Genomic DNA, 57671 nt, shown 5'->3' on the forward strand with positions numbered 1-57671 from the left:
CTATTGGTTAATGCAGAAATTTGCGATTGGCATTATTAGTCTCATTAGTGCAACCATTTTTTATGTAATGCCACTTATGTTGCTGTTGGCACCACTACTGTATCGATACATCGAAATGAACATTATATTCATACAGATAGATACTTTTACCAAGTCACTCTTTGTAATGTTTATGGGTATAGTATGTATCGCCATAAGTATTAGAATAGTAGATGGTTTGACAAAGAAAATTGGAGGCTATACACGTAGTATGATTCGGCAACTAAATCAATAGAAATTTGCAGTCTGTGAGTAGTATCGCCGTTTTAAAATAAAAAGTATAATAAGGCAGGAAGGATTAAATTATAATATAGGAAGTAAAAAGGTAGGCTATTTAGGGGGTAAATGACTTGTTTGATATGGTTAAATATTGGTTTTGGTATGATTGGATTATGTTAGGAATCCGTCTACTTGCTAGTGTGTCTATCATTCTAGCTACATTAAATTTTCAGGATGGTTTAACATTACCACTTTGGATTATTATTCTTTGGGAAATTATTGCCTTCTCTGTTCCATGGGTAGCCTTACTATTCAATTATAAATATTATTTATTCACAGAAATATTGCTTTATGGTGGACTATGTATATATTTAACCTCTTTATTTCCAGAGGCTTACAATATTTTTCTTATATCAGTGTTTCTTATCGCAGCAAATAGTAAGCATTTGTCCTATTATTGGACAGCTCCAACAACAGTTTTTATAACAACTGGAATTTTCTATGCGGTTGCGCCAAGTAATAGCTATTGGGTTATGGTCATCTATTATGGATTCGCTTATGTAATGGGATTCGCCTTTCATTTATTAATTGTCAATCATAAGCAAAATGAAGCAATTCGTAAACAAAACGCGGTACTTGAGCAGTATATGTCTCAGATTGAACGCATTACACTGGCAGAGGAACGAAACAGACTGTCGAATGAGCTTCATGATACAGTTGGTCACGCTTATACTTCTATTATTATGGGAATGGAAACGTTGCGTACCGAAATTTCTACTGAAATGGGTATACAGAGGCTAGACTCTCTGCTTGAAATGGGACGGAAAAGCATCGAGGACGTGAGAGGTTACCTACATCAAATGGATTCTCCGTGTCAATCGCCTTCCTTGATTCAATCTCTACAAAATCTTGGAGCCGAATTTCAGGAGCACGCCCAGGTAAATGTAAGTTTTCGGACATTCGGAGAGGAATATCAATTGTCTCGGCAAGCGAAGATCGCATTCATTCGTTGCTTACAAGAGTCTCTTACGAATGCAGTACGTCATGGTCAGGGAACTGAAATTATAGTTTCATTGCAGTTTGAACAACAATATACGAGGTTAGAAGTTCAAGATAATGGAAAAGGAAATGTAGAATGGCAGGAAGGCTTCGGGATGAATGCGATGAAAGAGCGGGCAATGAACTTGCAAGGTCAATTGTCTGTATATACAAAGCCAGAGGAAGGAATGCTTGTTACATGTACCATACCACGACAAACTGAAATAAAAGATGGACTTATTCGTTTGTTAATTGTAGACGATCAGCCATTTGTTCGAGAAAGTTTGAGGACATTACTCGATAGATATGAAGATTTAAATGTAGTCGGTTTGGCTGAGGATGGCAATCAAGCCATCGATTTGTGTGGGCGCCTTCAACCCCATGTTATACTTATGGATTTAGATATGCAGCACATGGATGGAATCAAAGCAACCAAAAAGATTAAGCAACAATGGCCACATATCCGCGTATTGATTTTTACAACGTTTCAAGATACCGAACAGGCGTTGGAATCGCTTCGCAACGGTGCGGATGGTTTTTTACTCAAATCTATTGAAACGTTGGAGCTAGCTAATACGATCCGACTTATTCACAAAGGTGGGACACTAATTGATCAGGAAATGTCTCACAAAATATTTGAGAAGTTTGATGAGCAAAAAGAGACACCACAATCAAAAGCAACCGCTTATGAGCTAACAGCTAGGGAGATAGAAATATTGCAGCTAGTAGCAAAAGGACTTCGTTACACTACCATAGCATCAAGGTTATATTTATCGAATGGTACGGTCAGAAATTATGCTTCCACAGCTTATACAAAGCTAGGAGTTCGTAACAAAGAAGAAGCTGTTCAAAAGGCTCTAGAAATTGGAATTATTGAATAACAAAATGTTTTGCGGTGTATAAAAATGAGTAACAAAAAAAGAACGCTTTCTGTGGTTTCTTTTGTAACAGAGTAAATAAGGCCCGTTATCGTATAAGTAAATGTTAAAACACTTACTGTTTTGTCATAATAAAATCATTGAATCTTATCCTCTAAAATACAATAGCCTACTATCAATTTATCTGATAGTAGGCTTTTAAAATTATTTAAGAACTTGGTTATGTTCTAATTTAACAGTTTTCATCAGTGGAAATATTATCACTTCGGCTCTAAAGTTAACACCTTCCCCTCTATCCCCTCCGTATTCAATGAAGTCGTATGATACGTTCCGTTTACCCAATCATCTATTTGATCATGGTACCAATCGCTTCTAAAATGTCCCGATTGTCCTGGTCCTACGATATGATAACCGTTTGACATATCTTTCGTATCAATCACGAATCGCCAAGAAGCTCCGTGATTGACAATACCGTTTTCTCCGTAACTCGCTGCTTGAACGGTAACTTGGCTGCCGCCGATTGGAATTGGTTTTTCACGATTAAATGCAAGTAGTGCTAGCATACTAGATGATTTTGAAATTGGATGTGTGAACGCCAGTTGATGGTAATCGCCCCACTTCCACTCCGCAACATCAGGGCCATATTCCTTCTGTAATTTCTTCATTACATTTTCGTACGATGTATGCACAACTTTCGTGAAACCTCCGTACTTCGTAAACCAAGCGCTATTTTCTCCTGCCACTTCTTTTCGAATCAATTCATCAACTACTTGTGACTTCCCTTCAAATAACTCCATCACATCTTTCGGTATTTCTTTTGAAAATAACGTATTCGAAATCTCTTTCATTAATAAATGGAATAGTAATGGTGCTGCTTCATCTTTACTATCGTTAAAATTCCACTTTGTTAATTGTTTTACGCCTTCTTTCTCTACTTCATTTAAAGATGCTTTATTTAACTCTTTTAACAATATAGGAGCAAATTCTTTCCCGTATAAATTTTTTTGATCCATCTGTAGCTCTTCTAAATCTTTCACCGTATACTTTTCTTTCTCTTGTAAAAATTCTTGAATACGCATTTGTCTATATGGCTGCGCCCACGTATTACTAATATGGTACGGATAATTATCATCCACAATTTTATTATTTGCAGTTGAAATAAACCCTTGTTTTGGATTTATTACTTTTGGAAGTTGATCATATGGGATATACCCTTCCCATTCATATTCATCTGTCCACCCTGGCACTGGCAAACTCCCGTCACCTTTTTTACGCACTGGTATATTTCCATTCGCTTTATAAGCAATTGTGCCGTCATTTGATGCAAATACAAAGTTTTGAGTTGGTGTATGAAAGTCTTGAAGTGCCGTTTCAAACTCATTCCAATCTTTCGCTTTGTTCATATTTAATACGGCCTTTAATTCAGCAGAAGGCTCCAAAGCAGTCCATTTCAAAGCGAATACCGTTTTCGTTTTCTCTTTTCCTTTATCCGCAAACTCTGAAATAACTGGTCCATGCCTCGTAACCGTCACATTATACGGAACTGTTTTCCCGCCTTTTACTTTAATAGATTCATCAACAACAGTAGCTTTTTCCCACTTATCGTTATACAAAAATTCATTTTCATTATTAGGATTTCGCTTCTCAATATATAAATCTTGCACATCAGGACCAGTATTCGTAACACCCCATGCTATTTTGTCATTGTGACCTAAAATAACACCTGGTACTCCTGCCAAAATAACGCCACTCACATTCAAACCTTTCATTTCAAGTTTCGATTGATACCAAATAGAAGGCGTCGCAAGAGATAAATGAGGATCATCCGCTAAAATTGGCTTACCAGACGCACTCTTCTCACCGCTTATGCCCCAGTTATTACTACCATTAAACTCTGGCGGAATGACCGCTTTTGCAAAACTTTGTGCTACGTCCACATTTGTATTTTTCAGTTCAGCTAACAATCTAGGTGCATCTTTCGGATATGTAGGAAATAGCTCATTTGCTTGCTCTTTCGGTAAATTTTTTAGCGCCCAATATCGAAACGCCTGTCCGTGCCAATGTCCACCTAAGTCAAATGCCATATACTTTCCAATCGTTAACGTATCAACAATGGACCATTCAGTAGGCTCATAACCTAATATAGTAAACTCAACTGGCAATTTCTTTTCCTCTTTTGCCTCGCGTATAAAAGCGTTCACCCCATCAGCAAATGACTGCAGGGCATATTTCGCTTCCCCGTCATATTGACTAACAGACGCTTCGGCTGCTCGTCGTAAACCGAGTGTTCGAAACAACTTATCTCGATCGACAGCTGCTTCCCCTACAACTTCACTTAACATCCCAGAAGCTTGCCTTCTACTTAAATCCATTTGAAACAAACGATCTTGTGCTTGTACATACCCTTGCGAAAAATATAAATCGTGTGCATTTTCCGCTTTAATATGCGGTACCCCTTTACTATCCCGCTTTACCTGAACAGCATATTGTAAATCCTCTAGCTTTATCGTTCCATCTATCTTTGGCACAGAACTAAGCGTATATATGTTCAAAAAAATCACTGTACAAATAACTAACAAAAGAACGATACTACTAGACCAAATGAAAATTTTCTTACCTCTAGTTCGTTTCTTCTTTATGACGACTTCCATATAACCCCTCCTTTCCCAAACTATTCGCTACTATTTAATGAAGAACCTTTTAGAAAAGTTGAAAAACCCATACTTTCTCATACTACGGATCATACAAACTACATACCTCTCTCTTATGTACACCTTCCTTTCTTTCAATGAAATCTACTCGCCCTTTCTTACACCAATTCCTCAAAATCCCCTTCACATAAGCAAGCGTTCGCTTATTATGTTCAAACGCAATTTTAAGTGCCTTTCGTACTGTCTCTCCTGAAACCTTTTGTATCCACTCTTTCAATTCTTTCACGATATATGGAGATAGATTACTTATATGTCGTTCGTAAAACTTATAAACTTCACTATGCAACGTATCCTCTTCTATCTCTTCTTCCTTCTCCTCAACAACTTCTTGTAAACTACTATTATCCTCTTCTTTTGGCATACCAAAATGCTGCAATAACAATGGAATCTTCCATTCTTCTTCAAGACATTTACATAAAAACATATGTATGAACTCTTTATTTTTTACAGTCTTTAACTCACGTAACACACACTTCTCTACATTTGTATTTAAAATAGGGTTATAGTGTAGCCAATTTAGTATGTATAACTCTTTCGTTTCCGCATAGTATAAAATCTTTCCGTATTCAACAAATCTATTTAACAGCTTCTCAACAGTTTCCATACTGTAGCCTGTTTCCAGTTCTGCCACACGCTTCGGTAATACGTAAATTCCACATTGCTTCGTTTTCGTACCAGTTAACAAATATATGTAAAAATAACGCTCCTCTGGCGTTAAATCTAATATGAATTCATCTTGCCAAAAGCTCACCTGCACATTACGGTACACCGCCATATATTTACCTCCTCCTTTTATTCATAAAAAGGCAGAATTCAATCTTTCAATATACATATAGGAATAAGGGCTTTGTTTTTGCATTTGAATTCCAAACTTTTTTAACTACTACAACGCCGGTTTTATTTTTTCGCGCTTTGTTGTTCTTGTAGTTGTTTTTGTTTTTGTTTTTGTTTTGTTTTTTTAGTGATTTATTACTTGGTAGGTGCTTATGAGGGGCTTGGAAGGGGCTTCATAGGGGCTAAAATAAAAAGGAGCTGTTCCAAATTTTCATTTTGGATAGCTCCTTTACCATTCTTTCTATTTTTGACTTGCATCTAACATCTTCACTAAAAAGGCAGCTGCCTCACCACGAGTTGTTGTACCTTTAGGATTAAACTCATTATTTCCAACGCCAGTAACTACCTGCAAGCTGTATAATCGTTGAACAGGCTGTTTGTATGTGATCAAATGTGTATCCCTAAATGGTAATGCGACTAATTCACCTGTAACACCTTTATACTGTAATGCGTTATCAATCATAATCGATGCTTCTTCACGAGTGATTGGTGCATTCGGGTCAAAAACCCCTCCGCCACGACCGCTAATAATCCCTGCACTTGCACTACGTTTAATACCGCTATGAAGTGATGAATGCGCTTTGTTAATATCTATAAATGACTTATTTCCTTCTGGTAGTTTAAGAGCATTTGCGATTAATGTCGCAAACTCAGCTCTCGTTACATTACGGTAAGGCGCAAATACACCATTTCCTTCCCCATGCATAATACCTAGACTGTGAAGTTTACGAATATGTCCCTCAAACCATCCACCTGTAATATCATCTTTTGGCTTTTGTACTTCTTCTTTTGGTACATTGTAGTTAATTTTAATCCAATTTGGATTATAAAAAATCCATTCTCCATTTCCTACTTTGTACCAACCGTCTTTAACTGCTAACACTTTGTAACGGTCTCCGTTTGAAGCTTTACGAACAGTTTGATGTTCAATTCCTGCACCGCTACGTACGTTTATACCGTCACCATTAACGACTAGCTCCATGCTAGGTTCCGCTGGATTAAATTCATTTGAATCAAATAACTCGTTTCTTTCTTGTAAAGGCGAGTCAATTTGCGCATTAACATTTGCATACCATTGAATACCTTGTACGAAGCCAGTCCAATTCCCACGAGAAATTAAAATATCAGGACATTTTTTTCCGCTCCATTGTTGATGCCTGTAAATGTGATCCGCGCTAATTCCTTCTTTATTCATTAAGTAACCTGCAAGTCGCTTCGCATTCTCTAACGCTTTATTGTAATCTCCGTCTTGGTTAACTGAAATTTCAATACCGATAGATTCTCTGTTTCCTGAGCCATCACCATCTCCTGCATGCCAACCATTTTCATTTGTTGGTAGGTGCTGATAGATTTGTTTATCGTCTACTGTAAAATGCCATGAAGCTGTTCGGAACGTACCTTCCGTTGCTTGTTTATACAAATATTTCGCATGATTTTCAGCATTCGCACCGCGAGCTGTGTTTGCAGTCTCATGAATTGTAATGTAACGTGCTTTCATCGGATTGGCCGGGCGAATATCAGGATTTCCTGCTGGAACAATCCACTCTACAAACGGGGCACCTGCAAGTGTTCCATATTTCTTTGTAGTCATCGATGCACTATACTGAATAGCTCTTGGCTTTTCAACCGGCTTCATTTCGCGAGGAGAACCATCATTTCGACCATCTACATGTTCAAATGCCTTTTCAATGTTTGAAATAGCTTCATCTTCTGCTACTTGACCTGTTTTAGCTTCTTTCATTTTATTTAGTTCTTCTGTTTCAGAATGTTTATGCTTATATTCTTCTAGAAGTATTTTCTCGTTTTCTGATACTTCTGCTTCGTTAATTTGCATGTGATCTGGAGTTTCTAGATTGAAATTAGAATAACTTAATCCGCTCGTGCCACTCTCCCCTTGCGCGATAAGAAGTTGATCAGTTTGAAGATTTTTACTCTCTTCTGCTGATATCACTAAAGGTGCGCTCCCTAACATTACTAAACTTGTTGATAGTGCAATTACTCTTTTTTTTATAATTGTATTCATTGCTATATGTAATATTTACACAGCTCGTGTAAATATCTTAACCTCCCTTTATCTTCTCATTAGTGAAAGACTATGAATCTACTATGTACTTCTAATATAACTTTTTCATCACTTATGTATGTATAAAAATATGTTTATTATATCCTTTTATAAATACTTTCTATCCTCAGCAGGCAAATCATAGTTTCTAAGTCAAATTTCTATAAAACCCCTTAACGAACATTATTTTACAACTAATTATAAGTACCGTCAAAAACACTCACAAAAGGGATAATTAATAAAGTAAACTTACATTTTTTCATTTTAACTTTTATTACAAATTCCCTTTAACGTTTTCGACAATCTCATTTATCGTATTTCGATCAAACTTATCACTAATTTCATATGGATCACGATCTCCTACTAGTTGTACGCCTACGATATCGTTGCGGTCCTTACCAAATTGCACTTCAATAATAGCTCCCCGCTCTACTTGTTTCCAAATGTAACTTGCTTCATCTTTATTATCTAAAATAATACAGTCCTCGATATTTTCATCAATCCCTATTAACTTGTTATCATCTATAAACCCAACCTCGTATTGTTGACGCTCTTTCGCTTTGCCACTTACTAATATACCTTTGCTACCATATGAATAATCCATATAGTCCTTTTTCTCAGATTGTACCACTTTCGGCTCTTTTGCTTTAGTTTTTTCATCGTTCTCACAACCCATAATGAAACTGATTGGCATCACCGTAGTTAGTACCACTCTAGTAAATTTCTTTATCATTTAGAATCGACCTCACATATTTAATATAAAACCCCATTTATTACCTTATTAAAGGATAACATGATACTACAGCAAACGCGTCAAAGAGAAAGCATTATTTACATCCCCTCACTATGCGGAGAGCCATACATCCATATTGTTTCTCCCCCTTTTATCTTCATGTTGTATCTTCACAACAATAAACAACTAACTAAATTATCGATAAATTACACAAAGTGGACATCCTACTCACATAAGACTTAAAATTGAGATGTATGGAAGACATGATAAAAAATATAGGCTAGTTGTTCGCAGTTAAAATGGTCTTTATATTAAGGAAGGAAGTGCACAGCAATGGATTTTAATACAGTTATGCAAGAGCTTGAGGCCCTTGGTAAAGAAAGAACAAAAAAAATATACATATCTAACGGCGCACACGAGCCAGTTTTCGGCGTAGCCATAGGTGCTATGAAACCAATCGCTAAAAAAATAAAATTAAATCAAGAATTAGCTGAAGAACTTTATGCCACAGGCAACTACGATGCTATGTACTTTGCAGGCATTATTGCCGATCCAAAAGCTATGAGTGAATCGGATTTTAATCGGTGGATGGATGGGGCGTATTTTTATATGCTATCTGATTATGTTGTAGCAGTAACTTTATCAGAGTCAAATATGGCACAAGACGTTGCTGATACATGGATTGCAAGTGGAGACGAGCTACGAATGTCTGCAGGCTGGAGTTGCTACTGCTGGCTTTTAGGCAATCGTAAAGACAATGAATTTTCCGAAAGCAAAATTTCCAATATGCTTGAAATGGTGAACAATACGATTCATGATTCGCCAGAACGAACAAAATCCGCTATGAATACTTTTCTAAACACAGTAGCGATTTCATATGTGCCACTACACGAAAAGGCAGTCGAAATCGCAAAAGAAGTTGGTATAGTCGAAGTAAAACGTGAAAATAAAAAGAGCAGTTTGCTAAATGCTACAGAAAGTATTCAGAAAGAACTTGATAGAGGAAGACTTGGTTTCAAACGTAAGTATGTTAGATGTTAAATGATCAAAAAGGTGTCAATCTAAGCAAGATTGACACCTTTTTGATGAGAAAAACGAATGAACTTCCCCTGGAAATTATTCATCCCCTCTTGTACACCTTATGCGTTAAACATTTCTTCATTCAATTTATAAACCCTATCTCTTTTCTCATCACTTTTGACAAAAATAAGCTTTCCTTCTTTAACAAAACCTTCTAATAGTAAGCATACTTCTCCATATGCTTTAGGCTTATTCGTTGTGAATCTTTCATCTGATATTTTTCCAGCTCGTATTAATTGTTCACATAGCTCAAGTGCACTTATTTCTTCAGAATCCATTAATTCCAATATATCTTTTTGCAGTGGTGATAAAGGTACTGGTATTTCAGTCACCTCCACCTTTCCTTTCTCGTTTTCTTCTTCAAATAAATCTTCAAATGAAATTTGATTCATTACTTCTTTTCCTTTCTAACGATCGATTTGTATAACATGAACTGAATCCTATAGCGTAGTTATTGTTATGTATTCCTTACCTTATTACATAAATATCAAACTCATGTACATCGTTTCATATAGTATGTTTTGATTATACCAAATATATGTTCTATCTTCTATCGTAGATTGAAAAAAGGAACGTTTTACTGTTCACAAATAGCGAAAAGGGATTTAAATAATTTCGTTGAATGGATTTATAGAAATAACTTCAAAATCAACTTTTATTGTATATTTTTGAGTTACTTTACATTTCACTCTATATACCATTTTTAAATAGAGATGAATATTTATAGATACTATGATTAAGTTTCATGCAGATTAGCAAAATAGATATTTATTCCATAGAAATTTATGGTAAACATTTATCATTTATATGTTATAATCTCGATGTAAACATTTAAGTATATTAAATGTTTACTAAGGTTATTCAATATGTTTACTTTAACAAGGGGGCACACAAATGAGCAGAAAAACAAGTAAAGTTAAAAAGTTTTTTGGATTCGTACTAACCGCAGCACTAGCAACTACAACGATGGTAGGCACAGTAAATGCAGAAACAACTACGAAAACAAATGGTAATGCAAATAGCTATAAGGTAGTTAGCAATAATGACACTGTATTTACAGATGTACCAAAGGACCACTGGTCAAAAATTGCTATCGATTACTTAGCATCAGCAGGGATTTATAAGGGATACGGAAATGGGAAATTTGGTTTTGGGGACAATGTTACTAGAGGACAGGTAGCTTCTTTAGTCAATCGACATTTAGGTTTAATAGCAGACGATAAACAGGCGAATATGTTTAGTGACATTACAAATCATATGTTTGAAAAGGATATTAAAGCCATTGCGCAAGCTGGAATTATGACAGGTGATGGATCAGGTACATTTCGTCCAGATGATGTTTTAACTCGGTATGAGATGGCAGTAGTGTTACAAAAAGCATTTCATCTAGAATCAAAAGGACAAGGGAGCTTTAAAGATGTACCAAAAGGTCATTGGGCCTATGAATCTGTAAATGCAGTGCGTAGTAACCGTATAGCACAAGGTGACGAATCAGGTAATTTTAATGGCAACATGATTGTGAAGCGTGAGCAATACGCACAATTTTTCTATAATGCAATAGCCAAGAACAGATCTTATAATTTCAACATCAACTCAAAAGAAGAACTGAAACAAATGTTAACAACAGCTTTACAGAATGGGACGTTTGGTCCATTTAAATTAGATGCACTAGGTAAAGATATATCTGAGGTAAAAAAAGAATTTGGAGCGCCTGATGTTTGGAAGCAAGCACCATGTACAGAATGTGATGCCCCTAATACAGCGGTATACGGAGATTATAATATTGATATGTACCCTTCAGACGCTAGATATATATGGGTGAAAATGGATATCTCTATCAACGAATTAAAAGAGTGGTTTGGTGAACCAGATGGAATCGGTGAGGATATGACTAGTGAAGGCTTTATATATAATCGAGGAAGCTATTCTCTTTATTTCAGCTTCTCTGATGGTTATATTCAACGCGCTGAAATATCTAAAGCTGAAGATCGTTATTAAGTTACAAACAATATAAATATATAAAGTATAAAAAGATCCTTCAAGAACACGCTTTTTCTTGAGGGATCTTTTTGTATTCCTATCTATTTTACATAGTACAAATCTATAAAGCTCCCACTGATTAAACTTTATTTTTCTTGATGCTCAGCATCCCATTCACTTAAATACGTTGCATATTCTAATTCATCTGGATCATCATATAACATGGAAATAAACTCTAATTTATTTCCATCACAATCTAGAAAATATACGCTTGCAGCTGGCATCCATCTTTGGACAATCGGTTCTCGATTTCCTTTTCCCTGACTCCCTACTACCTTTATTCCACGTTTCTCTAACCATAATTTTGAAGCATTTAAAAACTCTAAATCTACACGAAAGGCGAAGTGTTTCGTCTCAAACTCTTCATTCGTATGCATTTCCCATAACCCGAGCATTTGCTCTTTATTTTCTCCTATCCAAAAGAACGCAACTCGTCTTTTCAATAGTTTTTTTGCTACCGTTAAGCCTAACTTATTTTGATAGAAATCTATCGCCTTTTCTAAATTCCTTACATGTAAATGAGTTTCATATATGCTTTGTATCATTATATATTTCCCCCTCCCCTACATTCTGATTTTTAAAAATATGTTTTGTTTTTATCATACAAATTAATATATTTTTAAGCATCCTACTTTTGTATAATTGTTCTTTCCTACAAAGGTATAGGTATCCAGCTTTCACTAATATCCCAACGCTGGAATTCAATACAATGAAACTAGTAAGGTTTTATTCACACACACTAATCATGCTTTTATGGATAATTGGCTCTCACCTACTTTCCTCTCATTAGAAGCTTTGCTGCCCACAAATAGCAGGATAAAAATTCTATTTACATTCATAAATTTTTATAATGTAATAAGATTAACATCTTAATAATAGAGGAGGAACCATTCTGGATAAGACCAAAGTTATGGCTTATTTTAGTGCAACGGGTGATATATTCCCTGTTGAAGCAATTACTGACGCCCTAAGTATCGAGCCTACAAGAATTTATAAAAAAGGTGATGTTGTTGCAAGACGTGATAATCCGAATCTTGTATCCACCAAAATCATATATAGAAAAGAGACGGATTGGACTTTAAGCACTGGATACGAAGAATCATACGATATAAATAATCAGTTGCATGTTATTCTAAAATTCCTTGAAGGGAAAACAGAACAATTAAAACATCTCAAGAAGAAATATAGTTTAGAGTACCTTTTTATAGTAGTGATTCAAGTGAAGAATAACGAATCACCCGCGATGTATTTACAAAAAGATATAATTGATTTTGCTAGTTCCATTCAAGCAGAAATTCATTTTGACCTATATATTTTGTAACAATAAAAAACGCTATTGATATTGGAATCAACAGCGTTTTTTATGTGACTATATGTTTTATCTTGCTTGTACCCAAAAGCACATTCTTTTTATATAACTTATTACTTCAATTTTCCCTCAAAAACAATTTTCCTACCACACGGTTCAACTTCTGTTTTGCCGTTTTTCTTCACTTCATGAAAGATTGGCTCTTCCATGCGACGTGATGGCGCATAGCCTTCTCGTTCCATACGTGCTAAGCAGTCTGTAATTGTTTCGTTTTCGAGTACTTCAAATTTCTTTTTATTAGGTTGTTTTGTCATGCCCTAACCTACTTTCTATTTTTCTTGATGCGAATTGATTCTTCATGTAGACCATATATACCATTGCGAGAATTCCCATTATAATCATAACCGCAATAAAAAAGCTTGTATACTGTATTTTTTCTATAAATACGCCTCCTAATACAGGTCCCATAATACTACCTAAACTAAAGGCGATTCCAGATAATATATTACCTGCTGGTAGTAAGTGCCTCGGTAATAAATCTGTCATAAATCCAAGACCTAATGAGAAACACGATCCAATGACCATACCAGCTAACAGCATACAGGCAAAAACGATCCAGTAATATTGATCAAATACTGCTGTAAGTAGGAAAATACCCGTACTTACGCTGAACGTCCACGTTAAAATACGATCTCTTCCGTATTTATCACTTAATATACCGAGCGGAATTTGTGTAATAATGCCCCCAACTGCGAACGCTGGTAATAAGAAGGATACATCTGAAACAGACCATCCTTTACGAAGCGCGTATACTGGTAAGTTACTATTTAACATTGCTTCCAGTACACCATATGCAAGCGGTCCTAGTAATGCAATCCATCCTAATCCAACAACTTGTTTATAACGAGAAAATGATGATTCACCCTTCACTTCTCTTTCATCTTGCGCCGGGAATGCATTTTTCGTTGGGAGTAATAAAAGCCAACCTATTAAGCAAAGTATCGTAGATATAATAAATGGCGTTGCAAGACCGTACTGCACAGTGCTTGCTAAATACGGACCAACCGCAAAACCAATTCCGAAGAATACACCGTATATCGATACTTGTCTACCAATTTTACTCGGGTCTGATGTTGTCGTAATCCATGTTTGTGTTCCGACATGAAGCATATGATCTCCGACTCCAACTAGAAATCTAAGAATAAACCATACCCAAAATGAAAAAGTTTGTGTAAAAAAGAATAATGAAATAATAACGAGAAACCCACCAATAACGATAATTGGCTTCATTCCAAACTTTTGCATCGGTTTTTCAAGAAACGGTGAAATAACTAATATCCCAATGTATAATGCCGTCGCATGAATACCGTTAATACTTGAACTAACCCCTTCTTGTTCAAAAATCATTGCAATGGCAGGTAAGAGCATCCCTTGTGACAAACCCGAGATTGCTACAATTCCAACCATAATCCAAAATGTAAAACGCATTGACATCCCTTTCCCTCTCCTTCTCACGCTGTCCACCTTTTATTATAAACTGTTTCTTCAAATGCGTGTACGAATATTCGCAATAAAAAAGAAGCTAAAAGAATGAATCTTTTAGCTTCTTATCCTTCCCATACTTGCGCTTTCACATTGTGGTGAAAGTGCTTGAAATATGGATTTCCATAAAATGATGAGCCATATAAGTATTGCTGTGCACTAGCAATTGGTGGCTGCGGGTATTGCATTTGTAATGGAACTACAGATGGTGAAACTTGCATATACATCGGATCAATAATAAATTTTATATGTTGGTGATGGTTATATGGAGAATGATATATTAAAAGCGGATTATGCATTGACTCTCTCCCCTTATACATACAAATGTTATAGTATATGCAACACTTCTCATTTCGGGGATTATTTCTATTCTAACCAATCTTCTACATGTTTTATAAATACATCTAAACAATCAATAAAAGGCGAATGACCGCAATCCTCTAACACTTTTAACTCTGCATTTGGCAAATGTTTTGCTAATTCCTCACCGACTACTTGCGGTACGACGTAATCTCTGTCACCTTGTATGACGAGTGTCGGAGCTTTAATATGATGAATTTCTTTATTTCCCTCTACAACTCCGTTATGTTCATCCGAAATATTAAATGTAATGAGCGCATAATTCACATCTACGAAATTACGCTGCGTTAACATATCGTCTAAATACTTGTCATAACGGTCCGGTTCAGGTTGATTATGTGTATATATTAATAGATTCCATACTGTACGGTAATATAATTTATTCATATTTTTTATCGCATCTAGCACTGGAGCAATTTGTACGGGATCTTGTGCAACCTCTTCTTTCGTCTTTACTAAACTTGATACGATTGGCTGCCCGTTTATATCTTTTTTAAAAATTGGATATCCCTTCATGCCTACTGATTCTACTAAAATTAACTTTTCAACAAATGTTGGATGATTCGCTGTAAATTGCATCGCAACACCACCGCCCATTGACCAGCCCATTAATGAAAATTTCTCTAGTTTTAATTGATCGATAAATAGTTTTACATCTCTTGCAAAGTCTTGTAATGAATCTATCGATTGATTATATGTTGATTGGCCAAATCCTCTTAAATCAAGAGCGTAAATATGGTATCGATCTTGCAGCTTTTCAATTACTAAATCCCAATGTTGTGACGATGTCATGTTTCCGTGAATGAGTACAAGAATTTCTGTATTTTGCCTTCCAACTTCCTGATACGCAATCGTTTCTCCGTTCGATAGTGAAACAAACTCCATTGTTGCAGGCTTAATCATCACAAGTTCCCCCATTCTAATTAATAGAAAGAAAATTCTTTACTTACTTAAAGAATAACATACAGAATGTACGTTCTCAACATAAAGCCTATACGAAATTTTTACATAACTCAACATGTCTATTACTAGACAATTATAATAAAAAAGTATATAGTTAGCTAGGTAACTAATTTGAAAGGATCAAAATACATGGACGAAAAACAACATTTTTTTCACATTGTCAGCCAGACTTCTCGAAAATTCACAAAGAAATTTAATGAACGCGTATCTCCAACTGGGCTATTCAGTGCGCAATGGGCTGTTATTTTCCGCATTAATCAAACCGGTTCTTGTACGCAAACAGAATTGTGCCAATACTTAAATGTTGAATCACCAACGATGACTCGTACGTTAACACGTATGGAAACGATGGGTTGGATTATTCGTACAGAAGGAAAAGATCGTCGTGAGAAGCTCATTTCTTTATCAGAAACAGCGATAAAAATGATTCCGGTATGGCAAGAAGAAGTTGATACTTTCGAAGAAAAAACACTAGAAGATATTAACGAAGATGATTTACATCAAGCATTTGAAGTGTTACAAAAAATCATTAAAAATTTAGATTAAATTGGAGGGATGACGATGCAAAGTGAGAAACTTTGGACAAAGGATTTCCTCGGAACTTGTTTTAGTAGTCTATTTCTCTTCTTAACATTCTATATGCTTATGACTACTCTGCCTGTCTATGTAATAGACGGCCTAAAAGGAAAACCTGAGGAAATTGGTTTAGTTGCAACTGTTTTTCTTATTTCATCTGTTTTATGTAGACCATTTACAGGAAAATGGCTCGATGAATTAGGGAGAAAGAAAATTTTATTTATTTCACTTTCATTATTTTTAGCTGCTACCGTTATGTATTTCGGTGCACAAAGTTTATTTTTATTACTTGCCCTTCGCTTCTTACATGGTATTGGGTTCGGTATGGCAACAACAGCCACAGGAACAATTGTAACTGATGTTGCGCCAGCTCATAGACGAGGCGAAGCACTTGCATATTTCGGCGTATTCATGAGTCTGCCTATGGTAATTGGTCCTTTTTTAGGTTTAACAATTATTTCTCATTTTTCATTTACTGTACTATTTATCGTTTGTTCCGTATTTTCATTACTTGCATTTTTATTAGGACTACTTGTAAATATTCCGCATGAAGTACCAGTGAGCAAACAAAAACGAGAAAAAATGAAATGGAAGGACTTAATTGAACCATCCTCTATTCCGATTGCTCTGACAGGATTTGTTTTAGCCTTTTCTTATAGTGGTATTTTATCCTTTATTCCTATTTATGCGAAAGAAATCGGTTTAGGAGAAGTTGCTAGTTACTTCTTTATTGTATACGCACTCGTTGTTGTAATTTCTCGTCCATTTACAGGAAAGATTTTTGATCGCTTCGGTGAAAATGTACTTGTTTACCCAGCTATTATTATTTTCACAATTGGGATGTTCATTTTAAGTCAAGCACAAACTCCGTTTTGGTTCCTTGGCGCAGGTATGTTAATCGGTTTAGGTTACGGAACATTAATTCCAAGTTTCCAAACGATTGCGATCTCTGCCGCTGCAAACCATCGACGTGGTTCTGCGACAGCTACGTACTTCTCATTCTTTGATAGTGGTCTCGGTTTTGGTTCTTTCATTTTAGGTATCGTCGCAGCGAAATCAAGTTACCATAATATGTATTTTATCGCAGCTATTATCGTTGCTTTCACTTTACTTCTCTATTATGGATTACACGGACGAAAACAAAAATTCAAGAAACAACATACAGACGGAAAAGTTTCCGCTTAACACGAATAAGGAAAGTAAACGGGGAAGTTTACTTTCCTTATTTTGTATTTCTTTCACTAGAAGCGTATACTTATAATAATAGAAATAAAAAGGAGGGACCGATATGAAACTTAAAAAATCTCCCCTACACTTACTCATAATTACATTTATATTTGTAATTACAGGGCTCGGTTTTACATACTTCAAACATAATAAAACAATCCCATCGAAAAATAACGTGACGAAGAAAAATTGGTTAGATGATCCGTACTTACGTTGGTCGTACACACATATGAAAGAATTCACTTTAATTAACGAGGTAAAACATAACCCGGATCACGTTTCTAATTTCTCTACCACATCGCAAAACTTAGACGATTTTGCTGTGGAGCGTAGATTTGGAAATACAACTCCTCTAAAAAAACTTTTAGACGATAACAAAACGGATGCTTTTGTCGTGGTACACAATGGACAACTTGTTTATGAACGATATTTCAATGGATATAACGAGAGTGAACCTCATGGCATGGCATCATTAGCGAAGGTCTTTACTGGTGCAATTATACAATCTCTCGCTGAAGAAAATCGTATTGACTTAGAAAAAACAGCTGACGCATATATAAAAGAATTAAAAAATACACCGTTCGGTAATGCCACACTTCAGCAATTAATGGACATGCAAGTTTCTGTAGAATATCCTACTCACGGATACGAACATCCAGCGTTAGAAAATCAAGATGCACAACTATATTTAGCGAGCAATATTTTACCTAGAGGTAAAAACTACGACGGTCCGATGAAAATTTATGATATGTTACGAGAAGCAGAAGAAACTGCATCGCCTGGTTCCGATTTTTCTTACGATAACGGATCAGCGGAAACACTCGCTTGGGTTATTCGAACGATCACTGGTAAATCATTAGCGGATAATGTTAACGAGCGCATATGGTCTCAAATTGGTATGGAAGAAAATGCTTATTACGTCACCGATGAAACAAAAGTTGAACAAGCTAGTGCTGGTTTAAATGCAACTGCTAGAGATATGGCTAGATTCGGGCAATTACTATTAAACAACGGGGAATATAACGGAAAACAAATTCTCCCTTCTTCTATTACTGAAGATATAAAAAATGTCCAAGAAGGTGAACTTGCAGTTGGCCCTGGAGCTTCCATTTCTTATCATAATCAATGGTGGATTCCGCACAATGAACAAGGTGCTTTCGAAGTGTTAGGCAGTTACGGACAAACACTTTACATCGATCCGAAAGCAAATATGGTCATTGTCCACTTCTCTTCTAACGCTACGCCAAGTAATGAAATACATTCAGTTTACTCAAATATGTATATTGATATTGCACATCATTTAGAGAAGCTTCCACAGTAGTGGAAGCTTTTTCTTATTGGGGTGTTTATTTTAATAAATCTCCTCATCACGATTATTCTTTTCTTATTCATACGTGAATTTTTTATTAACAATCCAATAATTTGTTAAGAAGAGTGTCAATAAGATCCAAATAATCGTTAGTAGTACATTGACCACTGCGGTTGCATTCACTCCCCCCGTGACTAACATTTCCATTGCATGTTTACTCATACTGGCTGGATTAACCTGATCTATTATTGGATTCAAACCGACAATTATTCTACAAGCTAAAAGAAAAACAATTGAAATTAGCGCAATAATACCTTGAGTTTGAAAAATAGCACTTATCATTATTGTGAAAGATACGATAAAAAGAACCCAAATTAAATAAAATAGTAATCCAGTAATCATGTGCAAAAACGGAACAGCAGTAAAAAGGTAGTTTATATATAGATAAGAAGTAAAGTACCCAATCATTACACTGAACGCTACTATTACATAATTTGATACTATTTTCCCCGCTATATATGAAGTAACCGTAACAGGTCTTGTTAAAATAAAGGCCAACATACCGTTGGCTTTATCTGTTTGAATGGCACCCATCATAGAAATTACTAGAATCATAAGTCCGAGCTGATCAAACTGAGACCCCAAAGTACTTGCTAGTACTTCGCCTCCTTGTTGTGCTGTCATACTCGGATCGATGGTAATCCCCTGCCCTCCACCTAATGATCCTAAAATGGATGGCAAGTAATGCGTTACTATTGGCTGTGTTGCCCCTAAAAATATAAAAACAATTGGTAGCCAAATCATCTTAAAATCACGTATCATTTGAACACATTCTTTTTTTATCAACACCATTAGATTATTCATTTTTGCACCACCAATTTCAAGAAAATTTCTTCTAAAGTATCGTTGTTTATTTCAAATTTAACGATGTCCACTTTATGCTCGAGTGCATTTTGCAGTAACATATTTTTATTCATTTCGATACTTTCAACCTTCACTTTGACTTTAAGCCCAATCACTTCTACGTCCTTCACATAGGGCAACTTTTTTACAACGTCAATCCACTTTCGATCTTTAGCTGTGATTTCAATGATTAACTTATTTTCGCTATTACGGTGTAAAAGCTGAGTAATTGTTGTATCTTCTATTTTTGTACCATCTTTAATCATGACAAATCGTTCACAGATTTCTTCTGCATCACTTAATATATGGGTTGATAATAAAATGGTTGTATCTTTTTTTATTTCTTCAATGAGATTTAATACTTCCCTTCTGCCAATTGGATCTAATGCAGATACTGGTTCATCCATGACAATAAGCGAAGGCTTATGTAATAATGCTTGTGCAATACCAAGTCTCTGTTTCATTCCCCCAGAAAAGGTACTCACCTTTGAACCATCTGCCCCACTTAATCCAACTTTCTCCAAAATTTTTGGTATCGACTTTGACAATGCTTCTTTTTTCATCCCTGAAAGTTGCCCCATAAACATTAGGGTTTCTCGCGCCGTCATCCAATGAAAGAAATTAGGGTACTGCGGTAAGTAGCCAATTTCCCTTTTCATTTTTGATATTTTTATCCCATTCAATAACACTTCACCAACATCTGGATTAATAATATCTGAAATCACTTTTATTAATGTAGATTTCCCTGCCCCATTTGGTCCGATTAACCCTACACATTCCCCTGATTGCAGTTCCATCGAGAAAGTATTGACAGCAATTTTTCCTTTAAATGATTTTGTTACATTTCTAATCTCTAATTTCATAATTTCTCACCGTCCTTTCTCCCTATAACAAAGTACAAAATAGGTCCCAATACGTTAACAAAAAGAATAATTAGCGTCCATACAAATACATTTTTTCTTGTTTTTCTATTTCGATATAAATCAATTAATGCAATGAAAACTAAAAGTGCCCCAACTGCAATAACCGGCAATATTATCGGGAGAAACGCCATAATATCCATGTCTTTAAGATCATTCCATCCATAATGTAGTTGCATTTTTATCATTCCTTCCTAAACTCATTATCATTATTGATAATAATAATGATAAATCAAGAGCAGATGCATTGCAAACATTATTCTCATTATTTATAATGAGAATAAATAATGAATAAGGTGATATATAGTGAGTAATAAAGTTGAAATCTTAATGCATCCAGTAAGAATGAAGATTTGCCAAGTATTAATGAGAAATAAAAAAGATGGACTAACGCCATTAGAAATGGTAAAAATCATTAAAAATGTACCACAAGCAACACTATATAGACAGCTACAAACTATGGTTGATTCTGGTATTGTCCATGTAATTAACGAAAAAAAGGTAAAATCTGTTTCTGAAAAATATTACGCAATCAATGAAGAAGATGCAAAAATTGAAGGAAGTGAGTGGAAAGGATTATCTGATGATGACAAGTTAAACTACATTTCTTATTACCAGTTATCACTTATGACACAATATCAAAGTTACCTTAAGAAATTAGAGGAACAAAACAGTCAAGAAGATAAGGCTACTTTTTCTGTTGTGGAATTAAAGCTCGATGAAGAACACTTTGGAAAATTTCAAAACGAACTTAACGAATTAATGATTAAGTACTATAATAACCAAAGTAAAGACAACGAAATAGAGGCTCCGGTTCGGACTGTCGCTATTACAATTATTCCAGAAACGTAAACTAACTCAATATAAATAATACAAGCCGATGTTTCCTATGTTAAGGAAACATCGGCTATCTTCATTTCAAAAATTGTTTAGCTTCTGTTTTAACTTCTGCTGTAAGGCTAGCGAAAAAACTGATTTAGAATTCGAATGTGCTTAAAGCCCTTGTCTTTCTTTTATTAAATGAACTCTTTTCTTTCTTTTTTCATGTTACTCTCATACCATCCACACTCTCTCCAAACACTTTTAAAAAAGAAGCATGGGTAAACTAATAAATATAAATTAGGAATCCACCAAGAAATATCGGAATCTAAACGGATTGTCCAAAATGCTAGAGCTTGTAATCCTGAACAAAAAGTTAAAATTAATGATAAGAATGCAAAGTGGCTCCAAATATGTTTTTGTTTAGAATGTAAATACATGAGCATACCCCTGTTGTTCCCTCTTATTAAAGGAGGAACTATTATGGGATTTGGTGGTAGTTGCGATTTTACTGAAGGTTTTACTTTATTAGTTGTATTGTTTATTTTATTAATCATCGTCGGAGCTGCTTGCTTCTGCTAAAAAACTATAAGAAAAGACACTCTTATCATAGTGTCTTTTCTATTCTCTTTAAAGAATGTATATCGACCTCATAATTATTCCCATATGGTCTAAGCGCCGAAAGTTCTTCCTTTGGCCCATAAAATAATACTTTCAAATCATCATCTTTATACTGAACTACAAAGAAGTCATCAAATTGGTCAAATGTATTTTGATTGATCGTGATAAACCCTTTTTCTTGGGCAGTTGTTTTAACACTTATTCTTCTCCCATCTTTAATGACATCATATCCATGCTGATTAGTCACGTTGGATAGCTCACCATTTGTGTAAAGAACACAAAAAAATTCACCTAGACGACCTATAAGATGCCTTAATTCAGTCGCCTTACAACCAAGAACATTCATCTCAAATCGTAACATTTCAAAGTATGCCTCATATAACTTTTTGATTTGTGAGATTCCTATTTTATCCTTATCCTTATAAAAAAGAAGTTTACCATTATCCCACTCACCTACAACAGATTCACAATCTGCCCCTTTAGGTTTGTGAAAAACTAATCCTGTATAAGGATAATTTTCACCTACATATCTATAAGTTTTTTTATTTATATATATAAACAGATTTTTATTAAACACTCTCCCTTTGTTATAACGGTTATAACAATAATCAGCAGGATTAATACTCCCCGGTTTCGTATTAAATTTTGTTATTAATCTGTCCTTTATCTCTGCAAATGTTACAGTATCGCCTATTTTTTCTTTAAGAGCCTCTATAAATTGCTCATAAATAGTCAATGTAATCCTCTCCTCATGCTTATCAATATTTTTAGCCATAGTACAACCTTTACTCTATAATTTGACCCGATTGTAGAATAACGTAACCGATGTTTTTAACTTTTTTATATAACCATCTATATAAATTTTACATTTAATTACTTAAATTTCATAGCCTAATAGAGTAAAATATAAATTGGAGAATTTTATTAAAAATAAAGATAATACTCCATTAAGAGCTCTTTTTATTTAGGAAACGCGTCTTTTTTGTATTGGCTTTTTAAATAAGGTAAACGTGAAGAAGCATTATAAAAAACAGGACAATAATATTAAATTGACTTCCATTCGAAGGAGTTTAAGCTTTGCATGTATGACTATTTGGTTGAGCAATCGATATGTTGTGCTGAAACGTCAATATATAAAAAAGGATCTCTCTTGATAAAGAGAGATCCTTTTTTTACTTCTTCTTCTTTTCTGTCGGTTGGCTTTGTTTAGCGAAATTAGATGAATCATCGAAATTCGGTTGCTTTTTACCAGCATTATTACTTCTACCTTTTCCCATATGTAATGCACCTCCTCTCATCCTTACTATTCCCTATAAAAAAATCCTCTTGCATCCAGGAGGATTTTTTTATTGTCTCTTATTAATCATACCCAACTGTTCTCGTAGTACTTCCAACACTCCCGGTTCTGCCATACCATTTTGGATAGTTTTAACCATAGCGTTGATGGTAATTATCATATTCAGCTTGATAAAGAACAGCTTACGAATGAATTTGATATTGGCCATGAATTAGCATGTATCATCCTTTCTAAAAAACAAAAAAAAACACTATCCCTCCTCATGTTTTTACAGAAAGAATAGCGTTCTTTTCCTTTTAATGGTATTATTTGATATTAATGTATATACCTATGAAAACTAATATAGAAATAACATCAATAAACTTGTTACAATCCCGACCCAAATGCAGAGAATGAAACAATAACCCATGATATCTTTAATTTTCAATCCCAGCACCCCTAAAAGAGGTAGTGCCCAGAACGGCTGAATTAAATTTGTCCAGGCGTCCCCCCAGCCTACCGCCATAGCGATAGTAGCCGGATCTACACCTAACTTCAATCCTGCAGGGACCTGCAGTGGCCCTTGCAAAGCCCATTGCCCCCCGCCAGATGGTGCCAATAAGTTCACCAATCCCGCTGACCAATATGTAAATATATCAAATGTATCCTTTGACGCAATAGATGCCATCCATTGAATGATTGAGCTCCCCAATCCTGAACTACCTAAAACAGCGATAATCCCCGCATAAAATGGAAACTGTAAGATAATTGGAGAAATGGATTGCGCAGATTCTTTGAATCCTTGCGCAAAGTTGCCAAGAGAACCATGCAAGAGTAAACCAAGTGATAAGAAAAACAAATTAATGATATTTAAATCTAAACTATGGCTGTTCATGAATTCATAAACACAATACAACGTGCCAATTCCGCCTAATACTATTCCTAGAACCGGTGTCCATTCCAGTTTTTCCGCAGCAGTTAAATTCTTTTGAGGAGGTTTTACAAAAGAATTTGTATCTGTTTCGATTGCTTTATAGCTGATAATCCCACTTTTTGGAGCCATAAGGACAATAATAATTGGCATCGTGATGAATAAAATGAAAAAAATAATTAAAGTAGAGTAACTAAAAATTGTTTGTGAGGTAGGAATAATTCCAATCATATCTACAAGAAAATGATCCTTTGTGGCAATTGTCAGGCCAATAGAACTGGAGAGACCTGCGCTATATAAGGCTGTCGGAGCGTAAGCAGCAGCTACAAGTAATGGAAAATGTGCATTCGGATTCTTTTTCGCTACTTCCTTCGCAATGATCGCTCCCACAACTACGGCTAGTCCCCAATTAATATAGTATGCAATTGCACTGATCAAAAATGTCATCGTATAAGCCTTTTGGGGTGTATCGGCTAACTTTGCAACGGACTGCAAGCCTCTATTAATAAAAGGGACAGAAGCTAGCGTCATCCCTGTAACCATTAATAATACCATTTGCATTGTAAATGTTAAATAAGTCCAAAACCCATCCCCCCAAGATTTTACGATTTTGTACGGATTTGAGGGATTCATCAATAAAGCTATAATGAAAGTAAATAAAGTTAGCAATACAGCAATAACAAAGGCATCTGGGACATATTTCTGAGACCATCTCGAAAATACATTTGCACATCGTGTAAGCAATGATTCTTTCTTTCCTGGTTCTGGATTTGTCTCCAATAAAGAATGTTTCATAAATATTCTCCTTTCTAAACTTTAATAAGGTAAATATAAATAACATTCCACAAAAGAAAATAAAATCCTTTTGCACTTGCTGCATACTAATCAACTAGAGTTACACTTAGATGCCGTTACTTTCACCCTCTCATTGATGATTCATTCCCACGGACGTGTTACCCTCGTATTAATAAATATCATTTTATGTTCATTTCCAATTAACTTTATAAATGAAACAAGTTGCCCAGTAGTAAAGGCTCCATTTGTATCTAATCCAACAATGAAATAGTTTCCTAAATTCGCTTCATTTTTTAACTCTTTAACTACAGGCATTATTATTTTAAATCCACAGGAATAACCAATTTCAAAACAAAATTAACAATACTAATTGGCGGACAACCATTTACAATTCTTCAGGGATGGTTGTCTATCGAAGTTAGCGCAAACGGACGTAACTTTCAGATAATCAATACGCATTTAGAGCCGTTTTCTCCCCCTGTTCAAGTTGCTCAAGGGAACGAATTACCAACAGAACCAGCCAATACAAATCTACCGCTAATCCTTCTAGGAAATTCAAATTCAAGTGCTAACGGAACCAGTTCACCAACATATAGAAATTTCATCACGATATTGTATTAATTCAGCTTCTTATCTTAATAAAAAAATGTATTTCAATTTATAATTTTAATAGAAGGAATAGATTAAGTAGGAGGAGGTACTTTGAGGATAGCGCCTTTTCTTTATAAAAACTCAAAGTGCTGGCATCGTTAATATTTTCGTTCCATCTGGTGGCGGTCAATGGGCTGTGCAAGCACCCATTATGATTCCAGCTGGCGCTGAACTTGGTGTACCTGCCGCAAAAACAGCAATGGCAATTGCGTGGGGCGATGCTTGGACGAATTTGATTCAACCATTCTGGGCTTTACCGGCATTAGCGATAGCTGGTTTAGGTGCTCGTGATATTATGGGATTTTGCGTTGTTAACTTACTATATGCAGAATTTATCCATTAGTCTATGTTTCTTATTTATTCAAACAAAAAGCTAGTTTTATACTAGCTTTTTTACACAATAAATCATTTATTTCCCATGCAATTTATAACCCTCTTCCACTCTATCTCCGTAAGATGTAACGCCTCAAATGCAAAAAAGTCTTCACATACTTTTTCAATTAAATGTGGATTTTTCTTAAGGAAATTCCATTGTAACGCTTTAGGAAGAAAATACGCTTCATACTCTTTACTTCCTCTTACTACCTCATCCACTTCTCTTTCACAAATTCCTCTTATTAAGTAATCATTTCTTAATTGTATTTGAATTTGTTGAAACGTTTCACTACATTTCTTCAATTGGACTAAGCAATTAATATATGTACGAAAAAATTCATTATCATAATTGCAACACTTTATAATACGTTCCATTTCATTCATAATGAACGAGCTTTTTCTTCTATTTGTAATAGCCACTTTTCCCGCTTCTCTACTTTACTCGTTTTCACAGATTGAAAAACAGATCGTTTTATATCGCGAATGCCGCAAAAACGTAAAACGCCTCTCTTCATCATAATCCAATCTACTGATCGATATAATAGTGCAACGTACCATAACGGTGAATCTAACGTATTAATTACCCATGCCTTCTTCCCTTTCAATAAGCCTTTCGGCAGGGCTCCTTCATATTTATAAGCAAAACCAGCTACGAAAATGCGATCAATAAACCCTTTTAAAATAGCAGGCATCCCCCACCACCATATCGGATATATAAAGAGAAGCGTATCCGCTTCTTCTACTAACGTTCTGTACCGAGCTGTTTCTTCTTCATTTACTAAATCACGTCTTTTCTTCTCTTCATTAAATACAAGGACTGGATCAAATTGTTCCTTATATAAATCAAGTACCGTAACCGAATGATTTGTTTCTTGTAATCCTTTTTGCACATACTTTAATATCGCTGCGTTAAAACTGGAAGGACTAGGATGAGCGTATACAATTAGTACATTCACTTCATAACAACTCCCTCTATAAGTTAAAGTTTCCCCTTCTTTAACATCTTCTCTACAATTTGCACGTTTTTCGAACTTTGTAATAAACAATTTAATAATGTAAGTAACTCTTCCTTTTCTAAACCTTTCAGCTTCTCTTTAACCGTACTTTCACCAGCACCTTGAATATCATAAACGACCGCCGCCATATGCTTACAATAATTTTCATATGGACACTCGCAACTACTTTCTGTAAAACTTTCAAGATCAATCATTACTTCATAGTTTCCTGCATTTCCAGTAACGAAAGCAAATATTTTCTTTTCTTGTATTTCAACATCTTCTACATGTCCTTCTTCATAATATTCATAACCTTTATCCATAATGTACTTAGGAATCCATTTCGTTATATCATTTAGTAAGTAAGCGTACATAACAACACCTCTTCCTTTAATTCCCTTTTGACTTCCAAAACCCTGCATGTTATTCTAATAACTGTCAAATAGCAAGTCTATATGACAAAACGACTGACACCTATTCGGCGGAGGTGTCTCTTTTCATTTGCAGCCGATATGAAGTGCCTCTTTCAGGCACATTCAATCTTTGACACTACACACTCAACACCATTCCCTTGTATCAGGCTGCTTAAGCAGTCTTTTACTCTACATACTTCAAAAAAAAGAGAGCTTAGCTCCCTTTTCCCGCCTTATAAAATACCCCTTTTTCAGTATAGAGATATTCATCAGCTAATGTAATTTTCCCATCCAGTTTCAGTTCATCTAATAGTCTTGATAAATAAAATTGATGTAACATCTTTTTCGTGAATTTTCCTTCATGATGCGAAACGATATGTTCTTGAATATCTAACAATGATATTGGCTTATCTTGCTCTATCATATATTCATAAACTGTACTACGCAGTTTTACGTATTTTTCGAGTGTCACAGTACTTCGCAACCCCTTTCTTCTTAATATAAATTTTCGTAATCGGTTTTTTTGCAACAAAAAAACCTCTCCGATAAGAAGAAGTTACGTATATATCTTCGTCTTATCTCCCAGAACAAATATGTTCTGCTGGAATTAGCACCTGCATCGCGGTTGCTGGGTTTCATCGGGCCAGTCCCTCCACCTCTCTGGATAAGAAAATATTCACTTAATTCCTACTATACGTAATTTCGTTTTAATTGTCAAATAAATATAACAAATTATATTTTGTTCCTTACTGTTCATACTATACATATATGAATATGCAAGGAGGATTATGAAATGCACGAGAATGCTCGCGGATATGTCCAAAATTCTTTTCAATCATTACAAGAAGCAAAACATTGTTTAGAAGAAGCGCTACAAACTGTTGAAAAAGATTTTAATCGCGCTCGTATTGAACAATCACTTTATGCGATCGAACAAGCTATTCAACGCTGTGATTACACGGTTCATATTTTAGAACAAGATTGAAAAAGCTTCCCATCATAAGGTGGGAAGCTTTTTCAAATGGCATACTTCATAATTATTGCCGTTATAATTAAAAAATATACAGAATTAGCAATTTCTAAAACCCCTACTTTTATAATAGAAATTTTTTTGCCATACAACATAATTGCTCGAATGACACTCGGTATAAAAATAAGAGAACACCACGGATTCATTGAAAATACAATGATTGTTAATACAATATGATACCCCCATGATATACGGCGATACTTCGGGTTATTTTTCTCGCGAATCATCGTTTTTACATAAAATGTACTTCCTAAAAAATATAAAAATGAAATAAGCGCAATAAATAATGCTGTTTTATCTATAAGTTTCATTGAAAAATAATAACTAACTAAACCACCAATACAAAAAACAATAATCGCACTAATGTCATTTAGTAACGCTCTTTCATTCTTTTGACGGGCGTAATACATATTTACTATAAATAATGGAATCATTACTGCTACGAATAAAAGAATGCGCCATTCATATAATAGAGAAATCATCCCAAATACGAAAGCGATGATAAAATATACAATTGCTGCATGTAAAAACTCTTTTTTTCGTTTTTGCTTTATGTACGTAAGAAATGGATACGTAGCTAAATAGATAAAGAACCAAGCTAAAAACAATGGAATATGATAAATAGTAGGTTTCCCAAGTATGACACTTAATAGAAATGGTATAACGAGCATGGCCCATGCACCATGTTGCTTCGGAATAACTAACTTCATTAACTATACACCTCCCTTTTGAAAATAGTTCTCACCTACTATTATACAAATAATTTTATATAGTAACGGATATATATTGGACTATTTTTTGACAATAAAAAATGCTCCTTACAATATGTAAGAAGCATGAAAGAGGCAAACGAATATGTAAGTCGCGACCCTACCTTATATGAGTATGCTTTTCTATGCCATGTTATGCTTATCTAATATGCCAAATTTCTTTTTGAATCTCGTAAGAATCGTAATCCAAGACGTACTAAATAATAGTAAGAAAACAACATTCGAAATCGCATGGCTCAAATCGAAATAAAAACTTGCGATATAATACGAAATGACAGCTTCCCACGTTGCCTCACGTATGAAACCGAGAAGCCCCCAGAAGTTCATAATCCAGCCAAATAAAAATCCAACAAACAATCCGTATAGAAGTCTTCCCCATAGCTTTCTCATTAAAAATGTATTACGTAATAATCCAGCTATAAAACCAATCATACCCCAGGAAAACATTTGCCACGGCGTCCACGGACCTTGCCCTAAAAAGATGTTAGATACGATAGCCGCTGTTGCACCGATCATAAAACCAGTTTCACTCCCAAACACAATTGCAGAAACGATAATGACAAATGAAGTCGGTTGTACACTTGGCAATATCGAAAATGGCACGCGGCTAACTGCTGCAATTGCCGCTAACACAGCAACGAGCACAATTTCACGTGAAACAAAAGCCTTTCTTTCAAAGCGGATATAGAAAGGTAACATAATAATAACTAATAAAAACAAACTACTTAACATGTAATAACCGTCCATGATAAGTGTAGTAAAGAGTAATGTGCCTATTATTACTGCAAAAATACATATTATGAATGCAACATATCGTTTGGACACGCTTCGTACACATCCTCCCACGTTAATGCATATGGCAATTCTTTTCGAATGAATCGATTGATAGATGTTGTATAAAAGAAGTTTCCACTAAAAAATTCCTTCGGTGCATCATTCATAATAACTGCTCCGTCAAATAACATCATGCATTGATCAACGTATTTCGCTGCAAACTCAATATCATGCGTTGCCATTACAATTGTTGTACCTTCTTTTTGTAGCTTTCTAAATAGCTCTCCTACTCTTTCTTTTTTCCACGGATCTAATCCCTTTGTCGGTTCATCAAGTAACAATAAAGTCGGCTTTGATAATAACGTTGTACATAACGCAAGTAGTTGTTGCTCTCCCCCGCTACAATCATGCGGATGGCGTTCTTTAAGCGAATGTAACCAAAACTGTTTTAGCATATCTTCTGCTATTTCTTTTCCTTGTTCTCCATATAACTCACGTGCACGTTCATACACTTCTTCCCACACTGTATCAAATGTAAAATGATAATACGGATGTTGTGATACATACCCAATCCTTTTAAATCGTTCTTTCGAATCAATTTTATGTATCACTTTCCCATTCCACTTTACTTTCCCTCTTCTCGCTTTTTGCAATCCCGCTAAAATCGTTAACAGTGTAGATTTACCTGTACCATTTTTCCCAACGAGAGCTACCCATTTTCCTTTTTCAATCGATACGGTTAAATCTCGTAAAATAAGCGGACTATTTTTTTCATATTGGAACAAAATATGCTCTGCGCTTAAAATGACTTCTCGCTTTTCACTTTGTGCTATTGGCTCATTCACATATGATATATCTGAAAAGTTATTCAGTTTCATTTGTGCTTCTCGCACTGTAAACGGAATATCTTCCACGTCCCATTCTAAAAACAATCTTGGAATTTGCGGAATAAATGGACGGAACTTTTCAACTTCCCACATGTTCGCTATAACCGTTTTAGGACTGCCATCATAAACGATGCGGCCGTTATCCATACAAATAACGCGTGTTGCAAGTGGTATCACTTCATCTAAACGATGTTCACTTAAAACGATCGTAATTCCAAGTTCTTCGTTAATACGTTTTAACAATCCTAAAAACTCTTTCGCAGCAATTGGATCTAACTGCGCCGTCGGTTCATCTAATAATAATAATTTCGGCTGCATAACTAATACTGCAGCTAAATTGACGAGCTGCTTTTGCCCGCCAGATAACGTATGAACAGATTGATGCAATAAATCTTGAAATCCTAAGAAGCTAATAAGCTCTGCTATTCGTTTTTGAATAATCTGTGATGGTAACCCGATATTTTCTAAAGAAAATGCTAATTCTTGAATGACCGTATCCATTACGAGCTGATTTTCTGGATTTTGAAATACCATACCAATTTCTTGTGCAGATAATAAATCAGGTACTTCCTCTATTAAAACGTCATCATAAAAAATTTCTCCTGAACGTGTCCCAATTGGAAGTAATTCCTTTTTAAAATGTTTTAATAAAGTCGTCTTCCCAGAGCCTGATCCACCGGCAAGTGCAATAAACTCTCCTTTTTGAATAGAAAGAGAAATATGCTGTAACGCATATTCGTTTTCATCAGCATATACAAATGATAAATTGTTTATTTCTGCATGCGCCACCATATCCATTCCCTTCCTTCCATTATAATTGGTAAACTAATAAACATCGTAAGTACGACAAACATCATTCCATCGTATTGCTGAAATAGAATAGACTCGACTTTTGGATAAATGATTAACTTTCCTCCGCCATACGTACTACATATAATAGCAATGATAAGTAGAATACTTAAATAACTGAGCATATACCAATCGCGTCTTTCCATTCTATACCGAATATATGTCGTACGCCTCGTTACACCAAACCCACGAGCTTGCATAGAATCTGCTGTTTGCAGCGCATCTTCTAATGAACAAATTAATAATACTTGCAGCAATTGCATACCGTTTTTCACCCGTTCAACAATTGAGCCTGCATCTACTTGTACACCTTTTGTCTTTTGGACGAGTGTTATTTTCTGTAACCGCCTCATAAACAAAGGAACAAACCTCACTGTAATCATCGTTAACAATGCTACTTTCGGTGAAATTCTAGAAAACAAATATAAAAATTTATGACTTGAAATAATATCATTATACGAAGCAAACGTAAACATAATCGCAACTAATAATAACCCCATTACTACTCCAAACATAATCGCCTCAAGCTTAATACGGCTATCACCTAACCAAAATAATGTAGTTCGACCTCTATGCGTTAATAACGAATTAAATAAAATCACCATAAAAAAGAAAATAATTGTACTCGGTAACATCTTTCTTATCTTTTCGCTATTCCCTTGCATTATATTGATTATAACGATTAAGAGTATCGCTCCAATTAAAAAAAGAGGATGAAGACACATCATACATAGTATCATCACCCCGATATAATAGAAAAAATTCACAAAAGGATGTAAAGAAGAAAAACTTATTTTCATAGCCCTTTACCGAATGCCTTTCTTATTTTAATACAAACACCCACTCAATTGTATCTCCTGGTTTAACTGTTACTACACCAGCACTATAGTTTGGAAAAGCACCATTCACACGATATTTCCACCCACTAGTAGTAGTAATATCTTTTTCATATAAATCATTAATACCTTTTACATAAATATCACCTTTAGAACCCATCACATCAAGCTCTAATTCTGTGTTCTTTAGCACATTATAGACCGTGTCACCTTCTTGTACATCAACCTTTTTCGCGCCTAATATGTATCCTTCATGTCCTTTTACGGAAATAGTAACTTGTTTTGCTTTAGGTTCTGGTGGTACTGGGTTTGGTGGTGGTACCGGTGTTGGCGGAGTTGGTACACTATTGTTCTCTTCTGGATTTTTCTTTTGCTCCTGCTTCGGTGTTTCTTTCGGCTGATTCACAACCTTCGCTTCTTCTTTTACTTCTGGTGCTTTCGGCTGTTGCTGTTGTTTCTCTTCTTGTGCTTTTTGTTGTTCTGGTTGCTTAGTAGCAGGCTGTTCCTTAGGTTTTTCTTCCTTTTTTATTTCTGGTTGTGCCTGCGTCTTTTCTTCTTTCGGCTTCTCTTCTACTTTTTGTTCTTGCTTATTTTGCTCTTGTTCAGCTTGTTTTTCCTCCGGTTTTTCTTCATCTTTTTTCTCTTCTTGTTTTGCAACCTCTTCTTGCTTTGGCTCTACTTTCTTCTCAGGCTTAACAGCTGCCTCTTCACATCCGGCAAGTAGCCCAAGTGAAAGCATTAAAGAAATAAACCACTTCATCTTACTCATGTTGTCTCTCACCTTTCATAATAAAATTAGGAGCAAATGATTGCTCCTAATTTTTGTTAAGCTGCTTTACGTCTCCATAATACATATGCAGCAGCAATACATATTACACCCATACCTACTTCTGTAGCTGCACTATGAGAAGATGCTCCTGTTTTTGGTAACGTGCTACCATTTCCGGATTTTTTATTTTTAACCGGCTCATTATCGACAACAACTTTTAGCGTGTCATCTTTCGTTTCTTCTTGTACTTGCTTTTGTTCTTCTGGTTGTTCAGTAACTTCTTTTTCTACTACAACATTTTCTGAATCCACATTCGGTTTCTTATCGATTTCAGGAACAGATACATTTGACCAATCATAAATCGATTTTCCAAGATCCTCAAACTGAAGTAAAGCTAAAAATGCTTGCTCTGTAGCCATTCCGCTACCGTTTTGATCACTTGGTAACCATTTGAATTCACCATTTGGAAGTTGGTATGATAGTAGATTTTGCATTGCCTTATGTAGACGATTTTGATCTACATCTTTCACAAGTGATAGTCCAATAATTGCTTGCGCAGCACTATTAGAATTTTCTTGTCCATCAGCAGAAAAACCACCATTTTCTAACTGTTCATTATATAAGTAAGCAACAGCTTTTTCTACAGCTGGCTTCACATCTGGTCGATCTTGATAAGGAGCTAATGCTGATAAAACCATACCTGTTACATCAACGCTACTAGCACTGTCTTTACTGCTTACACTATCGTAAGTCCAGCCGCCATCTGTATGTTGCGCGTTTAAAAGCGCATCTACTAAAGCAACTCGATTCCATTTTGAATTCACTGGAACTTCATATTTCTTCGTATCAAATGCAAGTAAAGCAAATGTATAACCTGTAACAGAATTCACTTTATCTGATTCGTACAATTTTTGAACTAAATTATGTTCGCCAACCTTTGTAGGGTCTGCTTGCATTGCATTCATCATAATAATCGTTCTAGCTAAATCTGTCGCTGAAAAACGGTTAATGCGCTTTTCTACTTTTTCAGTTACTGACTTAACATAATTTAATTTCGCCTCAATTGGAACATTCTTTCCAGAACGAGAAAGGCCTAAAGCTACCCAATCACTTTCAATTCCATCTTGTAACATCTTTTCAGATGTCTTAGAGATCGCGTCATTTACTTGCGCTGCTGGAACTTGAATGTTCTCTTGCTTTGGTTGCTCTGGTTTTTCTTGTTTTGGATTATCTGTTTTTGGTTCTTCTGGTTTTTCTTGTTTTGGATCATCCGTTTTTGGTTCTTCTGGTTTTTCTTGTTTTGGATCATCTGTTTTTGGTTCTTCTGGTTTTTCTTGTTTTGGATCATCCGTTTTTGGTTCTTCTGGTTTTTCTTGTTTTGGATCATCTGTCTTTGGTTCTTCTGGTTTTTCTTGTTTTGGATCATCTGTCTTTGGTTCTTCTACAGTTTTACAAGTACCAAATTTATCTAATGTTTGCTGTAATGTTTCCTGGCTCATATTACTCCAGTCTGCAACAAAACGAAAGACAACAACATCTCCAGCATTTAATTTATAACTATCTGCTCCAACTTCTGCAGATTTATCATTTACATCATATAACCAGCCACTTGTGTCCCCAGCCATTAAACCGTCAATGCCTTTAACATACGTTCCAAAAGACATTGTCTCTGCTGTTACTTTGTCCCCCATGACTTTTTGCAGCAAACTTAAAGCTGTTTCCCCATCTTTAATTTGCTCTTCTTTCGGACATAACATAATACCCTTTTGTGATTCACCAATAATTGCAAGTTTTGCTGTATTTCCTTCAGCAAACGTAATATGTACTGTATTCGCAAAAGAAACAAATACAAGTGTAACTGCCATTAACGACGTAAGCAGCCATTTTTTTAACATTGCCATCCCAAAATTTCCTCCCTTACTACTATTTACACAAAAAAAGGCCCTTCAAGGGCGTGCAATTGACACTCTTTTTTTGTAAGTGTCGAACAAACTGTACAACACCTCCGACCCGCATCATTCGCGGCTATATTTGTATAGGAAAAATAATTTTGTTTATGAACGTATCATTGTGATAACATTCACTTTTCTAGGCACAACTGACTTCCATTCAAGTTATCGTAAAACGATAAACCTATACATTCTGTTAATTTTAAATTTCTGTATTATTTTACTATTGACAAAGAATTTTGTCCATGCTTTATCGGATTTATTTTCTAAGAATAGTAACTTACTAACCTTTAACGATGCAAACTCTTTTCACTAATAATGACGCCATCTTCATCCGCATACACATATTCATTCGGCTTCCATTCTACTTGTCCAAATCGCAATGAAATATTCCGCTCTCCTTTTCCTTCTTTTACACTTCTATTTGGCATCGTCCCTAACGCTAAAATACCAATATTAATATTCTTTAGTTCACTAGAATCACGAACATATCCATTTACAATAATTCCTGCCAGCTTCCTTTCCTCTGCAATAGCTGCCAAATTATCACCAAGTAACGCACAATTCGTAGATGCTCCGCCATCCACAACTAATATCGTTCCTTCTGGTAGTGTTTGCAATCCTTCCTTCACTAGTACATTATCATCCTTCACCTTTACCGTTGCAATTTTCCCGTGAAATTGTTCTTTCTTCCCAAAAGACCGAAATGACTGGCGACATATTTGTAATTCTTTTTCAAACTCATCACATAGATCCGTAGTTTTCCACATCTTTTTCCCCTCTTTTCCTTATTCCTTCTATATAACATATTCTTGGGTTATTTTCGTTTCCCTGTCTAACGTTTCAATAATTTGTATGTGCAGGAAAAGCATAGAAAAACTATTGCCTTAAGAAGCCACCTTTATTATAATCTATTTCACAGATAAATTTCAGAATATTAAAAATTAACCAAGTGAAAAAGGAGGGGTTTTATGCAATTACATACCGAGGCAAAAAAACAGCCGAGTAAACGAAAGTTTAAAATGCCTGACGCGTACGTACTACTATTTTTTATTGCTTTACTTTGTGCAATAGCTACATATTTCGTTCCTGCTGGAGAATTTAAAAGAGTTACAAACGGTACTGTTACAACGACAATACCAGGAAGTTATCATTCCGTTCCACAATCGCCAGTAGGGTTTGTTTCTTTTTTTACCGCTATTGAAAAAGGAATGACACTTGCTGCTCCGATCATCTTTTTAATTTTATTTACAGGTGGAGCCATCGCCATTCTTGAAAAGACAGGTGCCCTTGACGGTTTAATCTATCATGTTATTAATAAATTTCGCAATCAGCAATTACTTTTCATTTGTATTGTCGCTGCACTCTTTTCTATTCTCGGAACGACTGGTATTATCGTTAACTCAGTTATTGGCTTTATCCCCATCGGCATCATCGTTGCACGCACATTAAAATGGGACGCTATCGTCGGCGTAGCAATTATTTATTTAGGCACTTATGCTGGTTTTAATGCTACTATATTATCTCCCTCACCTTTAGGCATTTCACAAAAGATCGCAGAACTTCCGATGTTTTCAGGGATTGGTTTACGTACAGCAATCTATATCTCTTTTTTAATTGCTACCATTTTATATATTAATTGGTACGTAAAACGTTTGAAGAAATCGAATAAAGGAAGCATTCTCGGTGACAACTGGTTTCCAAGTAACGCTCTTTCAAACGAAAAAGAAATAAAGAAAACAGAAGTTCCTTGGACAATACGCCACAAATTAATTTTACTCGTTTCAGCTTTATCGTTAATTGCATTTTTAATAGGCGCTTTTCGTCTACATTGGACGGACGCAGAAATGACCGCTACTTTTATTTTCATAGCAATTACAGCGGGAATAATAGGTGGTATGAAAGCAAACGATATCGCTTCTACTTTTCTAGCAGGCTGCCAAAATCTCATATACGGTGCTTTGATCGTCGGAATGGCTCGTTGTATTTCAGTCATTTTAGAACAAGGGAAATTACTTGATACAATCGTTAACCAACTCGCACAGTCTCTCGAAGGGCATAGCCCTGTATTTGGCGTTATCGGTATGTATGTAAGTAGTGCAGCATTACATTTCCTCATTTCATCCGGGACAGGAGAATCTGTTATTTTCATTCCGATATTAGCTCCATTAGCCGATTTCATGCACATTACACGCCAAGTTACAGTACAAGCTGTTATGCTTGGAGAAGGTGTAGTGAACTGTCTCAACCCAACTTCCGGTGTTTTAATGGGCGTTCTCGCAGCGAGCGGCATTTCTTACGGAAAATGGATTCGATTTATGGCTCCACTTGCATTCATTTGGTTTATCATTGGACTTATTTTTCTTATTATTGGCGTGAATATTGAATGGGGACCGTATTAAAAGACTCATATTATACTTAACTTAATAAAATATCTATTCTATTCTCCAATCCTATAAAAATCACTTATTCTAGTATAGATATAAATAGGGATTGATCACTATGATCAATCCCTTCTCTCAAAGTAAAAATACCTTTAAATATTTTAATTCCAAATTTTATTTACCCATTCCGGATGATCAATAAAAGGATTACGATTATGTTGATATTTCGTAAAAATCACTTCATTACGCTTTCGCTCTAAATCATCTACCGGGTCTTGTTCATTCCATTTTAGTAAAACGGATAGTTTGCCCATGTATGGATCTTTATTGTTATTCACCTTTTCATTTAATTCTAAGTCTATTTCCCCATTGTCTCCTTCATAACGAACAGCCATGTAAAATAGCATTCTAGCGATATCTCCTTTTACACTATCACGAGGTTCCCAAGAATCACTATCGTATTTACATTCTGTCGCTTCCGAATGATTTACACCACCATTATCAAAATCCAGATTTCCACGTGAGCTATTTACAGATACATCCGTCGCTCTTAAATGATGCAAATCAGTTCCAGCTCCTGCAGTCGTTCCAAAATCACCGTGAGATTTTGCCCAAACATGCTCTCGGTTCCAATTATCAACTCCTGAACCATTCGTAAGTTTCCCTTGCGAACGCCCAGTATATAAGAGTATCACATTGTTTTTATTATTTGGATCTTCATCAGTATCTCTTAGTGCTTCCCAAACCGCACTGTATGATAACTTTGTATGATCATCAATAATATTATGAAGTTCCTTCTTTAATTCTAAACCCGTTTTTCCTATTGCATTATTATAATATGTATCATCATAGCTTTTTACAGTAATCTCTTGTGGTGATGCAGAAGCTACTTCACCGTGTATGATATCTGTGAATGATAGAGATGCAGTACCTAAAATAAAAAATGAAGATAGTGTAACCATAGCAAGCTTTGTATTTCGAAACTTCATATACCCATTTCCCCTTTAACATATAATTTGAAGCTATTAACTAAAAAGTGCTTTCTAACCCCCAAAAACTTTTAGAAAGCCATACCCACCCTTTTCTTTTTATTTAAAACTCTATTGAGTCTGTATCATTTCCACACTTTTGGTTTATCTACTTTTCAAGGAATATCCTTCTCTAGTAAAGATTATTAAAATATTCCTTACAATTAAAAAGTAGTTTAATGTTAACTCATAAATTTCAATTTTTTTATGCAATTATGCATATTTGATAAATCGACTTTTCCTTTTTCTATAACTGTCTTTATTTTTTGTGTAAAACCCTTCTTCCTCTGAAGAATAAGTACAAAAATAGATTGGATACCATGTAAGGCACCAATCTATTTTAATTAAAGAAACTGTGTCAATTCTGAGTTCACAACACGTTGTGCAGTAATGATAACACTTTCAGCTGTTAGTCCATAAACACTATATAGTCCACCAGGTTGATTAGGAACAATTTGAACTTCATATTCAAATGCTTGTCCAAAAGCAGGATGAACTAAACTTAGAGTTGCAAAAGTAGAAGCATTAGAATTCACATTGAAGTTTATCTGTTCAATTAATGCTAATGAACCGTCAAGTCTAAAAACTCTAGCTACTCCAGTAAGTGGGCCCGCAGTACGGTTAAGGATCTTCACCCTAACTCTATTTGCATTAGCAGGTTGATTTCCTACATTTTCAATTGGTCCTGTAGTAAGAGCCATATAACATCACCTCCATTATAATATTATGATATTCAACGATAAACATTGACGTTATAGTTTAATTACCCAATTTATTTTAAATAAAAAAGCTTGTTTCTTATATTTTTTATAAGAAACAAGCTTTTCTTTTTCAACTACCATTCCTAAGACAAGTTTATCCATCTCGAAAACATTTACAGTTACTTGACGTTTATACTGGGACAGAACTACTACTATTTACTTTGCATTGAATCTATATATTTTTTAACTACTTCATAAACATATTCTTGATTTGCCGCTGCTGTGTTTGGATTATATTTTCCGCCGTTTGTTTTATTGTTAGATAACACTCGAATTCCTAAAAATGGTACGTCATACGCTTTTGCGATTTGCGCTGCTGCAGCGCCTTCCATTTCCTCAACAGATGTACCGTATTTTGTATGGAACCATTTAATTCTATCAACTTCATTATTCCAAACATCTGCTGAACCAATCGTACCTTCCACTACTTTACCTTTTGTATATTTATCTTTTACCGCATTAGCTGCTGCAAGTAAATCCTTATCTCCCTCGTAGTATCGGATTTTCTCAGCATTTGGATCTTCTCCTGCACTTCCTTCCGAAGCCATTAAGTCCATAGAAATCCATTTTGTCGGCTCAATTCCTTGATTCTCATCCATATTTGTTGTTTTTAATGAACCTATGTTTGCTACTTGTTTTCCTAAAACAATATCAAATACGTTTAAATTTGGATCGTGTCCACCTGATGTTCCTTGGTTAATAATCGCCTTAGGCTTATATTTTTCAATAGCCACTGCTGTAGCGGCTGCTGTATTTTCCATTCCTTTACCTGTTTTCGCTACGATTACAGGATAATTGTCGACAGTGCCTTTATAAAATACGAAAGTTCCAGACTTTTCTTCTTTCACATTTTTTAATCTTTTTGCAAACTTCTCAGCCTCTATCGGCATTGGCCCTTGAATTAAAAGAGGTTGTTGATTACTTTTTGCCTCAACTTGTTTTGGACCCGCATTACATCCCGCAAGTATTGAGAATGACAATGCAACAGTAGTTACTAGGGCAGCACATTTTTTCAACGTATTCTTCTTCATAAATAATCTCCTCTTTCTCTTGTTGTTTTCTATACTCGATGCTTTTGGTCCAAACAAAAAAGTTCTAGAAATTGTAGAAGAATCTCTACTTTCTAGAACTACGGTAGTCAAAGTTAATTGAGCAAAAGATAAAACAAATGCCAAATTATAGACGGTAGCGCTCATAAAATAGCACGGCCGAATACTTTAACCCGTAGTCCAGTTCTTTCATTGGGAACTAGGTAGAAACGCTCGGACCATATTACCGAGTATATACGAGTGATGATGTGTAAAATTATTATATTGGTAATATATCAAACTTTTAGTGTGCACGCAATATATATATGAACATTTTTATCAGAATCATTCCTAACGTTCGTTTTTAAAGGTTAAAATAATAGTATTTTTCATTCATCAATGAATAACAACCAGAAAAAACTTACAATCCAAACTCTAAACTACATTCACCTACAACAACCGATCTTTTACCAACAATTAATCTTCCTCACTTTGAGCTATAAGTCTTATTCCCCTCATATAGTGAAATAAAATATGGATTTAAAGTCCACTTTCGTTAACAAAATCAACCGTTAGGAAGCATTCATCTAAAATAAAAAAAAGCTCCAAATTATATTATATTTAAGTCATAGATATTAAACTTAATAAAATTAAAGGCAGGAACATATTTGAAATGTTCCTGCCTTTTTATTGTAGGATACCGATACATAGCCATCTAGCTAAGATTTTGAAGTGCTGTAAAATCAAAAATTTCATCTCACCACAGTTTTCTATGAGAATCCAGTGATTAGCTTATTTACATCATTTTCGAAAGTGGAAGTTAAAAGTTTTTAGTTTCTTGCGCAATTAAAGCACTACATTAATCTAGAAATTTAAGTGATTCCAATTTCCCAATTATCATTGACTTATATTTGATAGCTTCATACTGTGAATTATCAATTTTTGTCTTTTTTATATTTAACATATCAAATATTTCTCTTTCAATATCTCTTCTTGCTTCTAAAACTTTAATTGTTCCGTCTAAACCGTGATAGCCTTTCATCTTCCCATACCCTTGATTTGTATAATACTCAATAAATCCAGCAGACCATTCTTTATCTCTTTCATTAAATACCTTTCTGAATGAGAATTCCAAATCATCTTGTTCTATATAAAACAATACTGGATTTAATTTCTCTATAATTTTCTCTAATGCATTAATATAACTTATAACTTTCTCTTTTTTTGCACCATATTTAACCATCCCGATTGTTAATGGATTTTGTATGAAGCAACATTCAAAAATATAAATTTTATTTTCGTTGTTGGCTATTTCAACAAAATCCCTCCATTTTTCAGTTATTAATTCAATATTCCTCTCTAGCGGTAATTCATATATATCATTTTTGAAAATGGTATTTAATAAATTTTCAGGAAAATTAGAGCTGTATTCATTTTTAATTTTTTTATATGGCAATAAATAATTGTTTTCTCGCTTCGTGACTCTATCACTAATTACTTCCTTAAAATTACCACTATTCACTAACAAACTTTCGAATTCACTTTTATCAAAACAAGATACCCCATCATAATCAGCAGGGTGGTCTGGATTCCCTTCAAGAAATAACTCAGCGTCAATATTTTTTTCAATTAGAATATCGTAAAGCAAGCTTGCAGTGGTGGATTTCCCAAAGCCAGGAAGCCCTTCTACTATGATTAATTTCGTATTCAAAAAATCTACACCTTTCAAAGACAAAACGGACTAATTATCCTATAAATCTTTATCTAAATTTAATAAAACTAGAACTTCTTTTCCTATGTATCATTATTTCGTTATTTCACCAAACTGCGCTCTCGTTACTTTCGCTAAGTCATCCACTTTCAGCTCGATTTGTATACCAATCTTCCCGCCGCTTACAATGATTGTTTCAAGCGATTGAGCAGTCGCATCAATGCATGTAGAAAATAACTTCTTCATTCCTACTGGTGAACAACCACCGCGAATGTATCCTGATACTTTCGTAATATCTTTTACAGGAATCATTTCAATCTTCTTTTCGCTGACCGCTTTTGCGGCAGCTTTTAAATTTAGTTCCTCATCTACCGGGATGATAAACACATGATAATTTTTACTATTCCCTTGAGCGATTAACGTTTTATATACTTCTCTCACTTCTCGTCCAATTTTCTCAGCTACTGATACGCCATCAATTTTTCCATCGTCCGGATCATATGACATCATCGAATATTCGATCTTTTCTTTATCTAATATTCGCATCGCATTTGTTTTATCTTTTTTCATGGGTTTCTCCTTAAAAGGTTATTTCATATTATTAAGTTTTATTATACACCTTTTTCCATTTATCCTACATAACTTCACGTATATTTCAAAACTAAAAATATTGATAATTCAAAAATCATCTGATATAATTTGGAAAAACTTATGTTAAGGAGAGATTTGTCATGCGAAATATTAATGCTTCTTTCCAACTTCATCATCATACGTAATGCCGTGTATCCGAAGAAAAATTTTTCTTCGTGGGTACAGGGCTTTTCCTGTTGACCCACGAAGCGTTCATAAAGCTATGTGGGTATTTTTATACCTGCATAGCTTTTTTAAATTTAAAAAGGAGAGATTACAATGGAAATGAAAAATGTAAAAGGAACGAAAGACTATTTACCAGAGGAACAAGTGTTGCGAAATAAAATTAAAAGAGCTTGTGAAGATACGTTTGAACGATACGGATGTAAACCGTTAGAAACACCTACGTTAAATATGTATGAGCTTATGTCTTACAAGTACGGCGGTGGCGATGAAATTTTAAAAGAAATTTATACGCTTCAAGATCAAGGAAAACGTGACCTTGCCTTACGCTACGATTTAACCATTCCATTCGCAAAAGTCGTAGCGATGAATCCGAACATCCGCCTCCCTTTTAAACGGTATGAAATTGGGAAAGTATTTCGAGATGGTCCAATTAAACAAGGGCGATTTCGTGAGTTCATTCAATGTGATGTTGATATAGTCGGTGTAGAATCAGTCATGGCAGAAGCTGAACTTATGAGTATGGCGTTTGAGCTGTTCCGAACGTTAAACTTAGAAGTAACGATCCAATATAATAACCGAAAATTGTTAAACGGCATTCTCGAGTCCATTAACATCCCTACTGAACGAACGAGTGACGTCATTTTATCATTAGACAAAATCGAAAAGATTGGGATTGATGGTGTACGAAAAGATGTATTAGAGCGCGGAATTTCTGAAGAAATGGCTGATACGATATGTAATACCGTTTTATCTTGTCTAAAGCTTTCAATTGCTGACTTTAAAGACACTTTTAATAATCCACTCGTTGCCGATGGAGTAAACGAATTACAACAATTACAACAATATTTAATCGCTCTTGGAATAAATGAAAATGCTATATTCAATCCGTTTTTAGCGCGAGGACTTACAATGTATACAGGCACCGTGTATGAAATCTTTTTAAAAGATGACTCGATTACATCTAGCATCGGTAGCGGCGGTCGATACGATAATATTATCGGAGCATTCCGTGGTGATAACATGAACTATCCAACAGTCGGTATTTCATTCGGTTTAGACGTTATTTATACAGCACTCTCACAGAAAGAAACGATATCATCTACAGCGGATGTATTTATCATCCCACTCGGGACAGAATTACAATGCTTACAAATTGCTCAGCAATTACGTTCTACAACTTCCTTAAAAGTCGAACTCGAACTAGCAGGCCGCAAATTAAAACGTGCCCTTAATTACGCAAATAAAGAGAATATCCCTTATGTGCTTATTATTGGTGAAGAAGAACTTAGTACAGAAACCGTTATGCTGCGGAATATGAAGGAAGGTAGTGAGGTGAAGGTTCCCCTTTCTTCTTTAAGTAGTTATTTATAATACGAATCACCCTCGTTTGGGTGGTTTTTCTATTTTATAGATAACGAAACAATTAGTTAACATAAAATAATTATATTCTACTAAAAACCACAAGTATTTAATATCCAATTACCTATTATTTTTGGTAATATATAGATATCGATTGTTTTAGGAGGATTTACTTTGAAAACTTACATACAAGCAATAAAGTGGACTACAGGAATCTATCATCTTTTATTACTTCCTTGCTATTATATATTTCCAAGTCTTGTTAACCTAGATGGGATACCTTTACTACTATTGATTGCTTTACATATCACTACTATTTTATTAGCTAAAAAAGCAGGCATGAATACGTACGCTCATTATATAGGTATTATCGTTACTCTAGTTGCCTTCTTTCCTTATATAGACATCGTTCTACATATTATAGCAGCCATTTTCCTTTTATTAGATGCTGCTTCCACAAATAAAAAAGAAGTGTATGATTCATAGCTGGATAATATAAAACTTTAATCAGTAAAGTTTTGAATTAGGTTAGCAAATCACAAAATCATCTCACAAACTAAGCTTATTACTAACACCCAAAAAGGATTTACTTTTTAAGTAAATCCTTTTTTATTTAAACTTGCATTTCTTACTCCAGACAAATAAAAGAATATTCTGTTTCATTTTTATAAAATTCTAAATATTTACAATAAACTCCGATTAACATACATTTTAGTTATGCAAAAAATCTAAGTTTAAAGGAGATGAATTCATTTTTAAAAAATTAATAGTAGGTGCAGCAGTAGCCATTACAGCATTAACTGGCGGAATGGGTTCAGTATCAGCTAGTACCGAAAAGGATTATTCGATTAGCTCTTTTGAATATGTAACTGTAGATGAAAAGACTGTAGATTCGTTTAACAAATTGGATGCTCCATCTAAGGAAGACGTAAAAATAACTGTAGTTCTACCGAAACAAAATCAAAATGGAGACTGGTTATCTTATGGATTTTCGAACAAAGAAAGTTTAGATTCTTTTATTGAAAAAGACAAACAAAGGTTGAATAATACAATCAATCCCCTTGGTGTTGGAGGGAGCGGACCTAATAGTACAGATTTCTATGAACATGCAAATAAAGGTGGCGAGTATTTTTCTCTTAGTAGCGGTTTTAAAAATTTGCCTCCTAATTGGCAAAATAGAATTTCTTCTGTAAGTACAGCATCCCCTACTGCTAGCTATTCGACAACGCTATGGGATCGTACTTCAACTGAAGAATATGGTAAAGGTATCGTCTTCAAACACTCTGATTGGTATGGTAAAACTGTAAACTTGAATGACTTTGCAATTTCAGCAGTTGAAGTTAAAAAGTAAAAAATATAGAAATAAAAGGTGTCTTCACCTATGGAAAACACCTTTTATTTCTACAACTCTTAACTATTATTTTTCGTATTCCTACTCTCCAAAACTTTCTCCATATTATGAGTTGCCCATTCCATCATTAATAGAATCATTGGACGTAGTGATTCACCAAGCTCAGTTAACGAATATTCTACTTTCGGAGGAACTTCACGGTATACTTCACGATGGATGATGCCATCTGCTTCAAGTTCTCTCAGCTGCAGTGTTAACATTCTTTGTGTGATATTAGGTTTTAATCTTTTTAATTCATTAAACCTCTTTGTACCATCTAATAAATGATACAAAATAACCCCTTTCCATTTTCCACCAATAACCTCAACCATAGCTTCAACTGGACAAGAATATTTATTTAGAAATGGGTAATTTATATTATTTTCATTCGAACAATCCATCATAACTCCCTTCCCTTACCAATAGTATCTTTTTTGATACTATAACACAAAAATGTGCGTACTTGTTTCTACGTTACTTTAAAAATATAATTTACTTACAAAAACAAATTAATGAAAAGAGGTACTTTTATGACAAATACAAAACAAATTACAAAAGAAAAAATTATGGAGGCTTTCCATTTCAGACATGCATGTAAAGAGTTTGATCCTATGCACAAAATTTCAGAAGAGGATTTTAAATTCATTTTAGAAACAGGCAGATTATCTCCTTCTTCTTTTGGTTATGAACCATGGAAATTTATTGTCGTACAAAATAAAGAAGTAAGAGAAAAACTACAACCGTATTCATGGGGCGCTGGTGGGCAACTTGCAACAGCAAGTCACTTTGTCATTGTTCTTTCAAGAAACATTAAAGATATGCATTATGATGCAGAGTATATTAAATATATGATGAACGATATTATTGGATTACCTGAAGACACTCAAAAAATTAGATATGAATTCTTCAAAAAGTTCCAGGAATCCGATTTTAACTTGTTACAATCGGATCGTGCTGTATTTGATTGGGCGTCTAAGCAATCTTATATTGCTTTAGGTAATATGATGACGAGTGCAGCTCAAATCGGCATTGATTCTTGTCCAATAGAAGGATTTGATAAAGAGAAAGTAGATTCTTTACTTCGTCAAGAAGGTATTATAAAAGATGATAATCTTGAAGTATCTGTTATGGTTGCCTTTGGTTACCGTAAAGAAGAGCCAAAGCGTGATAAAACAAGACAGACTATGGATACAATTGTTGAATGGATTTAGTAATATAGCACTCACAAATAAAACTCCTTCTAGCTAAATACTTATTCTATTGAAGAATCAGTTGTTTTTCCAATGTATGAAATTGATTTTTCATGGAAAGATATGTTAGTATGTATACAGTTTGAGCGCTCTATTTTTTAGAGTCGAACAGGAGGAGAATGGATATGTCTGATATTGAAGTTGGCGAAGTGTTTACTCTCAGTGATGAGAATAATGAGGATCAGGAAGTAGAAGTACTCGGAGCGATGGATGTCGAAGGCGCAGAATATATTGCGGTTGCCTTCGTAGAAGACATTCAAACAGAATCTGAGGAAGACATTGATATTTTCTTTTTAAAAGTAGAAGAAGATAATGAGTTTTCATACATTGAAAATGATGAAGAGTTTGATAAAGTATCTGCTGCTTTTGATAAAATTTTGGATGAGCAAGAGCAAGAATAATATGAATGAAAAACACGAGGGTGGATGCATATCCGCCCTCTTTTTATTTATCCTGCTATTCGCCGGGCAGTAAGAGCCCGATTGATGAGGGCTGATAATCAGTGGGGGTGGACAAAACCCCCACTGATTAAAGCTTCACTTTATCACTCATCCAAAGACTTATGCAGCAATTCCAATACATCTTTCATCACAAAAGGACCGTCTTTTTTCACATGCTCAGCGAATTCAGAAACGAGACGTAATGTTTTTACACTTTCAATCGGATGCTCGCCTGATGCACTTTCAGCGGAAAGCATAACTGCATTCGTTCCGTCCAGTACAGCTTGAAACACATCAGTTACCTCAGCCCTTGTTGGAATAGAATGATCTACCATTGATTGAAGCATTTGTGTCGCTGTAATAACATATGTATTCGTTCGATTACATTCCTGAATCATCATTTTCTGCAAGAGCGGAATAAATTGATACGGCAACTCTACTCCTAAATCGCCCCTTGCAATCATAATTCCGTCTGCTTCTTTACATATATCTTGAAAATTCTCGATCGCTTCCATCTTTTCTATTTTGGCAATTACATTCGGTGAAGTTTCTTTGTACTGTTGTATAAAATCTCGTATTTCTTTTATATGACTAGGTTTTCTTACGAAAGAACATGCGATAAAATCAACATCCTCTTCTAGAAGAAACTGAATGTCTTTTTTATCTTTTTCTGTAATAGCTGGTAAACTAACGATTGCCCCTGGTAAGTTCACCCCTTTATGAGATGAGATATTACCACCTGTTTTCACCTTTGTTTCTATTTTATCCGTACTTATCTTTTCAACGATTAATTCAACTTCGCCATCATTAATTAAAATTCTACTGCCAACTTTCACGGCATTCGCGATTCCTGCATAATCAACACTTGCTTCTCTATTGCTCCCTGTAACTGGTTGCGTATGTAAAATAAAAGAATCTCCCGCCTGAAGTGTAATTTGCTCTCCTTTTATTTCACCTAACCTTATTTTAGGACCTTGTACATCCCCTAAAATTTTAATAGAATCGTCTAACGATTTGACTAAACGAATGATGTCTTTATGACTTTCATGCGTGCCATGTGATAAATTCAACCGCACTATTTTCATACCATTATTTATTAACTGCGCTAACGTTGCTTTATTATTACTTGCTGGGCCAATTGTACAAACTCTATCGATTGTCATTTTTATCACCATCCTTTTTTAGATAAGGTTCCCACATAACCTTAAAAATAACAGAGATCATGAAATGATTAGATTTAAATTTACACGAATTTCATAAAGTTAAACCTGTTTCCCTTGCTGGCTAAGCATTAGAAGAGATATTCGATTTTTTACAAATGAAGAAATGTTGAATCAAAAGTAAAAGGTAAGTTAAGTATGGGACAAGTTATTGAGAGTTTCAAAATTTTCATATATTGTATGAAATGAGTTCGAACTCAAAAATTTAAAAAAGGTGGGAAAATTAGTGAATATGAAAAAATCTTTAGCGGTGGCAACTTTAGGGTTAGCGGTTTTAGGTTTTGGTTTTACTAATTACGCAAGTGCTTCAGAGGTGGGTGCTGCAGACAAGCAGCCCGTTTTGGTTAACTACGATACAGTTCAATCAGCAAAAACATCTAATGTTCCTAGTTTGGTTGTTGCAGCTGCACCTAAAAATGACCCTAACATTAGCGTGTATACTCCCTTTTTCGGTACCCCATATGCAGTTGCTAAATCGAAACCAACTACGACCGAAGACTATATTTATGCAAAAGCAAGAACTTTCAATGGCGATGGCTCATTAGTGAATACGAAAAGTAATAGTACCAAAAAATCAACTTATGTAAGTGCTACAGCGACCCACACAAGTGTTTATTATGGAGATGATTACGCTATTGGTAATCATACCTATAAATTAAATGGTTATAATGATGTAAATCACGAAACAAAAGCTTCCTGGTAAGAAAGAGAAAAAAGATATGCATCTTGCATATCTTTTTTCTCTTATATTTTAAATATATTGAGGTGCTATTTATGAAACAAATGTATATTATTATCAGTGTTATACTTATTTCGTTAATTATCATTTATGTTTTGTTCCCTACTTCAATCATACAACCACATACATCTCCTACAGAAAATAAGCGAGAGCAACAAACCAATACTATTTCTTACGGATTGAAGAATACTAAAGGTCAACATATTAATAATGGTAGTGAAATTACTATGGAGAATAATAAAATAAATGTATCGTTATCATTCATACATAATGTTGATGAAGACCGAAAATATGGATTAATTGTCCTAGAAGATTACGAACAAAAGCCTTTTAAAATAGAAGAAGCTGCTAATGAAGTATTACACTATTCTTTTGATATGAAACCAAATAGTTCAATTACTACGAGAATCACTTTACACACTTCTCCTAATGCAAGTGAATTAACCTTTTTATAATTAAAAAACCTGAATATAAATTAAAAGATAATGACTTAAATAAAGCGGTTATATTAGAAGAGATTTTAAGTATGCGATACTCCATAAATTCCTCTCAGGAGAGAAGCAAAAAAATAAAACTCACCTTTATACAACCAAATGCTATTTTAAAAGATGGTCTTTATGAACCATTATTTGTTACGAAAACTGAAGGAAAATTACAAACTGTCTTCTCTGAAAAAGAAGGCAGACAATTAACCTTATCAAACGGTAATGAAACAAAAGATGAAATGACTTACGCAATCGTGGCCTTTAAAGATTGGGAACAAGTTGAAATATTTAATGATAAAAAAATCGTTTATACTGCGGTCGCACCTGAAACGAGACAAATTTTCAATTTCACATTGCCTTCAGTGGATCAGGAAAGTAGTTTTCAGTTCGTCGCTTTTCCATTTCCTTATAAAACTAGTGAAGAAGATTATGTCAGTCAACAAGCATTCGGTTCATTTCGTATCGTAATTGAAAATAATTAGGCTTTTACAAAAAAATAAAAAAGCCTACTTCCACAGTAGGCTTTTGAAACTACGAAAGTTTCGTTATTAGCTGATTTAAATCTTTTTTCGTTTTCGTCGTTAAAGACTTCATTTTAGTAATATCTATCTTTTCTTTCTCCGCTCCTACAATTAACGGATACATACTTTGCCCAATTGTTTTATATTCAGCTGGATGTGATGCTTCTAACTCTTTCTCAATCACATCCCACTTTTCATTAATTTGTTTTCCAAGTTTATTTACTGTTTCTAATTTCGGATTCGCTGCTAATTGCTTGTCTAAGCTTTCAATTAATGCAGCAACTTCTTTTACATTTGTTTTCACGGCTACGCTTTTCTTCGGATCTTTCGTTGTTTTTCCGTTTGAATTTGTACTTGTACTTTGATCTGTCGTTTTTCCGCTAGTCGTTTCGTCATTCGTTTTTCCTGTCGTCTCTTTTTCTTTTGTTTTTACATTCTCATTTTGAGATGACGTTTTACCGTTACTTTCTGTTCCTGATGATTCTTTCGTATTTTTTGCATCTTTATCGTTTTTTTCATTTGAAGAAGTATTTGTATCTTTTTCAGTATCTTTCGTTGTTTTTGACGTCTCATCTACACTTGTCGTTTTTGCTTCTCCTTCATTTTGCGCTGTTACTTGTTCTTTCTTTTCTGTCTCTTTCTCTGCTGAAGGACTACAAGCTGCCATAGTAAGCATTGTACCAATTGTTATCGATGCGATAGCGACCTTTTTCATTTTCATATAAATCCCCCTATGTTTACTTTATTTATCCTCCCCTTTACGATTCGATTTCCCCTTAAAAAATCCCTTTTCATACGAATCACCATCTTTCCGACAGTAATCTTCATAATAATACGTACAAAAACTGATAAACCAATTTGAATATTCGAGTTTCTTCTACTTCATTTTTCTTCTCTGTAGTAAAAGAAAAAGAGTATATTGTCACATGAAGAATTACTATCTTCATATGACAATGTACTCTCCTATCAAATTTTTATCTTTCTTGACATTTTATTTATACAAAAAAATAAAATTTTCTTTCATTTTTTGTTTCTCAATAATTGTTAACATAATATATTTATGAGTAACCACCGTTCGAATGAATGACTTGCCCCGTAATCCATTTTGCTTCTTCACTTACTAAAAAAGAAATTAAGCGCGCTGCATCTGACGGTTCTCCTACTTTACCTTGCGGGAACTTCCATGCTAAATGATGCTTCAGGTCCTCTGTAATCCATCCTGTATTCGTCGGCCCTGGATCAACTGCATTCACTGTAATCCCCTTCTCCATCGCAACTGGTGCTACTGATTTTGTAAATGCTTCAATTGCTCCTTTCGTTGCTGCGTATACTAATTCATCTGGCATCGGACCTAATGACTGTCCTGAAGTAAGATTAATAATACTGCCACTCGTTTTCAGTGCATAATGTTTTATAAATAATGAACTTAATAACATAGTAGCGCGAACATTCACTGTATAATGTTTATCTAACTGTTCTACATTTAATTCTTCAATTCTCGTATGAGTAGCATACGCTGCATTATTAATTAAAATAGATGGATCACCTAAACGTTCTGAGGCCATATAAAACAAACGATTTGGTGAATACGAATGCGATAAATTGATTTCTGCCATTTCACAGCGAACACCTAAACTTTCAATCTCCTCTTTCAACAAAAAGGGCTCTTTGTCATGCATTCCCCACGGCATCGCTTTATCATACTGAGACCAGTACGTGAAAAAAATGTCTATCCCTTCTTGAGCAAGCACCTTGCATACAGCTGCACCGATTCCATTCAGACGAGTTGCCCCTGTTACAATTGCTATTTTCTTCACCTTTTCTCCTCCATCTATGGATAAATCCCCTGCACGAATACAGAGGATCTATCTTTTTATTCAATATTTGACAATATGCGTTCTGCACCTAATTTTAAAATTTTAATGAAGATATAATTTACAATCGTAAACATTACAAATAAAACGATAAACATAACCCATAGTCCTACTTGAAGGAAGAAGTATAATAAACTTACTCCCGCTACAATAACTAAAGCTATAAAAATATTAGCTAAAAAATTCCACAAAGTTGTATATCGGCTCTTAAATAATTTCTGCTCTGTATCCCAATGTATATCTGCAGTTTGTGCATCCCAACGTGTACCGATTAAATTAATTAACAATAACCCGTTCGCACTTAGTAAAAACCACAGTAACATGAACACAGGAGAAATCCCTGCTACAACTGCCATCGTAATACCGAATACTGCTAAAATAATTACATTAATTAACCAAGCAGTGATTGCTTTCGCAAAAAAGATATCCGAAGCTTTTACTGGTAAATATCGATTCACAAACCATGAACTTCCATCTCGTGAAAATGACGTTGTTGCGATGACGTTACTTCCCATTAAAAATAACGATGCACAAAGACCAACGCCAATTGCAAGTCCTGCTGATTTTGGATTATCAATATACCCTGTGATCCACTTTAAATTCCCATCTTGCACGAATAAAACAAAGAATAACATAATTGGCATAACAAAAGTTTGTACGATACAATTTAAGAAAAATTGTGGTGTACGGAATAACGTTTTAAATTCTTTTTTCACATACGCTTTCAAATGTGAACTTTGTACCGTTGATTTCTGTAAACCTTCTGCTGAAATGACCTCTTTTTTTGCTGTACTCGTTGAAAGTCCAATAACCCCTTTTAAATATGTACGCTCTGCAATGTAATAAAACAACACAAAAAATACAAATGAAATAAGTGCAAAGATGATTACGTATAAAGGACCCTTCCAATTTGCATTTTCTACTAATGCCACTGCCCCAAAATATGTAGTTGGAAAATAATTTGTCATTTGTACTAGAAGAGAAGATTCGTTGTTCGCAAGATAATTCGTAAGTGCATCTTCAGAAAACGAACTTTTATTTTTCCACTGTAAAAACACATTAATTCCTACAATAAATAGTATACTTACGATTCCAATAAATATATTGCCTCGATCTTTATTTTTCGCTATATTTGTATACCTCATAATAACTGTCATTAGTAATGAAGCTAATACTAACGGCACAATCGGGAAGAGTAAGTAAATGAAAATCATGTATATGTAATATGTAATAAATGCACTACTTTTTAACCCGTACGTAATAAAGATTGGTAATAAAATAAATGAACTCATTACGTATTGTGTAATTAATACCGTTAAAAACTTTGCCGAAATAATCTGCGCTGGCTTCAATGGTAACGGCAATAACATTTCAATGTCATTACTATAGTAAAATACAGTTAAAATGTTCGTTATACTCATTAAAAATACCCATATACTCGCAATCGCAAGTCCCATTGCGATAATCATTCCTGGGTCTTGCCCTAAATGTTTCATCCCTTCATACAATCCGTGCGTCATCGAACCAAATATTAAAAAGCCAACAAATAAAATGGCTGCAAATGAAAATATATACGCCCATCGCTTCTTCTTATCTGTTATAAAATCTGCATAATTTAATTTTAATAATACTTTCGTTAATGTCCAAATTTTACTCATTGTCCGTCATCTCCAAGAACATTTTTTCAAGTGATTCATTGGATTTAAAATGATCTCTCATTTCACCTAAATTCCCTTTAAACTGAAGATTTCCCTTATTAATAATCGCGACGCGGTCACATATTTTTTCTGCCACCTCTAATACGTGTGTAGAGAAAAATACAATCTTTCCTTTATCCGCATGTTCTCTCATCATTTCTTTTAAAATATATGCGGATTTCGGATCAAGCCCCGTTAACGGTTCATCTAAAATCCATACATCTGGCTCATGCACGAGCACACCAATAATAACGATTTTTTGTCTCATACCGTGCGAGTAACTTTGAATTTGATCCGATAACGCATTGTAAAGATCAAATTTCTTCGCTAAAGACTCGATTCGCTCTTGTCGTACTTCTTTCGGCACTTCATACATATCTGCCATAAAGTTTAAATATTCAATTCCCTTTAATCGCAAAAACATATCTGGGCTATCTGGAACATAACCAAACGTCTTTTTCGCTTCCATCGGATTTTTCATAATATCTTTACCGTTAATCGTAATCGTCCCTTTGTCCACTCCATGAATACCAGTAATCATCTTAATTGTCGTTGATTTTCCCGCACCATTTGGCCCTAAAAATCCAAAAATTTCTCCGCTAGGCACAGATAAACTTAAATCTTTTACTGCATAGGTAGACCCATTATAACTTTTTGACACATTCGTAATTTCAATCATTCCATCCAATCCTTCCCTTAATTACCAAATAACTACATCAATATTATAGCATACTTCTATTTTTAGATTTTTATATTTTTTCAGTTTTTTTAGCCTTTAAAATATATATACACACCTAATCCAACGATTAAAACGACAGCTAGTATAATATAAATCATTGTCAGCCGTTTAATATTCCCTTTTGTCGCTTTACTATAATTCGCATCACCATTCCGCCCAATTAACACCGTTGCCACTACAGTAATCACTACAAGTAATACAACGATCATGATCCAAGTTAGCATTCCTTCCTCCCCCTCCTTACAACCATTTTACAATATTATCCTCTTTATTTCGCATTATATTTCCTCTTTTTACTATTATTATGAAAAGAATTGGAAAACTATTATTACTATACATTTCCACATGTGATGTATTTATAACATAACGTGAATTATTTCTAACATTGTAAGGAGGACCTATTATGAAAACAACTTGGATAAAATATTTAGGATTTCTCGGTTTCTTCGGTTTCCTCGTTTTTTTTTATGAAAAAGGGTTGTTTACTATGTTCTGTTTCTTCTCCTTTTTCACAACGTATAGAACGGTTCAACACGATGAACTATTTGAACAAATCGTCAATAAATCATGCCGCAATGCCTTTATCGTTACATTACTAACTACCGCTGTCATTATGTTTATTGAAATGTTATTTCCAAACCCTACACTACAAGAGATTGATATCGCTCTTATTTTCAGCACACTCATTCTTACGTTCGGCTTCTCTATGTTCTTTTACGATAAACCAGTTGATGAATTGGAAGATGCACCATGGCGTTCGTAACGAAAATAAAAGAATACCGCGCCAAATCAAACATGACACAAGAAGATTTAGCGAAAACTGTTGGTGTACGCCGTGAAACAATTAGTCATCTCGAAAAAGGAAAATATAACCCTTCCTTACAGCTTGCTCACGATATTGCGAAGGCTCTTCATAGTACCATTGATGAAATTTTTATTTTTGAGGATTAATTGAGGACACAAAATCATATAAAAATACCGGCATTCTTTTCACAAAGAATACCGGTATTTTTCATTTATCACCCATACAAAACAGCATGAAATACGCCTAATAGTAAGTATTGATCCTCTATATACCCCTCATCATATACATTCATCTCAATGTAATACATATCTTCCTCAAGACGAATATTCCAATCTGCAATTACATAGCCGTTTCGTAATAACTTTCCAAGCCCAATTGAAGTTTTGTGAACAACATATTCTTCTCTCTTATATGTAAAGGTAAATAAGAAATTGGCATCTAATAACTTTCCATCACATACAAGTATTTCATGCTCTGTATCATTATGATCGATGTACGTTACTAAAATCCTTCTTTGACGCTGCCTACTTACATCCTTTGCAATGACGCGAATGTTGTCCTTACTATCCTTTATTTCATAAATGATATTACTACCGACTTTCGGAATAAAGTCTAGCACTTTCATCAACATATTTTTATAATAGCCCCGTACTGCGCCTACTCTTTCGCTTTCATTGTAAACCTCTATCGACGTCGTATCCGCTTTACTATCACACAGTCGTTTGTAAGAAAGCTGCATCATTCGCTCTCCTCTTAAGTACTGATCAAACGTAACGGGATATTTTATCGCGCGCAGTTCCTTATTTAGCTCATATAAATAGTGTTGAACGCTCTCTACTAATGTTGTAGTTGATATACGCTCTTGAAGTTCAAATTGTTGCCAACTTGAAAAAACTCTCCACTGATCTTCCTCTTCATATACGAATCCGAGAATTACTTCCTCACGGTCACTCGTTTCATAATTCAATTGTTCTTTCTGCCCATGTTGCACTTGTTCCATCCACTGTCCTAAATAAATGCCAAGCTCTGCAACCTTCATGCATGGCTTCTGAAAAAATACGCTGTCACTCGCGCGAATTGTTAAATCCCCTTCAATAAAGCCATTTGCATAAGCGGCATACCGTGGCTCATCCTTCTGCGGAATACTCTTGTCTAACTCAAATAAAAACGTTAACATCTTTCACTCACCTCTAGTTATTACACCGATCGTACCTATAAATTGAACGCAACTCAAATTATATCGACGATTTTTCCAATATATCTACCGTAACTCAAAATATATCAACACGATTAAAATGAAACTACCTTTTCTTCCGCCACTTCCACAATTCCTAAAATTTGTAGCAGACTCTCCACCTCATAAGTCGGCTTAACATCTGTCATATTTTCTTTCAAACTCGGATTATACCAACACGTATCAATGCCGTAATCTTCTCCGCCTTTCATATCAGAAGTTAGCGAATCTCCAACGATTAATACACTTGATTTATCAGTAATCCCAAACTTCTCAAATGCATAATCAAAAATCTCACGTGCTGGTTTTTGATGACCAACCTCTTCTGAAATAATAATATGATCAAAGAAATTACATAAAGGCGAATTTCCGATTCTAGATTGTTGCACCGTCGTATATCCATTCGTAATAATACCTAACTTGCAATCTTGTAAATTTTCACATAATTGCACTGCACCTTCTATAAGATGTACTTCTTTTCCTAAGTTTTCAAGGTATACATCACTAAATTGCTGCGCATCTACTTCTATATTATGAACGGCAAATAATTGTCTAAATCGATCTACTGCTAATTCACTTAGCGTAATCATTTTATTTTCTAAATCTCTCCATAATCCATTACTAATCTTTTTATAACTTGCAAGATAATCATTATACCCTGTAGGCATACCAAACTGTAGAAACGCGTTATGCAAAGCATTTCTTTC

The 57671-nt window shown here is 34.8% G+C and carries 60 protein-coding genes, 4 pseudogenes and 2 riboswitches (2 of these 66 only partly in view); of the genes and pseudogenes, 22 read left to right on the top strand and 42 right to left on the bottom strand.

The window, feature by feature from the left end; translation table 11 throughout:
• Nucleotides 1–274, top strand: partial view of a sensor domain-containing protein gene (locus ILS93_RS03885; RefSeq protein ID WP_088047160.1) — the 3' portion only. It extends 305 nt beyond the left edge of the window; the window shows 274 of its 579 coding nt (coding positions 306–579); the start codon falls outside the window, past its left edge; the stop codon is at nucleotides 272–274.
• Nucleotides 275–389: 115 nt separating this feature from the next.
• A complete protein-coding gene (locus ILS93_RS03890) occupies nucleotides 390–2177 on the top strand; it encodes a helix-turn-helix transcriptional regulator (RefSeq protein WP_064475823.1) in 1788 nt (595 codons plus the stop codon).
• A gap of 257 nt (nucleotides 2178–2434) precedes the next feature.
• Here the strand turns inward: ILS93_RS03890 and ILS93_RS03895 are convergent, their stop codons facing one another.
• The 4 genes from ILS93_RS03895 to ILS93_RS03910 form a co-directional block, all read right to left on the bottom strand.
• Nucleotides 2435–4825: a penicillin acylase family protein gene (locus ILS93_RS03895; RefSeq protein WP_222660012.1), complete on the bottom strand. Its 2391-nt coding sequence runs from the start codon at nucleotides 4823–4825 to the stop codon at nucleotides 2435–2437.
• A gap of 82 nt (nucleotides 4826–4907) precedes the next feature.
• Nucleotides 4908–5660, bottom strand: a complete 753-nt coding sequence (locus ILS93_RS03900) for a DnaD domain-containing protein (protein ID WP_222660014.1) — start codon at nucleotides 5658–5660, stop codon at nucleotides 4908–4910.
• A gap of 300 nt (nucleotides 5661–5960) precedes the next feature.
• Nucleotides 5961–7742, bottom strand: coding sequence for an S-layer homology domain-containing protein (locus ILS93_RS03905; RefSeq protein ID WP_064475826.1), 1782 nt, complete (start codon nucleotides 7740–7742; stop codon nucleotides 5961–5963).
• Between the two features lie 313 nt (nucleotides 7743–8055).
• Complete coding sequence (locus tag ILS93_RS03910; protein ID WP_064475827.1) at nucleotides 8056–8514, bottom strand: hypothetical protein; 459 nt, start codon at nucleotides 8512–8514, stop codon at nucleotides 8056–8058.
• A gap of 333 nt (nucleotides 8515–8847) precedes the next feature.
• Here ILS93_RS03910 and ILS93_RS03915 point away from each other — a divergent pair, with 333 nt between their 5' ends.
• Entirely contained in the window at nucleotides 8848–9555 is a 708-nt protein-coding gene (locus ILS93_RS03915; RefSeq protein WP_064475828.1) for a DNA alkylation repair protein, read from the top strand.
• A 98-nt stretch (nucleotides 9556–9653) separates the two neighbouring features.
• Here ILS93_RS03915 and ILS93_RS03920 read toward each other — a convergent pair whose 3' ends face one another.
• Nucleotides 9654–9986, bottom strand: coding sequence for a DUF3895 domain-containing protein (locus tag ILS93_RS03920; RefSeq protein ID WP_064475829.1), 333 nt, complete (start codon nucleotides 9984–9986; stop codon nucleotides 9654–9656).
• A 502-nt stretch (nucleotides 9987–10488) separates the two neighbouring features.
• Between ILS93_RS03920 and ILS93_RS03925 the strand changes: the two genes are divergently transcribed.
• Nucleotides 10489–11592 (top strand): S-layer homology domain-containing protein, encoded by a 1104-nt coding sequence (locus ILS93_RS03925; protein WP_064475830.1) that lies wholly within the window; start codon nucleotides 10489–10491, stop codon nucleotides 11590–11592.
• A 128-nt stretch (nucleotides 11593–11720) separates the two neighbouring features.
• On the opposite strand, the gene ILS93_RS03930 is transcribed toward ILS93_RS03925, so the two are convergent.
• The gene (locus ILS93_RS03930; RefSeq protein ID WP_064475831.1) at nucleotides 11721–12179 is read right to left on the bottom strand and encodes a VOC family protein; all 459 of its coding nucleotides are present in this window, start codon (nucleotides 12177–12179) and stop codon (nucleotides 11721–11723) included.
• Nucleotides 12180–12544: 365 nt separating this feature from the next.
• Between ILS93_RS03930 and ILS93_RS03935 the strand changes: the two genes are divergently transcribed.
• Nucleotides 12545–12955, top strand: a complete 411-nt coding sequence (locus ILS93_RS03935; RefSeq protein ID WP_098112110.1) for a DUF4279 domain-containing protein — start codon at nucleotides 12545–12547, stop codon at nucleotides 12953–12955.
• A gap of 101 nt (nucleotides 12956–13056) precedes the next feature.
• Here the strand turns inward: ILS93_RS03935 and ILS93_RS03940 are convergent, their stop codons facing one another.
• From ILS93_RS03940 to phaZ, 4 genes are all read right to left on the bottom strand, one after another.
• Nucleotides 13057–13257, bottom strand: a complete 201-nt coding sequence (locus ILS93_RS03940) for an NETI motif-containing protein (protein ID WP_064475833.1) — start codon at nucleotides 13255–13257, stop codon at nucleotides 13057–13059.
• Complete coding sequence (locus tag ILS93_RS03945) at nucleotides 13241–14437, bottom strand: MFS transporter (protein WP_222660016.1); 1197 nt, start codon at nucleotides 14435–14437, stop codon at nucleotides 13241–13243. The genes ILS93_RS03940 and ILS93_RS03945 overlap by 17 nt, the downstream gene beginning before the upstream one ends.
• Before the next feature lie 113 nt (nucleotides 14438–14550).
• Complete coding sequence (locus tag ILS93_RS03950) at nucleotides 14551–14784, bottom strand: hypothetical protein (protein WP_064475835.1); 234 nt, start codon at nucleotides 14782–14784, stop codon at nucleotides 14551–14553.
• Between the two features lie 67 nt (nucleotides 14785–14851).
• Nucleotides 14852–15763 (bottom strand): intracellular short-chain-length polyhydroxyalkanoate depolymerase, encoded by a 912-nt coding sequence (gene phaZ, locus ILS93_RS03955; RefSeq protein ID WP_141669121.1) that lies wholly within the window; start codon nucleotides 15761–15763, stop codon nucleotides 14852–14854.
• Nucleotides 15764–15937: 174 nt separating this feature from the next.
• Here phaZ and ILS93_RS03960 point away from each other — a divergent pair, with 174 nt between their 5' ends.
• The 3 genes from ILS93_RS03960 to ILS93_RS03970 all read left to right on the top strand — a co-directional run bounded on the left by ILS93_RS03960 (nucleotide 15938) and on the right by ILS93_RS03970 (nucleotide 18932).
• Nucleotides 15938–16354 carry a MarR family winged helix-turn-helix transcriptional regulator gene (locus tag ILS93_RS03960; RefSeq protein WP_064475837.1) on the top strand — a complete coding sequence of 139 codons (417 nt, stop codon included), beginning with the start codon at nucleotides 15938–15940 and terminating at the stop codon, nucleotides 16352–16354.
• Nucleotides 16355–16369: 15 nt separating this feature from the next.
• Nucleotides 16370–17569, top strand: coding sequence for an MFS transporter (locus ILS93_RS03965; RefSeq protein ID WP_001190340.1), 1200 nt, complete (start codon nucleotides 16370–16372; stop codon nucleotides 17567–17569).
• Between the two features lie 103 nt (nucleotides 17570–17672).
• Complete coding sequence (locus tag ILS93_RS03970; protein ID WP_222660018.1) at nucleotides 17673–18932, top strand: serine hydrolase domain-containing protein; 1260 nt, start codon at nucleotides 17673–17675, stop codon at nucleotides 18930–18932.
• Nucleotides 18933–18995: 63 nt separating this feature from the next.
• On the opposite strand, the gene ILS93_RS03975 is transcribed toward ILS93_RS03970, so the two are convergent.
• From ILS93_RS03975 to ILS93_RS03985, 3 genes are read right to left on the bottom strand one after another with little or no spacing between them, the layout of a single operon-like run.
• The gene (locus ILS93_RS03975) at nucleotides 18996–19784 is read right to left on the bottom strand and encodes an ABC transporter permease subunit (protein ID WP_149174092.1); all 789 of its coding nucleotides are present in this window, start codon (nucleotides 19782–19784) and stop codon (nucleotides 18996–18998) included.
• Entirely contained in the window at nucleotides 19781–20686 is a 906-nt protein-coding gene (locus ILS93_RS03980; RefSeq protein ID WP_222660021.1) for an ABC transporter ATP-binding protein, read from the bottom strand. The genes ILS93_RS03975 and ILS93_RS03980 overlap by 4 nt, the downstream gene beginning before the upstream one ends.
• A complete protein-coding gene (locus ILS93_RS03985) occupies nucleotides 20683–20922 on the bottom strand; it encodes a PLD nuclease N-terminal domain-containing protein (RefSeq protein WP_222660023.1) in 240 nt (79 codons plus the stop codon). The genes ILS93_RS03980 and ILS93_RS03985 overlap by 4 nt, the downstream gene beginning before the upstream one ends.
• A gap of 127 nt (nucleotides 20923–21049) precedes the next feature.
• Between ILS93_RS03985 and ILS93_RS03990 the strand changes: the two genes are divergently transcribed.
• Nucleotides 21050–21595, top strand: coding sequence for a transcriptional regulator (locus tag ILS93_RS03990; protein WP_222655255.1), 546 nt, complete (start codon nucleotides 21050–21052; stop codon nucleotides 21593–21595).
• 164 nt (nucleotides 21596–21759) lie between these two features.
• Here the strand turns inward: ILS93_RS03990 and ILS93_RS03995 are convergent.
• Nucleotides 21760–22002, bottom strand: a pseudogene (locus tag ILS93_RS03995) (DUF5360 family protein); the annotation flags it as partial.
• A 43-nt stretch (nucleotides 22003–22045) separates the two neighbouring features.
• Between ILS93_RS03995 and ILS93_RS04000 the strand changes: the two are divergent.
• Nucleotides 22046–22144, top strand: coding sequence for a YjcZ family sporulation protein (locus ILS93_RS04000; protein ID WP_081257294.1), 99 nt, complete (start codon nucleotides 22046–22048; stop codon nucleotides 22142–22144).
• 25 nt (nucleotides 22145–22169) lie between these two features.
• On the opposite strand, the gene ILS93_RS04005 is transcribed toward ILS93_RS04000, so the two are convergent.
• The 3 genes and pseudogenes from ILS93_RS04005 to ILS93_RS04015 form a co-directional block, all read right to left on the bottom strand.
• Entirely contained in the window at nucleotides 22170–22919 is a 750-nt protein-coding gene (locus ILS93_RS04005) for a DUF7225 domain-containing protein (protein WP_154131389.1), read from the bottom strand.
• 898 nt (nucleotides 22920–23817) lie between these two features.
• The gene (locus tag ILS93_RS04010) at nucleotides 23818–25185 is read right to left on the bottom strand and encodes a short-chain fatty acid transporter (protein WP_222660025.1); all 1368 of its coding nucleotides are present in this window, start codon (nucleotides 25183–25185) and stop codon (nucleotides 23818–23820) included.
• Nucleotides 25186–25329: 144 nt separating this feature from the next.
• Nucleotides 25330–25500 (bottom strand): annotated as a pseudogene (locus tag ILS93_RS04015) (SGNH/GDSL hydrolase family protein); the annotation flags it as partial.
• A 421-nt stretch (nucleotides 25501–25921) separates the two neighbouring features.
• On the opposite strand from ILS93_RS04015, the pseudogene ILS93_RS04020 reads away from it, so the two are divergent.
• Nucleotides 25922–26213: pseudogene (locus ILS93_RS04020) on the top strand (TIGR00366 family protein); the annotation flags it as partial.
• 28 nt (nucleotides 26214–26241) lie between these two features.
• Here ILS93_RS04020 and ILS93_RS04025 read toward each other — a convergent pair.
• The 4 genes from ILS93_RS04025 to ILS93_RS04040 form a co-directional block, all read right to left on the bottom strand.
• Nucleotides 26242–26595: a group-specific protein gene (locus tag ILS93_RS04025; protein ID WP_141547156.1), complete on the bottom strand. Its 354-nt coding sequence runs from the start codon at nucleotides 26593–26595 to the stop codon at nucleotides 26242–26244.
• Nucleotides 26592–27167, bottom strand: a complete 576-nt coding sequence (locus ILS93_RS04030; protein ID WP_098653453.1) for an NAD(P)H-dependent oxidoreductase — start codon at nucleotides 27165–27167, stop codon at nucleotides 26592–26594. Before ILS93_RS04030 ends, ILS93_RS04025 begins: the two co-directional genes overlap by 4 nt.
• 23 nt (nucleotides 27168–27190) lie before the next feature.
• On the bottom strand, nucleotides 27191–27628 hold the full coding sequence (locus ILS93_RS04035; protein WP_222655253.1) for an SWIM zinc finger family protein: 438 nt from the start codon (nucleotides 27626–27628) through the stop codon (nucleotides 27191–27193).
• Between the two features lie 205 nt (nucleotides 27629–27833).
• On the bottom strand, nucleotides 27834–28151 hold the full coding sequence (locus tag ILS93_RS04040; RefSeq protein ID WP_002096439.1) for a hypothetical protein: 318 nt from the start codon (nucleotides 28149–28151) through the stop codon (nucleotides 27834–27836).
• Nucleotides 28152–28191: 40 nt separating this feature from the next.
• Nucleotides 28192–28290, bottom strand: a riboswitch (SAM riboswitch).
• A 122-nt stretch (nucleotides 28291–28412) separates the two neighbouring features.
• On the opposite strand from ILS93_RS04040, the gene ILS93_RS04045 reads away from it, so the two are divergent.
• A complete protein-coding gene (locus ILS93_RS04045; RefSeq protein WP_000545003.1) occupies nucleotides 28413–28604 on the top strand; it encodes a hypothetical protein in 192 nt (63 codons plus the stop codon).
• 32 nt (nucleotides 28605–28636) lie between these two features.
• Here the strand turns inward: ILS93_RS04045 and ILS93_RS04050 are convergent, their stop codons facing one another.
• The 7 genes from ILS93_RS04050 to rraA form a co-directional block, all read right to left on the bottom strand.
• A complete protein-coding gene (locus ILS93_RS04050) occupies nucleotides 28637–29359 on the bottom strand; it encodes a YwiC-like family protein (RefSeq protein WP_098653452.1) in 723 nt (240 codons plus the stop codon).
• 183 nt (nucleotides 29360–29542) lie between these two features.
• Nucleotides 29543–30244 carry an ECF transporter S component gene (locus tag ILS93_RS04055; RefSeq protein WP_088047148.1) on the bottom strand — a complete coding sequence of 234 codons (702 nt, stop codon included), beginning with the start codon at nucleotides 30242–30244 and terminating at the stop codon, nucleotides 29543–29545.
• Complete coding sequence (locus ILS93_RS04060; protein ID WP_154131368.1) at nucleotides 30217–31878, bottom strand: ABC transporter ATP-binding protein; 1662 nt, start codon at nucleotides 31876–31878, stop codon at nucleotides 30217–30219. Before ILS93_RS04060 ends, ILS93_RS04055 begins: the two co-directional genes overlap by 28 nt.
• Nucleotides 31851–32729, bottom strand: coding sequence for an energy-coupling factor transporter transmembrane component T (locus ILS93_RS04065; protein WP_154131369.1), 879 nt, complete (start codon nucleotides 32727–32729; stop codon nucleotides 31851–31853). The genes ILS93_RS04060 and ILS93_RS04065 overlap by 28 nt, the downstream gene beginning before the upstream one ends.
• 22 nt (nucleotides 32730–32751) lie before the next feature.
• Nucleotides 32752–33534, bottom strand: a complete 783-nt coding sequence (locus ILS93_RS04070) for a DUF4430 domain-containing protein (RefSeq protein WP_222660028.1) — start codon at nucleotides 33532–33534, stop codon at nucleotides 32752–32754.
• Nucleotides 33535–33590: 56 nt separating this feature from the next.
• The gene (locus ILS93_RS04075; RefSeq protein ID WP_222655249.1) at nucleotides 33591–35435 is read right to left on the bottom strand and encodes a DUF4430 domain-containing protein; all 1845 of its coding nucleotides are present in this window, start codon (nucleotides 35433–35435) and stop codon (nucleotides 33591–33593) included.
• A 338-nt stretch (nucleotides 35436–35773) separates the two neighbouring features.
• The gene (rraA, locus tag ILS93_RS04080; protein ID WP_222655248.1) at nucleotides 35774–36253 is read right to left on the bottom strand and encodes a ribonuclease E activity regulator RraA; all 480 of its coding nucleotides are present in this window, start codon (nucleotides 36251–36253) and stop codon (nucleotides 35774–35776) included.
• 201 nt (nucleotides 36254–36454) lie between these two features.
• Between rraA and ILS93_RS04085 the strand changes: the two genes are divergently transcribed.
• Nucleotides 36455–37885, top strand: a complete 1431-nt coding sequence (locus tag ILS93_RS04085; protein ID WP_222655247.1) for a YfcC family protein — start codon at nucleotides 36455–36457, stop codon at nucleotides 37883–37885.
• A gap of 143 nt (nucleotides 37886–38028) precedes the next feature.
• Here the strand turns inward: ILS93_RS04085 and ILS93_RS04090 are convergent, their stop codons facing one another.
• The 5 genes from ILS93_RS04090 to ybaK form a co-directional block, all read right to left on the bottom strand.
• Nucleotides 38029–38856 carry an endonuclease I family protein gene (locus ILS93_RS04090; protein ID WP_016135002.1) on the bottom strand — a complete coding sequence of 276 codons (828 nt, stop codon included), beginning with the start codon at nucleotides 38854–38856 and terminating at the stop codon, nucleotides 38029–38031.
• A gap of 383 nt (nucleotides 38857–39239) precedes the next feature.
• Nucleotides 39240–39596, bottom strand: coding sequence for a hypothetical protein (locus ILS93_RS04095; RefSeq protein WP_016129918.1), 357 nt, complete (start codon nucleotides 39594–39596; stop codon nucleotides 39240–39242).
• 212 nt (nucleotides 39597–39808) lie between these two features.
• Entirely contained in the window at nucleotides 39809–40687 is an 879-nt protein-coding gene (locus ILS93_RS04100; RefSeq protein ID WP_064475855.1) for a 5'-methylthioadenosine/S-adenosylhomocysteine nucleosidase, read from the bottom strand.
• A 174-nt stretch (nucleotides 40688–40861) separates the two neighbouring features.
• Nucleotides 40862–40965: riboswitch (purine riboswitch) on the bottom strand.
• Between the two features lie 578 nt (nucleotides 40966–41543).
• Complete coding sequence (locus ILS93_RS04105) at nucleotides 41544–42395, bottom strand: P-loop NTPase family protein (RefSeq protein ID WP_098111987.1); 852 nt, start codon at nucleotides 42393–42395, stop codon at nucleotides 41544–41546.
• A gap of 93 nt (nucleotides 42396–42488) precedes the next feature.
• Nucleotides 42489–42965 carry a Cys-tRNA(Pro) deacylase gene (gene ybaK, locus ILS93_RS04110; protein WP_064475857.1) on the bottom strand — a complete coding sequence of 159 codons (477 nt, stop codon included), beginning with the start codon at nucleotides 42963–42965 and terminating at the stop codon, nucleotides 42489–42491.
• 339 nt (nucleotides 42966–43304) lie between these two features.
• Here ybaK and ILS93_RS04115 point away from each other — a divergent pair, with 339 nt between their 5' ends.
• From ILS93_RS04115 to ILS93_RS04125, 3 genes are all read left to right on the top strand, one after another.
• On the top strand, nucleotides 43305–44582 hold the full coding sequence (locus ILS93_RS04115; protein WP_088047142.1) for a histidine--tRNA ligase: 1278 nt from the start codon (nucleotides 43305–43307) through the stop codon (nucleotides 44580–44582).
• Between the two features lie 162 nt (nucleotides 44583–44744).
• A complete protein-coding gene (locus ILS93_RS04120) occupies nucleotides 44745–45056 on the top strand; it encodes a hypothetical protein (protein ID WP_064475858.1) in 312 nt (103 codons plus the stop codon).
• Nucleotides 45057–45321: 265 nt separating this feature from the next.
• Nucleotides 45322–45921 (top strand): hypothetical protein, encoded by a 600-nt coding sequence (locus ILS93_RS04125; protein ID WP_064475859.1) that lies wholly within the window; start codon nucleotides 45322–45324, stop codon nucleotides 45919–45921.
• A 59-nt stretch (nucleotides 45922–45980) separates the two neighbouring features.
• Here ILS93_RS04125 and ILS93_RS04130 read toward each other — a convergent pair whose 3' ends face one another.
• Nucleotides 45981–46361, bottom strand: a complete 381-nt coding sequence (locus ILS93_RS04130) for a winged helix-turn-helix transcriptional regulator (protein ID WP_000340656.1) — start codon at nucleotides 46359–46361, stop codon at nucleotides 45981–45983.
• 129 nt (nucleotides 46362–46490) lie between these two features.
• On the opposite strand from ILS93_RS04130, the gene ILS93_RS04135 reads away from it, so the two are divergent.
• Both ILS93_RS04135 and ILS93_RS04140 read left to right on the top strand, forming a co-directional pair.
• Nucleotides 46491–47171: an NAD(P)H-dependent oxidoreductase gene (locus ILS93_RS04135; protein ID WP_064475860.1), complete on the top strand. Its 681-nt coding sequence runs from the start codon at nucleotides 46491–46493 to the stop codon at nucleotides 47169–47171.
• Between the two features lie 158 nt (nucleotides 47172–47329).
• Complete coding sequence (locus tag ILS93_RS04140; RefSeq protein ID WP_002008111.1) at nucleotides 47330–47611, top strand: DUF1292 domain-containing protein; 282 nt, start codon at nucleotides 47330–47332, stop codon at nucleotides 47609–47611.
• A gap of 143 nt (nucleotides 47612–47754) precedes the next feature.
• Here the strand turns inward: ILS93_RS04140 and ILS93_RS04145 are convergent, their stop codons facing one another.
• The gene (locus ILS93_RS04145; RefSeq protein WP_154131374.1) at nucleotides 47755–48825 is read right to left on the bottom strand and encodes a pyruvate kinase; all 1071 of its coding nucleotides are present in this window, start codon (nucleotides 48823–48825) and stop codon (nucleotides 47755–47757) included.
• A gap of 271 nt (nucleotides 48826–49096) precedes the next feature.
• Between ILS93_RS04145 and ILS93_RS04150 the strand changes: the two genes are divergently transcribed.
• Together ILS93_RS04150 and ILS93_RS04155 are read left to right on the top strand one after the other, a co-directional pair.
• The gene (locus ILS93_RS04150; RefSeq protein ID WP_064475862.1) at nucleotides 49097–49573 is read left to right on the top strand and encodes a hypothetical protein; all 477 of its coding nucleotides are present in this window, start codon (nucleotides 49097–49099) and stop codon (nucleotides 49571–49573) included.
• 71 nt (nucleotides 49574–49644) lie between these two features.
• A pseudogene (locus ILS93_RS04155) lies at nucleotides 49645–50576 on the top strand (hypothetical protein).
• Nucleotides 50577–50625: 49 nt separating this feature from the next.
• Here ILS93_RS04155 and ILS93_RS04160 read toward each other — a convergent pair.
• The 5 genes from ILS93_RS04160 to ILS93_RS04180 all read right to left on the bottom strand — a co-directional run bounded on the left by ILS93_RS04160 (nucleotide 50626) and on the right by ILS93_RS04180 (nucleotide 55149).
• The gene (locus ILS93_RS04160; RefSeq protein ID WP_154131375.1) at nucleotides 50626–51336 is read right to left on the bottom strand and encodes a hypothetical protein; all 711 of its coding nucleotides are present in this window, start codon (nucleotides 51334–51336) and stop codon (nucleotides 50626–50628) included.
• Between the two features lie 337 nt (nucleotides 51337–51673).
• Nucleotides 51674–52432, bottom strand: coding sequence for an SDR family oxidoreductase (locus ILS93_RS04165; RefSeq protein ID WP_098111766.1), 759 nt, complete (start codon nucleotides 52430–52432; stop codon nucleotides 51674–51676).
• Between the two features lie 56 nt (nucleotides 52433–52488).
• Nucleotides 52489–54147: a putative ABC transporter permease subunit gene (locus ILS93_RS04170; RefSeq protein ID WP_222660030.1), complete on the bottom strand. Its 1659-nt coding sequence runs from the start codon at nucleotides 54145–54147 to the stop codon at nucleotides 52489–52491.
• Nucleotides 54140–54865: an ABC transporter ATP-binding protein gene (locus tag ILS93_RS04175; RefSeq protein ID WP_222660032.1), complete on the bottom strand. Its 726-nt coding sequence runs from the start codon at nucleotides 54863–54865 to the stop codon at nucleotides 54140–54142. Before ILS93_RS04175 ends, ILS93_RS04170 begins: the two co-directional genes overlap by 8 nt.
• A gap of 89 nt (nucleotides 54866–54954) precedes the next feature.
• Entirely contained in the window at nucleotides 54955–55149 is a 195-nt protein-coding gene (locus ILS93_RS04180; RefSeq protein WP_000958865.1) for a hypothetical protein, read from the bottom strand.
• Between the two features lie 179 nt (nucleotides 55150–55328).
• Between ILS93_RS04180 and ILS93_RS04185 the strand changes: the two genes are divergently transcribed.
• Both ILS93_RS04185 and ILS93_RS04190 read left to right on the top strand, forming a co-directional pair.
• Nucleotides 55329–55688 (top strand): DUF3796 domain-containing protein, encoded by a 360-nt coding sequence (locus ILS93_RS04185; protein ID WP_222660034.1) that lies wholly within the window; start codon nucleotides 55329–55331, stop codon nucleotides 55686–55688.
• Entirely contained in the window at nucleotides 55676–55876 is a 201-nt protein-coding gene (locus ILS93_RS04190; protein ID WP_061678929.1) for a helix-turn-helix transcriptional regulator, read from the top strand. The genes ILS93_RS04185 and ILS93_RS04190 overlap by 13 nt, the downstream gene beginning before the upstream one ends.
• A 68-nt stretch (nucleotides 55877–55944) precedes the next feature.
• Here the strand turns inward: ILS93_RS04190 and ILS93_RS04195 are convergent, their stop codons facing one another.
• Together ILS93_RS04195 and ILS93_RS04200 are read right to left on the bottom strand one after the other, a co-directional pair.
• Nucleotides 55945–56907: a tubby C-terminal domain-like protein gene (locus tag ILS93_RS04195; RefSeq protein WP_222660036.1), complete on the bottom strand. Its 963-nt coding sequence runs from the start codon at nucleotides 56905–56907 to the stop codon at nucleotides 55945–55947.
• A gap of 113 nt (nucleotides 56908–57020) precedes the next feature.
• Nucleotides 57021–57671, bottom strand: partial view of a YjjG family noncanonical pyrimidine nucleotidase gene (locus ILS93_RS04200; RefSeq protein WP_222660038.1) — the 3' portion only. 60 nt of this gene lie beyond the right edge of the window; 651 of the gene's 711 nt are visible here — the last part of the coding sequence; its start codon lies off the right edge, out of view; it ends in the stop codon at nucleotides 57021–57023.

The sequence above is a fragment of the Bacillus sp. 16GRE42 genome (assembly GCF_019837435.1).
GTDB classification, from domain to species: Bacteria; Bacillota; Bacilli; order Bacillales; family Bacillaceae_G; genus Bacillus_A; species Bacillus_A wiedmannii.

What these genes read in the sequence shown, in the direction of transcription:
- ILS93_RS04090 (WP_016135002.1), bottom strand. Translation starts at nt 38,856, where the DNA reads ATGAAGTTTCGAAATACAAAGCTTGCTATGGTTACACTATCTTCATTT.
- ILS93_RS04140 (WP_002008111.1), top strand. Translation starts at nt 47,330, where the DNA reads ATGGATATGTCTGATATTGAAGTTGGCGAAGTGTTTACTCTCAGTGAT.
- ILS93_RS03980 (WP_222660021.1), bottom strand. Translation starts at nt 20,686, where the DNA reads ATGAAATTAGAGATTAGAAATGTAACAAAATCATTTAAAGGAAAAATT.
- ILS93_RS03975 (WP_149174092.1), bottom strand. Translation starts at nt 19,784, where the DNA reads ATGAATAATCTAATGGTGTTGATAAAAAAAGAATGTGTTCAAATGATA.
- ILS93_RS04075 (WP_222655249.1), bottom strand. Translation starts at nt 35,435, where the DNA reads ATGGCAATGTTAAAAAAATGGCTGCTTACGTCGTTAATGGCAGTTACA.
- ybaK (WP_064475857.1), bottom strand. Translation starts at nt 42,965, where the DNA reads ATGAAAAAAGATAAAACAAATGCGATGCGAATATTAGATAAAGAAAAG.
- ILS93_RS04085 (WP_222655247.1), top strand. Translation starts at nt 36,455, where the DNA reads ATGCAATTACATACCGAGGCAAAAAAACAGCCGAGTAAACGAAAGTTT.
- ILS93_RS04175 (WP_222660032.1), bottom strand. Translation starts at nt 54,865, where the DNA reads ATGATTGAAATTACGAATGTGTCAAAAAGTTATAATGGGTCTACCTAT.
- ILS93_RS03905 (WP_064475826.1), bottom strand. Translation starts at nt 7,742, where the DNA reads ATGAATACAATTATAAAAAAAAGAGTAATTGCACTATCAACAAGTTTA.
- ILS93_RS04160 (WP_154131375.1), bottom strand. Translation starts at nt 51,336, where the DNA reads ATGAAAATGAAAAAGGTCGCTATCGCATCGATAACAATTGGTACAATG.
- ILS93_RS04145 (WP_154131374.1), bottom strand. Translation starts at nt 48,825, where the DNA reads ATGGTGATAAAAATGACAATCGATAGAGTTTGTACAATTGGCCCAGCA.
- ILS93_RS04135 (WP_064475860.1), top strand. Translation starts at nt 46,491, where the DNA reads ATGACAAATACAAAACAAATTACAAAAGAAAAAATTATGGAGGCTTTC.
- ILS93_RS03950 (WP_064475835.1), bottom strand. Translation starts at nt 14,784, where the DNA reads ATGCATAATCCGCTTTTAATATATCATTCTCCATATAACCATCACCAA.
- ILS93_RS03985 (WP_222660023.1), bottom strand. Translation starts at nt 20,922, where the DNA reads ATGCAACTACATTATGGATGGAATGATCTTAAAGACATGGATATTATG.
- ILS93_RS04095 (WP_016129918.1), bottom strand. Translation starts at nt 39,596, where the DNA reads ATGGCTCTTACTACAGGACCAATTGAAAATGTAGGAAATCAACCTGCT.
- ILS93_RS04045 (WP_000545003.1), top strand. Translation starts at nt 28,413, where the DNA reads ATGCACGAGAATGCTCGCGGATATGTCCAAAATTCTTTTCAATCATTA.
- ILS93_RS04065 (WP_154131369.1), bottom strand. Translation starts at nt 32,729, where the DNA reads ATGAAAATAAGTTTTTCTTCTTTACATCCTTTTGTGAATTTTTTCTAT.
- ILS93_RS03910 (WP_064475827.1), bottom strand. Translation starts at nt 8,514, where the DNA reads ATGATAAAGAAATTTACTAGAGTGGTACTAACTACGGTGATGCCAATC.
- ILS93_RS04000 (WP_081257294.1), top strand. Translation starts at nt 22,046, where the DNA reads ATGGGATTTGGTGGTAGTTGCGATTTTACTGAAGGTTTTACTTTATTA.
- ILS93_RS03915 (WP_064475828.1), top strand. Translation starts at nt 8,848, where the DNA reads ATGGATTTTAATACAGTTATGCAAGAGCTTGAGGCCCTTGGTAAAGAA.
- ILS93_RS03970 (WP_222660018.1), top strand. Translation starts at nt 17,673, where the DNA reads ATGAAACTTAAAAAATCTCCCCTACACTTACTCATAATTACATTTATA.
- ILS93_RS04050 (WP_098653452.1), bottom strand. Translation starts at nt 29,359, where the DNA reads ATGAAGTTAGTTATTCCGAAGCAACATGGTGCATGGGCCATGCTCGTT.
- ILS93_RS04070 (WP_222660028.1), bottom strand. Translation starts at nt 33,534, where the DNA reads ATGAGTAAGATGAAGTGGTTTATTTCTTTAATGCTTTCACTTGGGCTA.
- rraA (WP_222655248.1), bottom strand. Translation starts at nt 36,253, where the DNA reads ATGTGGAAAACTACGGATCTATGTGATGAGTTTGAAAAAGAATTACAA.
- ILS93_RS03960 (WP_064475837.1), top strand. Translation starts at nt 15,938, where the DNA reads ATGGACGAAAAACAACATTTTTTTCACATTGTCAGCCAGACTTCTCGA.
- ILS93_RS04190 (WP_061678929.1), top strand. Translation starts at nt 55,676, where the DNA reads ATGGCGTTCGTAACGAAAATAAAAGAATACCGCGCCAAATCAAACATG.
- phaZ (WP_141669121.1), bottom strand. Translation starts at nt 15,763, where the DNA reads ATGGGGGAACTTGTGATGATTAAGCCTGCAACAATGGAGTTTGTTTCA.
- ILS93_RS03925 (WP_064475830.1), top strand. Translation starts at nt 10,489, where the DNA reads ATGAGCAGAAAAACAAGTAAAGTTAAAAAGTTTTTTGGATTCGTACTA.
- ILS93_RS04115 (WP_088047142.1), top strand. Translation starts at nt 43,305, where the DNA reads ATGGAAATGAAAAATGTAAAAGGAACGAAAGACTATTTACCAGAGGAA.
- ILS93_RS04100 (WP_064475855.1), bottom strand. Translation starts at nt 40,687, where the DNA reads ATGAAGAAGAATACGTTGAAAAAATGTGCTGCCCTAGTAACTACTGTT.
- ILS93_RS03920 (WP_064475829.1), bottom strand. Translation starts at nt 9,986, where the DNA reads ATGAATCAAATTTCATTTGAAGATTTATTTGAAGAAGAAAACGAGAAA.
- ILS93_RS03965 (WP_001190340.1), top strand. Translation starts at nt 16,370, where the DNA reads ATGCAAAGTGAGAAACTTTGGACAAAGGATTTCCTCGGAACTTGTTTT.
- ILS93_RS04185 (WP_222660034.1), top strand. Translation starts at nt 55,329, where the DNA reads ATGAAAACAACTTGGATAAAATATTTAGGATTTCTCGGTTTCTTCGGT.
- ILS93_RS04180 (WP_000958865.1), bottom strand. Translation starts at nt 55,149, where the DNA reads ATGCTAACTTGGATCATGATCGTTGTATTACTTGTAGTGATTACTGTA.
- ILS93_RS04035 (WP_222655253.1), bottom strand. Translation starts at nt 27,628, where the DNA reads ATGCAGGGTTTTGGAAGTCAAAAGGGAATTAAAGGAAGAGGTGTTGTT.
- ILS93_RS03900 (WP_222660014.1), bottom strand. Translation starts at nt 5,660, where the DNA reads ATGGCGGTGTACCGTAATGTGCAGGTGAGCTTTTGGCAAGATGAATTC.
- ILS93_RS04130 (WP_000340656.1), bottom strand. Translation starts at nt 46,361, where the DNA reads ATGGATTGTTCGAATGAAAATAATATAAATTACCCATTTCTAAATAAA.
- ILS93_RS04010 (WP_222660025.1), bottom strand. Translation starts at nt 25,185, where the DNA reads ATGAAACATTCTTTATTGGAGACAAATCCAGAACCAGGAAAGAAAGAA.
- ILS93_RS03935 (WP_098112110.1), top strand. Translation starts at nt 12,545, where the DNA reads ATGGCTTATTTTAGTGCAACGGGTGATATATTCCCTGTTGAAGCAATT.
- ILS93_RS03945 (WP_222660016.1), bottom strand. Translation starts at nt 14,437, where the DNA reads ATGTCAATGCGTTTTACATTTTGGATTATGGTTGGAATTGTAGCAATC.
- ILS93_RS04025 (WP_141547156.1), bottom strand. Translation starts at nt 26,595, where the DNA reads ATGAATGAAATGGAACGTATTATAAAGTGTTGCAATTATGATAATGAA.
- ILS93_RS03930 (WP_064475831.1), bottom strand. Translation starts at nt 12,179, where the DNA reads ATGATACAAAGCATATATGAAACTCATTTACATGTAAGGAATTTAGAA.
- ILS93_RS04060 (WP_154131368.1), bottom strand. Translation starts at nt 31,878, where the DNA reads ATGGATATGGTGGCGCATGCAGAAATAAACAATTTATCATTTGTATAT.
- ILS93_RS04170 (WP_222660030.1), bottom strand. Translation starts at nt 54,147, where the DNA reads ATGAGTAAAATTTGGACATTAACGAAAGTATTATTAAAATTAAATTAT.
- ILS93_RS04195 (WP_222660036.1), bottom strand. Translation starts at nt 56,907, where the DNA reads ATGTTAACGTTTTTATTTGAGTTAGACAAGAGTATTCCGCAGAAGGAT.
- ILS93_RS03895 (WP_222660012.1), bottom strand. Translation starts at nt 4,825, where the DNA reads ATGGAAGTCGTCATAAAGAAGAAACGAACTAGAGGTAAGAAAATTTTC.
- ILS93_RS03940 (WP_064475833.1), bottom strand. Translation starts at nt 13,257, where the DNA reads ATGACAAAACAACCTAATAAAAAGAAATTTGAAGTACTCGAAAACGAA.